At 65.3% G+C, this 57,671-nt stretch carries 49 protein-coding genes (2 of these 49 only partly in view); 27 read left to right on the forward strand and 22 right to left on the reverse strand.

What is annotated here, in order from left to right:
* From ACW179_RS13545 to ACW179_RS13595, 11 genes are all read left to right on the forward strand, one after another.
* Positions 1 to 926: the 3' portion of an NAD-dependent succinate-semialdehyde dehydrogenase gene (locus ACW179_RS13545; protein ID WP_492060002.1), read on the forward strand. 544 nt of this gene lie to the left of the window's left edge; only the last 926 of its 1,470 coding nucleotides appear in the window; its start codon lies off the left edge, out of view; its stop codon occupies positions 924 to 926.
* 178 nt (positions 927 to 1,104) lie between these two features.
* Positions 1,105 to 2,265, forward strand: a complete 1,161-nt coding sequence (locus tag ACW179_RS13550; protein ID WP_492060003.1) for an alpha/beta hydrolase family protein — start codon at positions 1,105 to 1,107, stop codon at positions 2,263 to 2,265.
* Positions 2,266 to 2,281: 16 nt separating this feature from the next.
* Positions 2,282 to 3,340 carry a VOC family protein gene (locus ACW179_RS13555; protein WP_492060004.1) on the forward strand — a complete coding sequence of 353 codons (1,059 nt, stop codon included), beginning with the start codon at positions 2,282 to 2,284 and terminating at the stop codon, positions 3,338 to 3,340.
* Positions 3,341 to 3,352: 12 nt separating this feature from the next.
* A complete protein-coding gene (locus ACW179_RS13560; RefSeq protein WP_492060005.1) occupies positions 3,353 to 3,835 on the forward strand; it encodes a cupin domain-containing protein in 483 nt (160 codons plus the stop codon).
* Positions 3,832 to 4,791, forward strand: a complete 960-nt coding sequence (locus tag ACW179_RS13565; protein WP_492060006.1) for an NAD-dependent epimerase/dehydratase family protein — start codon at positions 3,832 to 3,834, stop codon at positions 4,789 to 4,791. Before ACW179_RS13560 ends, ACW179_RS13565 begins: the two co-directional genes overlap by 4 nt.
* Positions 4,788 to 5,561 carry an SDR family NAD(P)-dependent oxidoreductase gene (locus ACW179_RS13570; protein WP_492060007.1) on the forward strand — a complete coding sequence of 258 codons (774 nt, stop codon included), beginning with the start codon at positions 4,788 to 4,790 and terminating at the stop codon, positions 5,559 to 5,561. Before ACW179_RS13565 ends, ACW179_RS13570 begins: the two co-directional genes overlap by 4 nt.
* A 15-nt stretch (positions 5,562 to 5,576) precedes the next feature.
* Positions 5,577 to 6,551 carry a fumarylacetoacetate hydrolase family protein gene (locus ACW179_RS13575; RefSeq protein ID WP_492060008.1) on the forward strand — a complete coding sequence of 325 codons (975 nt, stop codon included), beginning with the start codon at positions 5,577 to 5,579 and terminating at the stop codon, positions 6,549 to 6,551.
* Entirely contained in the window at positions 6,548 to 7,675 is a 1,128-nt protein-coding gene (locus ACW179_RS13580) for an FAD-dependent oxidoreductase (RefSeq protein ID WP_492060009.1), read from the forward strand. Before ACW179_RS13575 ends, ACW179_RS13580 begins: the two co-directional genes overlap by 4 nt.
* Positions 7,676 to 7,741: 66 nt before the next feature.
* Positions 7,742 to 9,046: a histidinol dehydrogenase gene (hisD, locus tag ACW179_RS13585; protein WP_492060010.1), complete on the forward strand. Its 1,305-nt coding sequence runs from the start codon at positions 7,742 to 7,744 to the stop codon at positions 9,044 to 9,046.
* Positions 9,047 to 9,048: 2 nt separating this feature from the next.
* The gene (locus tag ACW179_RS13590; protein WP_492060011.1) at positions 9,049 to 9,816 is read left to right on the forward strand and encodes an SDR family NAD(P)-dependent oxidoreductase; all 768 of its coding nucleotides are present in this window, start codon (positions 9,049 to 9,051) and stop codon (positions 9,814 to 9,816) included.
* Between the two features lie 37 nt (positions 9,817 to 9,853).
* Positions 9,854 to 11,092 (forward strand): MFS transporter, encoded by a 1,239-nt coding sequence (locus ACW179_RS13595; protein ID WP_492060012.1) that lies wholly within the window; start codon positions 9,854 to 9,856, stop codon positions 11,090 to 11,092.
* 10 nt (positions 11,093 to 11,102) lie between these two features.
* Here ACW179_RS13595 and ACW179_RS13600 read toward each other — a convergent pair whose 3' ends face one another.
* Both ACW179_RS13600 and ACW179_RS13605 read right to left on the reverse strand, forming a co-directional pair.
* Positions 11,103 to 12,116, reverse strand: a complete 1,014-nt coding sequence (locus ACW179_RS13600) for a LacI family DNA-binding transcriptional regulator (RefSeq protein ID WP_492060013.1) — start codon at positions 12,114 to 12,116, stop codon at positions 11,103 to 11,105.
* Between the two features lie 135 nt (positions 12,117 to 12,251).
* On the reverse strand, positions 12,252 to 14,663 hold the full coding sequence (locus ACW179_RS13605; protein WP_492060014.1) for a TonB-dependent receptor: 2,412 nt from the start codon (positions 14,661 to 14,663) through the stop codon (positions 12,252 to 12,254).
* A 381-nt stretch (positions 14,664 to 15,044) separates the two neighbouring features.
* Here ACW179_RS13605 and ACW179_RS13610 point away from each other — a divergent pair, with 381 nt between their 5' ends.
* Genes ACW179_RS13610 through ACW179_RS13620 form a run of 3 tightly spaced genes read left to right on the forward strand, consistent with a single transcriptional unit; the run spans position 15,045 to position 17,330 of the window.
* The gene (locus tag ACW179_RS13610; RefSeq protein ID WP_492064315.1) at positions 15,045 to 15,707 is read left to right on the forward strand and encodes a nuclear transport factor 2 family protein; all 663 of its coding nucleotides are present in this window, start codon (positions 15,045 to 15,047) and stop codon (positions 15,705 to 15,707) included.
* Positions 15,708 to 15,726: 19 nt separating this feature from the next.
* On the forward strand, positions 15,727 to 16,692 hold the full coding sequence (locus ACW179_RS13615) for a VOC family protein (RefSeq protein ID WP_492060015.1): 966 nt from the start codon (positions 15,727 to 15,729) through the stop codon (positions 16,690 to 16,692).
* An 11-nt stretch (positions 16,693 to 16,703) separates the two neighbouring features.
* Positions 16,704 to 17,330 carry a cytochrome b gene (locus ACW179_RS13620; protein WP_492060016.1) on the forward strand — a complete coding sequence of 209 codons (627 nt, stop codon included), beginning with the start codon at positions 16,704 to 16,706 and terminating at the stop codon, positions 17,328 to 17,330.
* Positions 17,331 to 17,814: 484 nt separating this feature from the next.
* Here ACW179_RS13620 and ACW179_RS13625 read toward each other — a convergent pair whose 3' ends face one another.
* The 11 genes from ACW179_RS13625 to ACW179_RS13675 form a co-directional block, all read right to left on the reverse strand.
* Positions 17,815 to 18,231, reverse strand: a complete 417-nt coding sequence (locus tag ACW179_RS13625; protein WP_492060017.1) for a nuclear transport factor 2 family protein — start codon at positions 18,229 to 18,231, stop codon at positions 17,815 to 17,817.
* 32 nt (positions 18,232 to 18,263) lie between these two features.
* The gene (locus tag ACW179_RS13630) at positions 18,264 to 19,940 is read right to left on the reverse strand and encodes an acyl-CoA dehydrogenase family protein (protein WP_492060018.1); all 1,677 of its coding nucleotides are present in this window, start codon (positions 19,938 to 19,940) and stop codon (positions 18,264 to 18,266) included.
* 99 nt (positions 19,941 to 20,039) lie between these two features.
* Positions 20,040 to 21,443 carry an aldehyde dehydrogenase family protein gene (locus ACW179_RS13635; RefSeq protein WP_492060019.1) on the reverse strand — a complete coding sequence of 468 codons (1,404 nt, stop codon included), beginning with the start codon at positions 21,441 to 21,443 and terminating at the stop codon, positions 20,040 to 20,042.
* A 246-nt stretch (positions 21,444 to 21,689) separates the two neighbouring features.
* Complete coding sequence (locus tag ACW179_RS13640; RefSeq protein ID WP_492060020.1) at positions 21,690 to 22,199, reverse strand: DUF3237 domain-containing protein; 510 nt, start codon at positions 22,197 to 22,199, stop codon at positions 21,690 to 21,692.
* A gap of 169 nt (positions 22,200 to 22,368) precedes the next feature.
* Positions 22,369 to 23,304 (reverse strand): SDR family oxidoreductase, encoded by a 936-nt coding sequence (locus tag ACW179_RS13645; protein ID WP_492060021.1) that lies wholly within the window; start codon positions 23,302 to 23,304, stop codon positions 22,369 to 22,371.
* A 3-nt stretch (positions 23,305 to 23,307) separates the two neighbouring features.
* The gene (gene nov2, locus ACW179_RS13650) at positions 23,308 to 24,774 is read right to left on the reverse strand and encodes a lignostilbene-alpha,beta-dioxygenase NOV2 (RefSeq protein ID WP_492060022.1); all 1,467 of its coding nucleotides are present in this window, start codon (positions 24,772 to 24,774) and stop codon (positions 23,308 to 23,310) included.
* Between the two features lie 7 nt (positions 24,775 to 24,781).
* Positions 24,782 to 25,657: an NAD(P)-dependent oxidoreductase gene (locus tag ACW179_RS13655; protein ID WP_492060023.1), complete on the reverse strand. Its 876-nt coding sequence runs from the start codon at positions 25,655 to 25,657 to the stop codon at positions 24,782 to 24,784.
* On the reverse strand, positions 25,654 to 26,040 hold the full coding sequence (locus tag ACW179_RS13660; RefSeq protein ID WP_492060024.1) for a carboxymuconolactone decarboxylase family protein: 387 nt from the start codon (positions 26,038 to 26,040) through the stop codon (positions 25,654 to 25,656). The genes ACW179_RS13655 and ACW179_RS13660 overlap by 4 nt, the downstream gene beginning before the upstream one ends.
* Before the next feature lie 28 nt (positions 26,041 to 26,068).
* Entirely contained in the window at positions 26,069 to 28,366 is a 2,298-nt protein-coding gene (locus ACW179_RS13665; protein ID WP_492060025.1) for a TonB-dependent receptor, read from the reverse strand.
* A 48-nt stretch (positions 28,367 to 28,414) separates the two neighbouring features.
* Positions 28,415 to 29,884: an aldehyde dehydrogenase gene (locus ACW179_RS13670; protein WP_492060026.1), complete on the reverse strand. Its 1,470-nt coding sequence runs from the start codon at positions 29,882 to 29,884 to the stop codon at positions 28,415 to 28,417.
* Positions 29,881 to 31,554, reverse strand: a complete 1,674-nt coding sequence (locus ACW179_RS13675) for a GMC family oxidoreductase (protein WP_492060027.1) — start codon at positions 31,552 to 31,554, stop codon at positions 29,881 to 29,883. Before ACW179_RS13675 ends, ACW179_RS13670 begins: the two co-directional genes overlap by 4 nt.
* Positions 31,555 to 31,785: 231 nt before the next feature.
* Between ACW179_RS13675 and ACW179_RS13680 the strand changes: the two genes are divergently transcribed.
* From ACW179_RS13680 to ACW179_RS13710, 7 genes are all read left to right on the forward strand, one after another.
* Complete coding sequence (locus ACW179_RS13680) at positions 31,786 to 32,682, forward strand: LysR family transcriptional regulator (protein WP_492060028.1); 897 nt, start codon at positions 31,786 to 31,788, stop codon at positions 32,680 to 32,682.
* A 323-nt stretch (positions 32,683 to 33,005) separates the two neighbouring features.
* The gene (locus ACW179_RS13685) at positions 33,006 to 34,079 is read left to right on the forward strand and encodes a LacI family DNA-binding transcriptional regulator (protein WP_492060029.1); all 1,074 of its coding nucleotides are present in this window, start codon (positions 33,006 to 33,008) and stop codon (positions 34,077 to 34,079) included.
* 255 nt (positions 34,080 to 34,334) lie between these two features.
* The gene (locus ACW179_RS13690; RefSeq protein WP_492060030.1) at positions 34,335 to 36,524 is read left to right on the forward strand and encodes a TonB-dependent receptor; all 2,190 of its coding nucleotides are present in this window, start codon (positions 34,335 to 34,337) and stop codon (positions 36,522 to 36,524) included.
* A gap of 82 nt (positions 36,525 to 36,606) precedes the next feature.
* Positions 36,607 to 38,571, forward strand: a complete 1,965-nt coding sequence (locus ACW179_RS13695; protein WP_492060031.1) for a glycoside hydrolase family 3 protein — start codon at positions 36,607 to 36,609, stop codon at positions 38,569 to 38,571.
* Positions 38,572 to 38,582: 11 nt separating this feature from the next.
* The gene (locus ACW179_RS13700; protein ID WP_492060032.1) at positions 38,583 to 40,775 is read left to right on the forward strand and encodes a beta-glucosidase family protein; all 2,193 of its coding nucleotides are present in this window, start codon (positions 38,583 to 38,585) and stop codon (positions 40,773 to 40,775) included.
* Between the two features lie 9 nt (positions 40,776 to 40,784).
* Positions 40,785 to 42,365 carry a carboxylesterase/lipase family protein gene (locus ACW179_RS13705; RefSeq protein ID WP_492060033.1) on the forward strand — a complete coding sequence of 527 codons (1,581 nt, stop codon included), beginning with the start codon at positions 40,785 to 40,787 and terminating at the stop codon, positions 42,363 to 42,365.
* On the forward strand, positions 42,365 to 42,604 hold the full coding sequence (locus ACW179_RS13710; protein ID WP_492060034.1) for a hypothetical protein: 240 nt from the start codon (positions 42,365 to 42,367) through the stop codon (positions 42,602 to 42,604). Before ACW179_RS13705 ends, ACW179_RS13710 begins: the two co-directional genes overlap by 1 nt.
* Positions 42,605 to 42,753: 149 nt before the next feature.
* On the opposite strand, the gene ACW179_RS13715 is transcribed toward ACW179_RS13710, so the two are convergent.
* The 4 genes from ACW179_RS13715 to ACW179_RS13730 form a co-directional block, all read right to left on the reverse strand.
* A complete protein-coding gene (locus ACW179_RS13715; protein ID WP_492060035.1) occupies positions 42,754 to 43,317 on the reverse strand; it encodes a DUF1697 domain-containing protein in 564 nt (187 codons plus the stop codon).
* Positions 43,314 to 44,480: a cystathionine beta-lyase gene (gene metC / locus ACW179_RS13720; protein WP_492060036.1), complete on the reverse strand. Its 1,167-nt coding sequence runs from the start codon at positions 44,478 to 44,480 to the stop codon at positions 43,314 to 43,316. Before metC ends, ACW179_RS13715 begins: the two co-directional genes overlap by 4 nt.
* A gap of 875 nt (positions 44,481 to 45,355) precedes the next feature.
* On the reverse strand, positions 45,356 to 46,210 hold the full coding sequence (gene sseA, locus ACW179_RS13725) for a 3-mercaptopyruvate sulfurtransferase (RefSeq protein ID WP_492064316.1): 855 nt from the start codon (positions 46,208 to 46,210) through the stop codon (positions 45,356 to 45,358).
* Between the two features lie 108 nt (positions 46,211 to 46,318).
* Positions 46,319 to 47,317: a cysteine synthase A gene (locus ACW179_RS13730; protein WP_492060037.1), complete on the reverse strand. Its 999-nt coding sequence runs from the start codon at positions 47,315 to 47,317 to the stop codon at positions 46,319 to 46,321.
* Between the two features lie 119 nt (positions 47,318 to 47,436).
* On the opposite strand from ACW179_RS13730, the gene ACW179_RS13735 reads away from it, so the two are divergent.
* Entirely contained in the window at positions 47,437 to 48,975 is a 1,539-nt protein-coding gene (locus ACW179_RS13735; protein ID WP_492060038.1) for a cryptochrome/photolyase family protein, read from the forward strand.
* Here ACW179_RS13735 and ACW179_RS13740 read toward each other — a convergent pair.
* The 3 genes from ACW179_RS13740 to ACW179_RS13750 all read right to left on the reverse strand — a co-directional run bounded on the left by ACW179_RS13740 (position 48,972) and on the right by ACW179_RS13750 (position 52,056).
* On the reverse strand, positions 48,972 to 49,256 hold the full coding sequence (locus tag ACW179_RS13740) for a hypothetical protein (protein ID WP_492060039.1): 285 nt from the start codon (positions 49,254 to 49,256) through the stop codon (positions 48,972 to 48,974). The genes ACW179_RS13735 and ACW179_RS13740 overlap by 4 nt on opposite strands.
* 68 nt (positions 49,257 to 49,324) lie before the next feature.
* The gene (locus ACW179_RS13745; protein ID WP_492060040.1) at positions 49,325 to 50,560 is read right to left on the reverse strand and encodes a class I SAM-dependent methyltransferase; all 1,236 of its coding nucleotides are present in this window, start codon (positions 50,558 to 50,560) and stop codon (positions 49,325 to 49,327) included.
* Positions 50,561 to 50,607: 47 nt separating this feature from the next.
* Complete coding sequence (locus tag ACW179_RS13750; RefSeq protein ID WP_492060041.1) at positions 50,608 to 52,056, reverse strand: cryptochrome/photolyase family protein; 1,449 nt, start codon at positions 52,054 to 52,056, stop codon at positions 50,608 to 50,610.
* Positions 52,057 to 52,116: 60 nt separating this feature from the next.
* Between ACW179_RS13750 and kdsA the strand changes: the two genes are divergently transcribed.
* The 3 genes from kdsA to ACW179_RS13765 all read left to right on the forward strand — a co-directional run bounded on the left by kdsA (position 52,117) and on the right by ACW179_RS13765 (position 55,594).
* Entirely contained in the window at positions 52,117 to 52,983 is an 867-nt protein-coding gene (gene kdsA / locus ACW179_RS13755) for a 3-deoxy-8-phosphooctulonate synthase (RefSeq protein WP_492060042.1), read from the forward strand.
* A 4-nt stretch (positions 52,984 to 52,987) separates the two neighbouring features.
* A complete protein-coding gene (gene rfaD, locus ACW179_RS13760) occupies positions 52,988 to 53,989 on the forward strand; it encodes an ADP-glyceromanno-heptose 6-epimerase (protein ID WP_492060043.1) in 1,002 nt (333 codons plus the stop codon).
* A gap of 123 nt (positions 53,990 to 54,112) precedes the next feature.
* Complete coding sequence (locus ACW179_RS13765) at positions 54,113 to 55,594, forward strand: hydroxymethylglutaryl-CoA synthase family protein (protein ID WP_492060044.1); 1,482 nt, start codon at positions 54,113 to 54,115, stop codon at positions 55,592 to 55,594.
* Positions 55,595 to 55,601: 7 nt separating this feature from the next.
* On the opposite strand, the gene ACW179_RS13770 is transcribed toward ACW179_RS13765, so the two are convergent.
* Positions 55,602 to 55,988, reverse strand: coding sequence for a type II toxin-antitoxin system VapC family toxin (locus ACW179_RS13770; protein WP_492060045.1), 387 nt, complete (start codon positions 55,986 to 55,988; stop codon positions 55,602 to 55,604).
* Positions 55,985 to 56,260 carry a type II toxin-antitoxin system VapB family antitoxin gene (locus ACW179_RS13775; protein ID WP_492060046.1) on the reverse strand — a complete coding sequence of 92 codons (276 nt, stop codon included), beginning with the start codon at positions 56,258 to 56,260 and terminating at the stop codon, positions 55,985 to 55,987. The genes ACW179_RS13770 and ACW179_RS13775 overlap by 4 nt, the downstream gene beginning before the upstream one ends.
* 51 nt (positions 56,261 to 56,311) lie before the next feature.
* On the opposite strand from ACW179_RS13775, the gene ACW179_RS13780 reads away from it, so the two are divergent.
* Both ACW179_RS13780 and ACW179_RS13785 read left to right on the forward strand, forming a co-directional pair.
* A complete protein-coding gene (locus ACW179_RS13780; RefSeq protein WP_492060047.1) occupies positions 56,312 to 57,514 on the forward strand; it encodes an acetyl-CoA acetyltransferase in 1,203 nt (400 codons plus the stop codon).
* Between the two features lie 31 nt (positions 57,515 to 57,545).
* A protein-coding gene (locus ACW179_RS13785; protein ID WP_492060048.1) for a DUF3089 domain-containing protein crosses the window boundary here: on the forward strand, positions 57,546 to 57,671 show its 5' portion. Its footprint extends 999 nt past the window's final position; only the first 126 of its 1,125 coding nucleotides appear in the window; it begins with the start codon at positions 57,546 to 57,548; its stop codon lies beyond the right edge, outside the window.

The raw sequence follows: 57,671 nt of genomic DNA on the forward strand, positions 1-57,671 counted from the left end.
CGGGGGTCATCAAACCGGCCAGCCAGACCCCGCTTACGGCGCTGGCTTTGGGCGTGCTCGCTGAGCGCGCCGGGCTGCCGCCGGGCGTGTGCAACATTGTGACCGGCGCTGCGGGCCAGATCGGCGGCGAGCTGACGGCGAACCCCGTGGTGCGCAAGCTGTCGTTCACCGGGTCGACCGAGATCGGGGCGCTGCTGCTGGCGCAGTGCGCTCCGAAGGTGAAGCGAACGAGCATGGAGCTGGGCGGCAATGCGCCGTTCATCGTCTTCGACGACGCCGACGTTGAAGCCGCAGTCAGGGCGGCGATGACCGCCAAGTATCGCAACTCGGGCCAGTCCTGCATCGGGGCCAACCGCTTTCTGGTGCAATCGGGGATCTATGATCGTTTTGCGGCGAAGCTTGCCGAGGAAACCGGCAAGCTGACGGTCGGCAATGGTGCTGACCAGGACGTCCAGATCGGGCCGCTGATCGACGACGGGGCCGTCGCCAAGGTCGAGGCGCATATCGCCGACGCGGTGCGCTTGGGGGCGATGGTTGCGGCAGGCGGCAAGCGGCACGCGCTGGGCGGCCAGTTCTTCGAACCGACCGTGCTGACCAATGTGTCGCCCGAGGCGCTGGTCTTCTCCGAAGAGACATTCGGACCAGTCGCCCCGCTCTTTCGCTTCGAGACCGAAGGGGAGGCGATTGCACTGGCCAATGACACCCCGTTCGGTCTCGCCGCCTATCTCTGCGCGCGCGACGTCGGCACGATCTTCCGCGTCCTCGAGGCGCTGGAGTTCGGCATGGTGGGGGTCAACGAGGGGCTGATCTCGACAGAAGTGGCTCCGTTCGGCGGCGTCAAGGCATCCGGCCTGGGCCGCGAAGGCGCGCGCTATGGGTTGGAGGAGTATCTGGAGACGAAGTACGTCGCGCTCGGAGGGCTATAGAGCCGCGGGCAAGCGCCAGCGCCTGAAGACGTAGGAGACGGGGCAGAGCAGGGCGATGGAGCTCGCGATCCCTGGAAACATCATGGCCAGAATTCAAATTGCAACCGGTTGCAAAATGGCTGGAGCCGGTCTATGACTGGCTTCAGACGCTGACAAAAAGCGTCGCGGGAGGCGTTGCATGTTCGAACCGTTCGGCAAGAACTACATCTGGAATCTGGGCGTGAATCTGGCCCTGATTGGCGGGGGCAATCACGGCGAGATCGACGTCGCCTGCCGCCCGATCCAGGCCGCCGCCGCCCTGGGCTCAGACGCCGGAACAGCTGCTTTCTTCGACAGTTGGTTGGCCGTGGCCGATCAGTTGGTCGCCAACGCCAAGGTCGACGAGGCCGCCGGGCGGCGCTGGTCGGCGGCCCAGAAGCTGTTTCGCGCCAGCGGCTATTACCTCAACGCCGAGCGCCTGCAGGCGCGGGACTATCCGCCGCGCTGGGCCGCCTATCAGGCCGGACTCGACTGCTTCCGCCACTATATCGAACTGGACGGCGCGCCGGTCGAGTTTGTCGAACTGCCCTATGGCGACACGACCTTCCCCGCGCTCTTCGTGAAGGCCCACAGCCCCGATGGCGGCCCGACGCCGTGCATCATCAGCTGCAACGGCCTGGACAGCATGAAGGAGCAGGTCTTCGGCAATGGCTTTGCCCAGGCCCTGGCCCGACGGGGTATCTCGACCCTGCTGCTGGACCAGCCCGGCACCGGCGAGGCCCTGCGTCAGCGCCAGATCCCTGGCACCCACGAGGCCGAGCGCTGGGCCAGCCCGGCGGTGGACTGGCTGGTGGCGCGCGCTGATGTCGACGCCTCGCGGATCGGCATGTTTGGCCTGTCGCTGGGCGGCTATTACGCGCCGCGCGCCGCCGCCATGGAGCCCCGCTTTGCGCTGTGCGCCGTCATGGGAGCCAACCATGACTGGGGCCAGATGCAGAAGCGGCGCATGGACCGCGAGGGCGAAAATCCCGTGCCCCACTATTGGGACCACGTGATGTGGGTATTTGGCCAACCCGATATTGACGCCTTCATGGCCTGGGCCCCCAGCATGTGTCTCGACGGCGTGGTCGAGCAGATCAAGGTCCCGTTCCTGGTCACGCACGGCCAGGGTGATCGCCAGATCCCGGTCGAATACGCCCATCGCTCGTTCGAGCAGGCCACGGCCAGCCCCGACCGCGAGCTGCGGATCTTCACCACCCAGGATTTCGAGATCGAACACTGCGGCGCCGACAACGGCACCGTGGCCCGGGACTTCATCGCTGACTGGATCGCCGAGCGGTTCGGTCGGCCCGTCGGCTAAGCAAGGAAACCTCGCCATGGCGATCTTGGGTGTTGAAAGCGTGATCTTCGGGGTCGATGACCTTGGGAACTGCACGCAGTTCTGGAATGATTTCGGGCTGACGCCGGTGCTTCGCTCTGCGACACAGAGCGTATTCGAGGTCGCGACGGGTTCGCGGGTGATCGTTGTTCGCGATGATGATCCGATCCTGCCGCCGCGCAACTTCAAGGGTAACGGCGTTCGCCTCACGGTCTGGGGCGTCGATACGCAAGAGCATCTTGAGGCGCTGGTGCGGGGGCTTGAGATCGACACGCCGGTGACCCGCGACGCGGACGGCGCGGCCTTCTTCCAGACGCCGGATGGCCAGTATCTGGGCCTGCGGGTCTGGGCCAAGAGGCCGGTGGTGTCGGTGCCGGACGCGATCAATGCACCGGGAAACATCAAGCGCCTCAACACCCTTCGCCAGTGGCGGCACAAGGCCATCCCCAAGGCGATCAACCACGTCGTCTTCTTCTCGCCGGACTATGTGGGCGCCTACGAGTTCTATCGCGACAGGCTGGGCTTTCGCTATTCGGACCATTCCAAGGGTGTCGGCATCTTCGCTCGCGCCAATGGCACCAACGAGCATCACAGCATCTTCTGGGTCAATTCAGACCTGCCGTTCGCGCCGGACGGCCACGGCTTCATGCACATCGCTTTCGGCATGGACGACATCGACGAGGTCATGCTGGGCGCCAACATCATGGAAAAGCGCGGCTGGAAGAACAGCAGCATGAACGCCTCGGGCGGCATCTCGCGCCACCGCATATCCTCAGCGATCTACTACTATGTCGACAATCCCAACGGCGGCGAGGCGGAGTATCACGCCGACACCGACTATCTGGACGACAACTGGGTGCCGCGCGCCTGGGACTTCAAGTTCGGATCGCTGCTGTGGTCGGCCAATGCGCCGCCGATTTTCCGGGGCGACGACATCGCCTGGGACATGCAGTTCGACGCCGATGAGCGGTCGTTCGAGCCTTATCGCAAGGGCAAGGTCAGTCCCGACGCCGAGCGTCTGGCCGCCCTGACGCCCGAAGACGAACACGCCATCTGAGCGGGGAAAGCCATGTCCGAGAGTTTCCGCCGTATCGTCACGGCCCATGACGCCGAAGGTCTGTCCGTCGTTCGCAGCGACGACGTCCTGACGCCTACCCTGATCGATAGCGGCGACGCCGCCTTCCAGCTGGTCTGGACGACGCCGACCGTGCCCGTCGATCTGAATGCCGATGTCGATGGGCCCATCCCCGCCGGCAAGACCCTGACCGGTGGCTCGGTGATCCGCATCGTCGACATGTTGCCGGGCAAGAGCTCGCCCATGCATCGCAGCTATTCGATCGACTACGGTGTCGTGCTGTCGGGTCAGCTGGAGCTGGTGCTGGACGGCGGCGAGGTCGTGCCGCTGAAGGCCGGTGACATCGTGGTCCAGCGGGCCACCAACCATCTGTGGCGCAACCCGTCGGTGGAGGAGGTGTGCCGCATCGCCTTCATCCTCATTGAGTCGACGCCCGTGATCGTGGGCGGCCAGGTCCTGCCCGAGATCCACCCGTGAGCCCGGCACGCCGCCATGTGGTGCTGACCGGTGCCGGCGGCTTCATCGGCGCGCGACTGGCCCGGCGGCTGCTGGATGACCCAGCCTTTGCTGATGCGACGTTCACGTTCAGCGATCTGTCGCTGACCCATGCGCCCCGCGATCCGCGCGCCAGGCTGATCGAGGGCGATTTCGGCGAAGCTAGCATACGCGAAGACCTGATCGGCGAGCGCGCCGACGTCGTGTTCCATCTGGCCAGCGTGCTGGGCGGTGCCGCCGAGGCCGACTACGGGCTGGCGCGCCGGGTCAATATCGACGCGACGCTGTCGCTGCTCGAAGCCCTGCGGTCGCCTGAGGCCCCGCCGCGCGTCGTCTTCGCCAGTTCGATCGCGGTGTTCGGCGCCGATGCGCCGGCCCGGATCGATGACGACACCCCGACCAATCCGACCATGGTCTACGGTGCCCAAAAGCGGATGATCGAGGTCGTGCTGGAACAGTTCAGCGCGCGGGGCTGGATCGACGGTCTGGCCATCCGGCTGCCGGGGATCGTCGCCCGTCCCGACGCCGATGCGCGCCTGAAGTCGGCCTTCCTGAACACGGTGTTCCACGCCTATGCGGCCGGCCAGGACATCACCTTGCCGGTCTCGCCGGAGGGGACCACCTGGATGATCTCCATCCCGGCCTGTATCGACGCTTTCGTCCATGCGGGAGCGCTTGCGGCCGGTCGACTTGGACCGCGAAGGGCCTTCACCCTGCCAGCGCAGCGCGTCGGGTTCGGTGATCTGGTCGAGGCCTTGCGGGCCCAGTATCCGGCCAGCCCGGCGGTCGTGCGGTTCGCGCCCCAGGCCGAGATCGAAGCGCAGTTTGCGCGCCAGCCGCCCCTGACGACTGCGATCGCCGACGATCTGGGTTTCCGCCACGACGGCGATCTGCCGACCCTGGTCCGCCGTGCGCTGATCGTCGAGGACCCGCGATGATCGACCTGTTCACCCTGACGGGCCGGGTTGTTCTGCTGACCGGTGCCGCTGGCGGCATCGGTGAGGCAACGGCCCAGCTGCTGGCCCGCGCTGGTGCCGAACTGGTCCTGACTGACAACCGCGCCGACCCCCTGGACGCTCTGGCCGCCAGGCTTCGCGCCGACGGCGCGGTGGTGCACACCCTGGCTTGCGACCTGGCTCAGACCGACAGTGTTCGCGCCCTGGCGCACGACGCCGTCGCAGTGGCGGGCCGCGTCGATGTGCTGATCTGCAACGGCGGCATGGAGGGCCATGTCGGTCCTATCGGCGAGGCCAGCGACGTCGCGATCGACCTTTTGCTGAGCGTCAATCTTTGCAGCGCCATGACCCTGACGGCGGCTCTGGCGCCGGGCATGGCCGAGCGGGGCGGCGGCACCATCGTCCTGGTGGCCAGCATCGCCGGCGTGCGCGGCAATCGGGCCATCGGCCTCTATGGCGTGGCCAAGGCCGGGCTTATCCAGCTGGCGCGCAACCTGGCTGTCGAGTGGGGACCTTCCGGGGTGCGGGCCAACGCCATCTCGCCCGGCCTGACCGCCACGCTCTTCGCCAGGCCCATCCTGGAAAACGCGGACTATCTGCCGCGCCGGCTGGGCCTGACGCCCTTGCGGCGTGCGGGAACGGCCGAGGAGATCGCCGCCTCGATCCTGTTCCTGGCCAGCGCCGCGTCCGGCTTCGTCACCGGACACAATCTGATCGCCGATGGCGGCACGACCATTTCGGACGGAAACTAGGGGGAACACAGAGCCATGAAACTGGCCACCATCGCTAACGGGACTCCCGACGGGCAACTGGTCATCGTCTCGCAAGACCTGACCCGCGCCGTGTCCGCCCAGGATATCGCCCCAACCCTGCAGAGCGCGCTGGAGCGCTGGGCGCAGGTCGAGCCGGCCTTGTTGGCTCGCGCCGGCGCTCTGTCGGCCGCCGAGGCTGATGAGGCGTTCGACTTCCTGCCGCAAGATGCCCTGGCACCCTTGCCGCGCGCCTGGCAGTGGCTCGACGGGTCAGCCTACCATTCGCATGGCGACCTGATGCAGAAGGTCTTCAAGCTGGACGCGACGCCCAAGGATCGTCCGCTGATGTATCAGGGCGTGTCCGACACCTTCCTGGCCGCGACCCAGGATGTGCCGCTGCCGAGCGAGGCTGACGGCATCGACTTCGAGGGCGAGTTTGGCGTCATCGTTGATCGCACGCCGATGGGCGTCACGCCCGAAGAGGCCGCCGGGCACATCCGGCTGATTGTCCAGATCAATGACTGGTCGCTGCGCACCCTGGCCCCGATCGAGATGAAGACCGGCTTTGGCTGGGTTCAGGCCAAGCCACCCTGCAGCACGGCGCCGGCCGCGGTGACGCCGGACGAACTGGGCGCCGCCTGGCGCGATGGACGGGTCGACCTTCCGCTCTTCGTCGACTGGAACGGTACGCGTTTCGGCGCCGCGCAAGGCTATCCGATGGCGTTCTCATTTCCCGAACTGGTGGCGCACGCCGCGCGAACCCGGGTCCTGTGCGCCGGGACGATCATCGGCTCGGGCACGGTGTCCAACGAGAACTATCGCGAGGTCGGCTCGTCCTGCATCGCCGAGCGCCGGGGCATCGAGCTGATGGACGGAGGCGAGCCGCGAACCGCCTTTATGAAGTTTGGTGACCGGGTGCGGATGGAGGCCCGGCGCGCCGATGGCGGCCTGCTCTTCGGTGCGATTGATCAGAAGGTGGTGCAGGCATGAGCGGCCCGGTTCAACGCGCCCTGATCGTCGGCGGCGGTATCGGCGGGATGTCCGCCGCCATCGCCCTGCGCAAGATTGGCGTCGAGGTTGACGTCATCGACATTGATCCCGAGTGGCGCGTCTATGGTGCCGGGATCACGATCACCGGCCCCACCCTCAGAGCCTTCCATCAGCTTGGCCTGCTCGACGCGGTCGGTCGCGAGGGCTTTTTTTTCGAGCAGATCCACTTCTACAGCCAGGACGGCACGTTCCTGAACGCCATGGAAACGCCGGTGCTGGAGGCGGGTGTTCCGCCCGGCGGCGGCATCATGCGGCCCATCCTGCACCGGATCATGTCCGAACGCACGATCGCCGAGGGCGCAAAGGTTCGGCTGGGTCTCACCCTGAGCGATTTCGTCGAGGACGCGCACGGGGTAGAGGCCCGGTTCTCGGATGGCAGCACCGGGCGCTACGACCTGATCGTCGGGGCGGACGGCTCGCACTCGACCCTGCGTGACCGGCTATTCCCTGAGGCACCCAAGCTGAAATTCACCGGGCAGGGCTGCTGGCGGCTGCTGGCGGCGCGCGATCCCGAAGTGACCTGCTCGCAGATCTTTTTCGGGCCCAACAACGTCAAGGTCGGCATCAATCCCTGCGGTCCCGATCACGTCTACATGTTCGCGACCCTGGCCATGCCGGGCAATCCGTTCATCGGCGAGGCCGAGTTGGTGGACCGGATGCGCCAGATCATTGCGCCGTTCGGAGGCCACATCCGTCAGATCCATGACGCCATGGGACCTGAGTCCTCGGTCAATTATCGGCCTCTGTTTGCCACTCTGGTGCCGCCGCCGTGGAATGTGGGTCGGGTGGGGCTGATCGGGGACGCCGTTCACGCCACGACGCCGCACCTGGCCTCAGGTGCCGGCATCTCGGTCGAGGACGGCCTGGTTCTGGCCCAGGAAATGGCCGTGGCCGACACCGTCGCGGCCGGATGGACGGCGTTCACCGCCCGCCGTTTCGAGCGGGCCCGGCTGGTCGTCGAGAACAGTCTGGAGATTTCCCGCATCGAGCAGGAGGCCGGACCTGAACCCGAGGTCAAACGGCTGATGCGCGAAAGCGCCTTCGCCCTGGCCCAACCGATCTGATCCCCCCGCCGCCGTTGGCGGTCTCAAAATCCGGAGTTCGACATGGCCCAGTGGCTGAAAAGAGGAATGGACGTTGAGGTCCGCGCCGACGGCGACCGCAAGGTGCGCGACATCGTCGAGGCGACCCTGGCCGACATCGAAAAGCGTGGCGACGCGGCGATCCGCGATCTCTCGATCAAGTTCGATGGCTGGGACCGCGAAGACTATCGCCTGACGCCCGCCGAGATCCAGGGCTGCATCGACACCCTGACGCCCCAGGACATCACCGACATTGAGTTCGCCCAGGCCCAGGTGCGCAACTTCGCTCAGATCCAGCGTGCCTCGATCACCGATGTCGAGGTCGAGACCCTGCCCGGCGTGGTGCTGGGCCACCGCAATATCCCGGTCAATGCGGCCGGCTGCTATGTGCCCGGCGGCAAGTATCCGCTGCTGGCCTCGGCCCACATGTCGGTGATCACGGCCAAGGTGGCGGGCGTGCCGCGTGTCATCACCTGCGCGCCGCCGTTTGAGGGCAAGCTGGCCCACAAGGTGGTGGCCGCCCAGGCCATGGCCGGTGCCGACGCCATCTATGCCCTGGGCGGCATCCAGGCGATCGGGGCGATGGCGCTGGGCACCCAGACCATCGGCGCGGTCGACATGCTGGTGGGCCCGGGCAACGCCTTCGTTGCCGAGGCCAAGCGCCAGTTGTTCGGGCGGGTCGGCATCGACCTGTTCGCGGGGCCGACCGAGACGATGATCATCGCCGACGACAGCTCGGACGGCGAAATCTGCGCCACCGACCTGCTGGGCCAGGCCGAGCATGGCCCTGACAGCCCGGCCATACTGATCACCAATTCCGAGAGCTTGGCGCGCGACACCCTGCGCGAGATCGAGCGGTTGCTGGCGATCCTGCCCACCGCCGCCATCGCGCGAAAGGCGTGGGACGCCTATGGCGAGATCATCGTCTGTGAGGACGAGGCCGAGATGGTCCGCGTCGCCGACAGCTACGCCAATGAGCACGTCCAGGTCATGACGCGCGACCCGGACTATTTCCTCAACAACATGACCAACTACGGCGCGCTGTTCCTGGGGGCGCGGACCAATGTGGCCTTTGGCGACAAGGTGATCGGCACAAACCACACCCTGCCGACGCGCAAGGCGGCTCGCTATACCGGTGGTCTCTGGGTGGGCAAGTTCATCAAGACCTGCACCTACCAGCGGATCACCACCGACGAAGCCTCGACGATGATCGGCGAGTACTGCAGCCGGCTCTGTGCGCTGGAAGGCTTCGCCGGCCACGGCGAGCAGGCCAATGTGCGGGTGCGCCGTTATGGCGGACGCAACATTCCCTATGCCGGGCGCGCCGAGCCCGTTTCCGTGGCGGCGGAATAGTCTTGGCCGCTCTGCCCCAGACTCCCAGCTTTCGTCTCGAAGGCCGTCGCGCGCTGGTGACCGGGGCCGGGCGGGGCATCGGTCTGGCCTGCGCGGCGGCGCTGGCCCAGGCCGGTGCGCACGTCACGCTCGCGGCCAGGTCTCCGGACGAGATCGAAGCCGGGGCACAAGCAATTCGCGAGGCAGGCGGCGCCGCTGAGGCCCTGGTTATCGATGTCGCCGACGTCGAGGCGGTTCGCCGGTCGCTGGCGGCGGCGCAGGGCTTCGACATCCTGCTCAACAACGCCGGGACCAATCGGCCCAAGCCCGTCCTCGACGTCAGCGAAGAGGACTATGACGCCGTGCTGGGCCTGAACCTGCGGGCGGCGTTTTTTGTCGCCCAGACCGTGGCGGCGCGAATGGCGCAGGAGGGGCGGCCTGGCTCGCTGATCCACATGGGGTCGCAGATGGGTCATGTCGGCGGTGCCAACCGCAGCCTCTACTGCGCCTCCAAATGGGGGCTGGAAGGCTTCAGCAAGGCCCTGGCGCTCGATCTCGCCGCCATGGGTATCCGCTCCAACATCATCGCCCCGACCTTCATCGAGACGCCGATGACGAAGCCGTTTTTCGAGGATGCGGTCTTTGCCGCCAACGTCCTGTCACGGATCAAGCTGGGGCGACTGGGCAAGGTCGAGGACCTGATGGGCGCGGTGGTCTTCCTCGCCTCGGACGCCTCGGCCCTGGTCACCGGAACCAGCCTGCTGGTCGACGGTGGCTGGACCGCTGACTGACCGACCCAATCACAACAATAACCACAGGGAGCAAGCGATGTCGGAAGGTTTGGAGCAAGGGCGAGGCCAGGCGTCTGGCGACAGGATCGCGGCGTGGCCGCAGGGCCTGCTGCTGGCTGCTCAGGCGATGCTGCCGACCATGGGGGCCATGCTGCTGGTGCCGGTCGTGCCGCTGCTGATCGCCGAGTTTGGCAAGACGCCCAACGCCCAGTATCTGATCCCGGCGATCCTGACGATGCCGGCCCTCTGCATTGCGCTGCTGTCGCCGCTGGCGGGATGGCTGGGCGACCGCATGGGACGCCGCAACCTGCTGATCGGTGCCCTTTGCTTCTATGGTCTGGCTGGCATGTCGCCGCTTCTGCTGCACGGGATCGGGGCGGTCATCGGCTCGCGCGTGGTGCTGGGCATTTGCGAGGCCCTGATCATCACACTCAGCGCCACCCTGATCGGCGATTATTTCGTCGGCAAGCCGCGTGACCGCTGGCTGGCGATGATCAGTACCATCGCCTCTCTCTCCGCAGTCGTCTTTTTGGCTGTGGCCGGCGCGGTGGGCGCTGCGTTCGGCTGGCGCTGGGTCACGGCCGTCTATGGCCTGAGCATCCTGTTCGTCCCGGCCATGCTGCTGCTGAGCTGGGAGCCCAAACGCGGTCCGGGTCCCGCTCAAGCATCAGAGGGACCGGTGGAAGCCTTTCCCTGGAACCATATGCTTGTCACGGGCCTGACCAGCCTGTTTGGCGGGACCCTGTTCTATTCTCTCGTCATCCAGCAGGGGATCGCCCTGTCGTCGCTGGGGGTTCAGGATCCTGCCCGTCTGGGGTTGCTCACCGCCGTCGCCAGCCTGGCCAATCCGATCGGCACCCTTGTCTTCTGGCGGGTCTCACACTGGCGCGCCTCGCTGCTGCTGGCCATCGAGTTCGCGATCATCGGCAGCGCCTGCGTGGTGATCGGCTTTGTTCAGACCGACATCCAGTTCGCCATGGCCGCCGCAATGGGGTTGTTCGGTTGCGGCCTGCTTTTGCCCACCTTGATCAGCTGGACCATGCGCAGCCTGCCCTTCAGCGGCCGGGCGCGCGGTACGGGCATCTTTCAGTCGATGCTGATGCTGGGCCAGTTCGTCAGCGGTGTGCTCCTGGCCTTCCTGACGACGTCGATCAGTTGCAGCATCCTGAAAAGCTTCGCTGTGATCGGTGCCGCAGCCTTGCTGGCCGCGCTGATCGCGGCGGCGACGCTACGGACCCGTCGGCAGGCTGAGGGACCCGGGGCGACGGAATCCTGAACCTCGACGATCAGGGCAGGGGGCGGGTGCTGCTGCGAACGATCAGTTCCCCCGGTACCGTCACCTTGCTCTGATCGCTACGGTCGCGCCAAAGCTGTTGGAGCAGGTCAAGGGTCCGATTGACCATCGGCGTGATCGGAAGCGTGTAGGTCGTGACGTCAAACCCGGGCCAGGACGACATCGTCTCGTTATCGAACCCGACAATGGAGATCTCGCGCCCCACATCGAGTCCGAACTCCCGGCGCGCGACATCGACCGTCGCGCACGCCATGGAGTCGTTGGCGCAGAAGATTGCGTCCGGCCTGTCAGGTCGTGACAGGAGCCGCCGGGCGGCCTCCAGCCCTTGCTCGAAGGTGAAGTGGCCGACCTCGCGGATGTCGCATGACAGTCCCGCTTCCGACAGGGCATGGCGGTAGCCGGCCTCGCGGAGCTGGCTGGTCGGTGCGTCATCGTAGCCGGCCATGAAGGCTGGGCGGACATGACCAGCCTTGGCGATCAGCGTACCGATCCGCCGCGCACCGCCGTGGTCATCGCCAGTGACCGTCGAGATATGGTTGGCGTTGTCGACGGGATTGATCAGGACCAATGGTACGCCGCCGCGTTCGCACTGTTGGGCGAACGCGTCTGAAAGTCGGACCGATGCCAGAATGAGCGCGTCGACATTGTAGCTGAGAATGGTCTGAAGCTCGGCGTCGGCGATGCGTTGCGGATTAGCCTTGAACAACAGCAGCCGCAGGCCTTCCTCGGTCAGCCTTTCAGACAGGCGCTGGAGCAGGGGGGCGTATAGCTGATCCATGTTCGCCATGGCCACGCCGATGATCGCCGAGCGCCGTGTCGTGAGGGAGCGTGCGATCGGGTTTGGGCGATAGCCCAGTTCGTTGGCTGCGGCCTCGACCTTGGCGCGCATCTTGGGTGAGATGCTGGCACCGGGCGTAAAGGCGCGAGAGACGGCGGACTTGGAGACGCCGGCCAATCTGGCGACATCGTCAGCGGTCGTAGTTTCTGAAAAGGGCGGCTCGTCCATCACGCTGCTTCCCCGGCCATACACGGATCAATATTGGCCTGCCCTGCGTGATGATCATAGCTCGCCGGAGCTTGCAAGGCGGCATGGGCCCCGCAGCGCAAACGGCCCGGCTCGCGAAGAGCCGGGCCTTGAGCATCAGAAGTTGGCCGACACCCGCAGGCCATAGGTGCGTGGCGCACCCGACGTCATGGTGACGATATTGGCACCGGAGTAGAAGTTGGCGTTCCCTGCGGCGCGATCACCCTCGACATTGTTCACGAAGGCACCCACCGACCATTTGTCGGACTCAGGGCTGAGCGTCGCGCCCAGATTCGAGCGCCAGTACGCGGTGCCGATCTGGCTGTCGAGATACTCGAAGCCGACCACGCGCTTGCCCTTGTATTGGGTGTCGGCGGTCAGGACCAGGTTGTAGCCGTCCAGCGGAATGGTCTGTTCGATGCCGAAGGTCAGCGTCCACTTGGGCGACTGGAAGGCCGGCTTGCCCGAGCAGTTGATCTCCAGCTGGTTGCCCGCGACCGCTGTGTACGGACAGCCGATGGCGGGCAGGGGAGCTGTCGCCGCAGGGGCCGCGATGAGGTAGCGGAAGTCGTCGAACACCGCATCGAGATACTGGGCGTTCGCCGTCAGCAGCGTGTGGTCTGCGGCCAGGAACCGGCTGTCGACTTCAAAGCCCCGGATGGTCGATTCGCCAAGGTTTTCGGTGAAGAACGAGCTTGCGCCATTGGCGTCGAGGCCAAAGTGAGCGACCTGCTGATCCTGATACTTCCAGTTGAAGGCCTCAAGATTGACCTGCAGTCGGTTGTCCAGCAGCCGGTTTTTCAGGCCCACGGTCATGGCCTTCAGTTGCTCGGGGCCGAAGGTCTCCTTGCCCACCGTCAAGGCGAAACCGCCCGATCGGAAGCCGGTCTCGTAGCTGGCGTAGAACAACGAGGTGCTCGTCAGGTCATATTCCGTGGCGAGCCGGTAGGTGACCTTGTCGGCCTTGGGCCGGGCGGCGATGTCGGCACCCAGGCGGACATTGTAGGCGCCGGTCGCAACCCCGTTGACGAAGACCTGCTGCGCGCCTGGGAAGCCCGAGCGAAAAGCGCCGATCGGCGACAACTGATCGGCCGTATCGGTCAGGGCCAGGAAGGGCGCAAGCGGGCAGGCGGGTGGGGCGGCGACGTTGCGGCACTGCTGCAGAACCGTCTCGACCCGTCCGTTCATGGCCTTTTTGTCGTTGGTGTAACGAACGCCGCCGATCAGCCGGAACCGGTCGGTCAGGTGCGCCGTGGACCGGGCGAAGAAAGCATAGGACTCAGTGCCCAGCTTGAAGGTCTGATAGGCGTTAAGCTGGGTCTGGGCGAACTCGTAGTCCCCCGTGATGTCCTCGTCAAAATAGAACGCGCCCAGGATGTAGTCGAAGATGCCGATGCGATTGCCGACGAAGCGCGCCTCAAGGCTGGTTTGCTTGTCGGTTTCCTCAATGCGGCCGACGAAGGCCGGGACGGTGAACTGGTTGTCCAGCTCGGATTCCCGATAGGCCGGAACCACTGTGAGCGAGCCGAGCGGCAGCCTCCAGTTCAGCTCGGCGTGAACGCCATAGCCGTTGTTGTCCATGAAGTTGCCGGTGTTCAGCGGCGCGAAGAAGTTGCCCGTCAGGCCTGAATAGCGCGTCTTGCGAACCGCCTGTGAGCGCTGGTCCAACAGCCCCACGCTGCGGTCCAGTCCCGTGGGCGCATAGGTGTAGGTGCGGGTGGCGAAGCTGTAGTTGGCGAGCGTTTCATAGTTCGCGCCCACGCCCTTGCCGCCCACGTGTTCATAGTCGGCGCTCAGGCGCAGGGTTAGGTCGTCCGACAGTTCAGTGAAAAACTGGGCCCGGAAGTCGTGCTGCACGTCGTCCGAGGTGCCGTCCGACATGTAGCCATCCCGGTCCACGAAGGCACCGGAAAAGCGGAACGCACTCTTGTCGCCCAGCGGAAGATTGATCGCGCCTTGCAGGCTGCGGGCGTTGTAGTTGCCGACGCTGGCGATCAGGTGCCCGCCATACTGGCCAAGCTTGGGCTTGACCGGGTTGATGTTAAGGGCACCCGCCGTAGCGTTCCGGCCATACAGCGTGCCTTGCGGACCTTTCAGAACCTCGATCCGTTCCAGATCGTAGTAGAAGCCCGTGGTCGAGGTGGGCCGGCCGATATAGACGCCGTCATAGTTGACGGCGAGGGCGGGGTCGCTGAGCGCATTGGTGCTGAAATTGCCGACACCGCGCAGGAAATAGGTAACGTTGGGACCGCCGCCTGACTGGGCGTCCAGGGCGGGCACGATCTGGCCCAGCTGGGTCGGATTGGTGACGTTCTGCCGGACCAGCTCCTGCGGCTGCACCACATCGACCGCCAGGCCCGTGCGCTGAAGGTTTTCCGAGCGACGCTGGGCCGTCACGACGACCTCTTCCAGTTGCGCGCCTTCCTGCGGCGCGGCCCCGGTGGTTGCTTGCTGGGCGACAGCTGGAAAGGCCAGCAGGACACTCGTCAAGGCAATGGCTGCGGTCGAGCCAAGGTAGATTTTTCTCATAGTCCCCTCCCTTTTCATTTCAGAGCGAACGTCCACTGACAGCGTCCGGAAGGGCGGCTCGGAGGTTCAATTCATCTACCTGCGCAGCGCCACCCAGCCCGCACGCCGTCGATGGCCGCGGAGCGTTTGGCATGGTCAGGCGCGCACAGAACTTGCGTTGATGAATGGTCATCCGTCTGTTCCTCCCGGAGCGCGCCTCTTGCGGACGTCTGCCTCCCATCGACCCTGGGCCGACACAGCAATCTATCTTGCAACCGGTTGCAACTGTCAAGCCGAGGGGTTAGCGTCTGTTTCGTCGAGGGGCGTCGTGGCGGTCCTCAACCGGCAGGAACGGCCTTGAAGCGCGGGGAAAACGCGTGAAGGTGGGAAGGAAAGTTGAACGTGAACAACACGACAGATGACGCGCGCGCCACATTGATCGCCGCCTTGCGCCAATGCGATCGTCTCGACGATCCTTTACTGGGCGTCGTGAACGCGGAGGCGCTGGAGGCCGGTAGCCCGCTATGGCCTGGTGCGGGCTGGGGCGCGATCCATCACGTCGCCACCACCCGGGCCGACGGACGGCGGCTGGAAGAATTCGCCTTTCAGCGCCTCGAAGGCGGCGACGATCAGCCGGTGTCGGTGATGTTCGTCGAGGACGGATCGGCGCGGCTCTACGGTGCGCATGCCATGACGCCGGAGCGTGAGCCTATGCTGGCGATCGACGACAGCATCACGGCCGCCGCAGAACCGGGCGACTTCCTCGACGGCTATTTCGAGCATCTGAGGGACGGCGACCTGGAAGCCTCCATCGCGATGTTCGAGCCCGACGGCTACATCCAGCATTCCAACGGCCACCGGTACCAAGGTCCAGAACAGCTTCGCGAAGACTACATCGCGATGTTCAAGGCCAATGTCGGCCGCATCGACGTTCGCTTCTGCAACGTCACTGACGATGGCGAGCGGCGCGCGTTCGAGGCGGTCTTCCCCAACGGTCGGCCGGCGGTCGCCATCTATGAACGCGGACCCGGCGGCAAGATCGCCGCGATCCGCATCACCCTCTGAACCTCAAGGAGGACCTGCCTTGATCCGGCTTAAATCCATTCATCACGTTCGTGTCCGGGTGCCCGACGTCGACGCCAGCGAGCGGTTTGCGCTGGACTTTGGCCTGACCGTCGCACGGCGCGACGCGGATCGCGTGTTCCTGCGGGGAACCGGCGTCAACGCCTATGCCTATGTCGCCGAGAAGGGCCCTGCCACCGAGCTGGCCGCTGTGGCCTTCGTGGTGGAGTCGCCGCAGGATCTGGAACACGCTGTCGCCGAATACGGCGCTGCACCGCCGCGTCAGTTGGACGGGCCGGGCGGTGGAACGGCGGTGACGATCCATGACCCTGATGGCAATCCGATCGACTTGATCTGTGGCGTTGCCGAGGTCGAGCCTCTGCCGATGCGATCAGACATTCGCTACAATACCGGACTGGAGAAGATCCGCTGGGGCCAGCGTCAGCACATGCCCGATCCCGGTCCGGCTCAGGTTATGCGTCTAGGTCATGTCGGCCTGTTCGTGACCGACTACCGGCGCTCTCTGGCCTGGTATGGCGAGACCCTGGGCCTGATCCTCAGCGACGGCGTTCACATGGGGCCGGAAGAAAAGGCTCTGGTGGGTTTCCTGCGCATGAACCGCGGCGGGGAGTGGGTGGATCATCACAGCATCGCCCTGTTCGTCGGTGCCAAGCCCGGCGTGCAGCACCTTTCGTTCGAGGTCCTCGACTTCGAGGCCCAGGCGCTGGCGCATGGCTGGATGATCAAACGCGGCTGGGAGCCGCTCTGGGGCATGGGGCGCCATGAGTTGGGGAGCCATCTGTTCGATATCTGGTGGGAGCCCAACGACCTGCGTTTCGAGACCTTCACTGACACCGACCTGTGCACCGAAGTCACGCCCGGTCTGATGGTGCAGGCGTCGGACAGTCTGACGCGCTGGGGGCCGGCCATGCCGGCGGACTATGTGCTGCCCAAGGGCTCCAAGGGCTTTATGTCGACCAGCAGTTAAGGAGATCGACGATGGCTTTGACCAATAGCCAGCAGCAATACGGCGTGATTGCCATCGCGCTGCACTGGCTGGGCGCCTTGGCTGTTCTGGCGATGTTGGTGACGGCGATCGCTTCGGCCAATGCGAGCAGCCGTGAGGCCGCTATTGGCCTGATGAAGCTGCACGGATCGATCGGTGTTCTGGTCTATCTGGTGCTGGCCGCCCGCATCGCCTCCAGCTTGATCCAGCGGCGACCGCGCCCGCTGGGGCCGGCGGGACCTTTGAACGGGGTCGCGCGCGGGGTTCACATTGCTCTTCTGGCGCTGATCGCGATACAGCTGGTGACTGGCCCGCTCGACATCTGGTCGGGCGGCTGGCCAATTAGCGTGTTCGACCTGGGCGCTATCCCGTCTCCGTTTGGGTCATACGAGCAGCCCTGGCACGATACGATAGGCGTCATCCACACTTGGAGCGGCCTGGCCATCGCGGGTTTTCTGCTTCTGCACATCGGTGCCGCGCTGAAGCACTGGCTGGTGGATCGCGATCTTGTCTTGCTACGGATGATAGGGCTGGGTGGAAGCGCCTCTATTGAATGCCTGGATCCGGTCGGGTGTTCGGCAACGGCTTCCGACACCGCCAGTGACGGCCGTTTGCAGTGAAGGCAGGCAACGGTTCTTGATCCAGCGCTATCCGCACCGCGCGTTCGCGAACCTCAGGGGAAAACTTGTTCGTCATAGACCCTATCTCTCAGGCGCTAGGGCCACCGGCAAACCCGGCGCAGTTCAGTGTGGCGATCGTTGAAGGCGGACAGCCTCACGGGTGACGCGCTTGGTCCTCACAGGGGCTGATGCCGACGAGCGCGTTCGGGAAAGCACTCCCGCCGCCAGCACGACTGAGTGCGCGCCGGTGCAGATGCTCGGGCAGTGCTACGGCACCTACAGGACTGATCCCAGCGCGATTGGTCGGCTCGAATGCGGCAGGCTTGCCAAACGACCCGGAATCTCGTTCTCGCTGTTCTTGGTGAAAACACCACGTCCGGGGACACGACCGCCGCCGTGGCCTGTATCGAGACGGGGTAGGGGCCTTTCGGTTTGCCGGAGTTTCCCTGACAGCATCCCGACTTCGGCGTGCCTCGAGGCCCGATCAGTTTCCGTCTGGTGGAAGCATCTCCACCATCGCGCACTCGACCGAAGCGATTCTCCCGCCAATGATGGTGTAGTGCACGAACTGCCGCATCCGCAGGACATCGCCCTTGGCCATTGGCATCAGTCCGGATGCGCCATGGGCTGCAAGGTCTTCTGCGGTCAGGTCGCGCCTTGCTTCCACGCGCACAATCGCATGGACGGCAGTCAGGGTGTCGCTTGCTGCCAGGTCGAGCACGGTGATGCCCTCGTCGATATAGGCGTGGAGGAAGCCGTAAAAGTCCTTCAGCGCTTGGCGGGATCCGATTTCGACGCCGAAAAAGCTCAGCCTGGGCGGATCGACATAGAAATCGGCCACGGCCTCGTAATCACGCCCATGAAAGGCTTCGAGGTACCTTTGGTATGCTGTGCTGTCCAAGATATTGCCCTTTGTGATTGTGGCCCCGCAGCTCAGATGAAGTGCGCCAGAGGCCCGGAGCCGGCACAGACCTCGGCATGCGCCAGCCTGGCCCGCGGCAACAGCCGGTCGAGCGCATAGGCGGCGGCACGCGCCATGCTGTCATGTGCAGGCTCGTCGCGCGGCAGGCTGGCAAGGCGCGCTGCAACCCAGCCGCATGCGGTGATCATGGCAAGGTCAAGAAAGGCACTAGCCGCGCCATCGGCTTCGTCGGGGCTTCCGGCTTTCAGACGGTTGGCGGCGTCTTCCAGTAGGTCCAGGGCGTCGACCAGGGGCGTGCCCTGGCCATCGCTGCGGGCGATTGCCAGAAAGACCGCAAGCCCGGCGGAATCGCGCAGCACCCGGCGGTGGACGAGATCGAGCGCCTGCATGCCGGAGGTTCCCTCGAATACCGCCAGAACCCGCGCGTCTCGCAGGATCTGCTCGACCGGCCAGTCGGCAGTGTAACCTGCACCGCCCAGCACCTGGATCGCGCCGCTGGCATTGTCGAATGCCGCATCCGCGCCGCAGGTTTTGACGATAGGCAACAGCCATTGCAGCAGTCCCTCATAGTCGCGTCGCTCGGCCTCGTCGGTTGATCGCGCGGCGATATCGGCGATGTTGGCGGTGTTCAGCGTCAGCCCGCGAAGCAGGTGGGTGCGCGTTGTCAGTTCCATCAGCTGGCGTTGGACATCCCGATGGGTTGAAATGGGAACCGGGGTTCCCGGCTTGCCTCCCTGGCGGCGTTCGCGGGCATAGGCATCGGCAATATCGCTCGCTGCTCCTGCCATGCCCAGGCCCATGGCACCGACCGCCAATCGCATCTGGGTGATCATGACGAACATCTGCGCGAGCCCGCGGCCGCGTAGGCCCAGCAACCGGGCGCTGGCGGCCTCGAAGCCCACCGCGCAGGTCGGCGATCCGTGCAGTCCCAGCTTTTCCTCCAGTCGCCGAACAATCACAGCGTCAGGCTGGGCACCGCCGCCGGGGACAAGGAAAAGGCTGATCTCGGGCCGTTCTGCGCCCGGTGGATCGCTACGCGCCAAGACGCAGTGGATGATGTTGTCGATCAGGTCATGGTCGCCAAAGCTGATCCAGCATTTTTCGCCGGTAATCCGCCAATTGCCATCATCCTGCGGCGTCGCGCGGGTGCGCATCTGCATCACATCACTGCCTGCCCCCGCCTCGGAGATGCAGATGGTTGCACCAAGCTTGCCTGACGCGAGGGCTGCCAGATGGCGATCGCTATCCTCGTCCGTGGCGAAGGCCGCAATCAGCCGCGCGGCCGAGCGCTGCGGCACCGGCAACATGCCAAAAGCGGGGCAGGCGCGATCGAAGAGCTCCTGCACAGCCAGGCACATTGCCAGTGGCAGTTCCTGCCCACCATGATCGGCGCGATGGTCGATCGTGGGCCAGCCTGCGTCGACAAACGCCGTCCAGGCTTCGCGATGACCTGGCGCGGCCAGCACCCGGCCCTGTGAAAAGGAGACGCCGTGTGTGTCCATGCGCAGGTTCAGCGGTTCGAGCAGGTCGCTGGCAAACCGGCCTGCCTCCTCAAGGATGGCTTGCGCAGTTTCGCGTCTGCACTCGTCGTAACTCGGTGCAAGCCGGCGGACGTCATCGAAACGGAACGATGCCTCGAGATGTGCAAGGCTGAGCGCTGTGTCAGCCGACGGTATGGCGGCGCGCATGGTGGCTCCTGACAGACGTTAAGGGCCAGCTCCCGTTTGTCACTCGGGCAGCGGAGCTCTGGCCCCTGTAGGGATACCGTGTCGTGCCCGACTCGACCGTCAGCGCGCGATGCTGACGACGCGGGTCGAGACGAATTCCTTCATGCCGACCTCGCCCTGTTCCCGGCCGATTCCGGACTGTTTGACGCCGCCAAAAGGCACGTCGAAGCGCAGGTCGAGATGCTTGTTGATCCAGACCGTCCCGGTTTCGATACGGCCGGCGACTGCCGTGGCCCGTTCAAGATCGGTTCCCCACACGGTACCGGAAAGGCCGAATTCGCTGGCGTTGGCGCGCGCGACGGCCTCATCAATGCTGTCATAGCCCAGCACAGGGATGAGGGGGCCGAACTGCTCTTCCTGCACCAGCCGGGCAGATTCCGGCAGATCGCGCGCGATCATCGGCTGGATGAAATAGCCGGGCCTGTTGAGCTGCGCGCCACCGGTCAACACTGTGCCTGCAGTCTGAGTGTCTGCGCAGAGCCCGAGTAGCTTTTCGAACTGCATCTGGTTCTGGATGGGGCCGATCTGGGTGGTCGGGTCCATGCCGTCGCCCACAACTGTCGCCTCGGCAATCGCCACCAGCCTGTCGCACAGCCCGCCAACCATCGCCCGGGGCACATAGATCCGCTTGGCGGCCATGCAGACCTGACCTGCATTGTAGGTGGCCGCCTGGAAAATCTTCGGTGCGAGATCGTCAAGGTCGACATCATCAAGGACGATCGCAGCGTCGTTGCCGCCCAGTTCCAGTGTCAGCCGCTTGAGCGTGGAGGCAGCGCTCGCCATCACCTTGCGCCCGGTTGCGGTTGACCCGGTAAAGCTGATCTTGGCGACATCGGGGTGCCCGGACAGCGCAGCGCCCAGATCGTTGGCATCCACAAGGGTATTGAAAACCCCTGGCGGTAGCGTCGTGGCGGCGCACTCTCCCAGCAGCAGTGTCGTCAGCGGGGTGGTGGGGGCAGGCTTGGCGACAACAGTGTTGCCGGTCGAAAGCGCAACAGCGACCTTGATCGACAGTAGGATCAGCGGGAAGTTCCACGGGGTGATGCAGGCCACGACGCCGAGCGGTGCATATTGCTCGACGACCAGGCTGTTGGGTTCTGCGACCAGCGTCTGCGGGGAAAGCTTCTGGGCACCGAAATGGCGGAAGGCGGCGATGGCTCCGCCCACTTCGAACTCGGCCTGGGCCAGGGGCTTGCCCTGTTCGCGGGTCAGCACCTGCGCGAATTCGCTGAACCTTGCTTCCATGGCGTCAGCCAGTTTCGACAATGCGGCATGGCGGACAGCGTGGTCGCTGGCACCCCAGGCCGGAAAGGCCCTGCGTGCAGCGGCCACCGCCAGCTCCAGTTGCGCGTTGTCGGCACGCGGGCAAACGGCAAAGGCTTCACCCGTAGCTGGGTTGATGACAGGCAAGGTGTTCGCGCCGGCCACAAGTTGTCCGTCGATCAGCAGATTGTACTTCGTCATGTCAGGCCTCCAGCGCCTTGGGCGCAGCGCTATCTGTTTTGGAAAGCAAGCTTGTCCCGGTCACTGCGCCCAAGCCCCTGAACCGCTGAACTGGGACACTGGCCGGATGTTTCCCCCGGCCTTGCGCGCCGTCATGGCTACCGCTGCGACAGTGCCGGGTCGGTCAAGGCAGGAGAGCCTCAGGCTGTGGTTCTGGGGCATGGGGAATACTTTTGCTGGCCGGTAGTTTCGGTCTGGGCTGAGCCTTCAGAGCAGGGCGAAATAGCGGATGGTGTTGCCGGTCTTCTGCCGGCTGCCGATGCCGACGACGACGGTGCGCATCAGCCAGTCATGGGGGCCCTGGCTGACTTCAAAAGTGGGCGTGGTTCGAAGATAGTAGTCCTCGAATGGCACTTCCGGGCCGTTGCGGAACATCCAGGCCTGGATCCGCGGAAGAACGTCGGGTGCCCGGCCGGCCAGATAGCCGCGGTTGTGCATCAGGATCAGCGAGCCATCGTCGGCCTCGATCATGTAGCGCGCATCCAGCGCCAGCACCTGATCCGGGCGGAACTGGGCCCAATCGGCCCCGCTGCCGGGTACCAGCTTTCCGTTCAGATGCGGTCCACGCACCACGCCGGTATCGACATAGGTCGCGCCCCGACCGTAGCCGGACGGCATGTCGGGGATGTTCTGCAGATTGGCCCACTTCAACTCGATCTCGAACAGGAACTCGAAACGCGGTTCGTCAGGCAGCGACACATTCTCGAAATAGGGCATGGAAGGGGGTTCCGAGTTGGTACCTTGGTGGAAGGGGAATTCGGGTCAGGCAGGTGCGACGCTGACCAGGCGTCCGTCGACAGTGGCCGCGCTGGCATGGACCGCGACGGTCGCCACACCGTTGGGATAGGCCCGGTGGGTGGGGAAGCCGCCGACCGAGTTCACGCCATCACCCGGGCCGGCCCATGGCGTCCGCCCCGGCCAGGATGCTGTCGCGATGCGCCTGCAACAGGTCGCGCAGGCTCCGCGGCTTGCGTCCGGTCAGGTGCTCGACGTCATCGCTGAGGATCGCAAAATAGCCGTCGCGCACAGCCACCTCGAAGCTCACCATGTCGTCTGAGTTCCAAGGGAAATTGGCGACGGTGAGATCGTCGACGGGCTCGCGCGGAACGCCGATGGCATCGAACATCGCGTACAGGCCCTCGATATCGGTATCCACGAACGCGACCGGGCGGCCGGAAACCTCGGCGAGCAGCTCGCTGACCTGGTAGTAGCTGATCAGCTCGGGTCCGGTGATGTTGTAGACCTTGCCCTCATGCCCTTCGCCGAGCAGCACCGCGATGGCGGAAGCCACGCAGTCCTCGCGGCACACGAAGGCCATCTTGCCGTTGCGTGCGAGGCTGATCATCCTGCCGGTAGCGATGTTCATCGGCGCCATCGCATCGCGCACCGCTTCCGAGTACTGGGCATCGCGCAGCGCGGTCCATGCCAGACCCGATTGGCTCAGCAGGGTCTCGGTGAACAGGTGGTCCTTCACCGCCATCGAGGGATTGCTGGGATCTGCCGCGATAAACGACGTGTAGACCACGTGTGGCACACCTGCGGCCTTCGCAGCCTCCACAGCATTGGTATGCTGGGGCTCGCGGAAGCCGACCCGGGTACCGCTGATCATCAGCATCCGGGTTGCGCCCTGCAGCGCTTCGGTCAGGCCGTTGCGATCATCGAAGTCGCCCTTGCGCACCATGCAACCGCGCGCAGCGAAATCCTCCAGATTCGCCGGCGAGCGGGAGATGAGAATGAGGTCCTGCGCCGGGACTGATTCAAGCAGCAACTCGGTGGCGCGTCGGCCGAACTGGCCGGAAGCTCCGGTAATGGCAATCTTCATGGATCAGCTCTTCCTTGCCTGATCTAGCCGCTCACCCGGCACCCAGGTTCCATGGACCTGCTCGCAGGTCACGAACGGCATCAGCACCTTGGCTATCGGGCCCCGGGCGATATCGTCGGCCTCGAAGATCCAGACCTGCTGGGCGAAATGTCCCTCAGCCACGATCTTATCGACCATCAGCATCAACCAGCCGCCATGCGCCGGATCTTTCGACGGGATGTGGACGGGCTCGTTGAAGCCACAGCCCGGACCCTCGGAGAAGACCTCCATCCCGCCATCGGGAAAGCTGACGCGGACAAGCTGGTTGAACACATATTCCCCAGGGCCGTTCGCCAGCCTGGTCAGCTTTGTCGGATCGACCGAAAGATACCAGCCGCGCGAATAGGGCTTTCCGGTATCCTGATGTGCGATCAGTGGCATTTCTCCGAAGGGACCGATCTGCCACTCGGTGATGCCGGCCTCCGGTTGGGCAAGATCCATCGTCCAGCGGGTCAGACCACCCTGCGGCAAAGGCTCGAGCCCCGAGTCTTCGGAAATGAAGGGGATGAGGTTGCGGTCGGCCATGCACTGGTCGAGGTGGACCTTGCTGCCTTCACTGAACGCATTCATCACATGGTAGCTGTGGACGCCTCGCGGGCCTTTGAACCACACCATCTCCTCAACTTTGCCATAACGCGGCATGATGCCGATATAGCTGAAGTCTTCAGGATCATGGATCCAGTGCACGCCTCCTGCCTTCAGCCGGTCGAGATCGGCCTTGGTCGGGTAGACAGTGAAAATCGCATGTTCGGGGGTGATCGCGAAGTCATGCATCATCGAACAGTAGGGCGTGTCGAACCACTGTTCGGAGACCAGCTCGCCCTCCGGCGAAATCACACAGTAGGCGACGGTCGGCGTGGCAAGGCCCGCCGCCTCATAGCCGAACAGGAACAGCTCACCGGTGTCGGGATCGATCTTTGGGTGCGCCGTGAGCGTCGGTGACTTGAGGTTTCCCTGATAGTCCCAACGACCGATCGTCTCCAGGGTACCCGGATCGATGCGGTAGGGCAGGCCGTCTTCCTTGGACATGAACAGACGGCCGGCGTGATAATAGGGCGTCGTGTTTGCGACTGTGCGATCAACGCCCTCTGCCAGGGGATCGTCCGTATAAGGATTGCGGTACAGCCCGAACAGGGCACGCCCCGCCTTCTGCTCCGCCAAAAAGCGCTCGGTGCGAACATAGCGCACGGCGCAGTTCACTTTCCCGTCCCGGAATTCGATTTTTCCGATCACCCCGTCGCGTGAAAGGACAACATCGTCCTCGCGCAAAGGAACGTGGGCAGGGTCATGCAAGGCCCGGAAAAACGTGCCATCGATCTCGTCGGGAATTTTGCCTTCGACATAAAGGTCGTGTGCGGTGGCTTCGATGTGGGTCGGACGGTTGAGCCCGGTGTAATGGACGGTGTCCGGATATCTGGGGCTAAGGGCCATTATGTCCTCATCGGCCTTCAGTGAGTGTCTGTTCCACATAGGCGTGGAAGGCAGTGAAATCGGCAGTATGACCAAGGGCGTGCAGCGCCGACTGCCACTGTGCGTGGGTCTGCTGCAGCATGGGCAGGTCAAGCCCCAGGCTGTCGCGCATCGCATCGGCTATGCCGACATCCTTCGCCATCAGCCCGAGAGCGAACCCCTGGGCATAGGTTCTTGGGATGATCTGGGTGCGAAACACGGATTCGGACACCGCGCTGCGTCCGGTCGAACTATTGAGCACTTCCAGCAGCGTTGCAGGCTCAAGTCCGAAACGCCCACCCATCACGAGGCCTTCTGCGGTCACGGCGAGTGTCGCGGCGGCAATGGCGTTGTTGATTGCCTTGGCTGCATGGCCTGCCCCCAGGGGGCCGACCCGAACGATCCTGTCGCCCAGTGCGTTCAGCACCGGGGTTATCCGGGCATGGACGGAGTCATCGGATCCGCCGACCATCAGCGCGAGCTTGCCATCACGCGCCATCGGCACACCGCCTGACACCGGAGCATCGACAAGGTGAATGCCACGCCCGGCCAGTTCCGCACCGAGCGACACAGTGCCACTGGCGTCCGACGAGCTGCAGTCGATGACGATCGTGCCGGATTTGGCCGCCGCCAATCCCGCACCGGCGCCGAGCAGTGCATCTCGCACAACCTGGCCATTTGGCAGCATCGTCACGATGATCTGGGCACCATCGGTGGCTGTTGCTGCGCCTGGGGAAAAGGCCGCGCCGAAGATATCCGCCATCTGGGGGTTGGTATCCGATACCCGGACATCAAACCCCTGCGTGATGAGCCGCTCCGCCATGGGGCGGCCCATCATTCCCAAGCCTATGAAGCCTATCTTCATGCCGGTTTCGCTTCTTCGATCTCGGCCAGAGCCGCCTCTGCAGCGCGCAGCGCGGTGAACGATGCGGGTACCCCGCAATAGATCATCGCGTGAAGAACCAGTTCCCGGATCTCCTCAACGCTCAGGCCGTTGGCGATGCCGCCCTTGACGTGCATCTTGATCTCCAGCTCCTTGCCTTGGGCAATGAGCATGCAGATCGTGGCGATGCTGCGATCGCGGCGACCCAGGGCTTCCCGGTTCCAGGTTTCGCCAAAACAGTACCGTGTCATGATGTCGTGAAACGGCTTGGCAAAATCGCTGGCCGAAGCCACGGCCCGCTCGGCCAGGTCCGGCCCGAACATCTCGCGCCGGACCTGCATGCCCTTCTCAAAAAGATCGCTCATTACTGCTCCTGTTGAGATCGCTGACGCTTCAGAATTCGAAGCGCACGTCGAGAAAGACCTGCCGTCCCGGCAGGGTGGCGGAATAGAAGCCGAAAAGGGCATCGGCGACTGACGGCGCGCTGAAACCGCGTGCAGCCTCATTGGTGAGGTTCTTGCCGCTGAGAGTGACGCTCAGGCCGGTTCCGATCTGGGCAAGGCCGATCGATGCATCGACGAACACATAGTCGGGCACGCGGTTCAGCGGGTTCTGGTCAGCGCCGAACTGGGCGCCGTCGTTGTAATAGGCGCGACCGCGTGTGCGCAGTTCCCAGCCGGACATCACTTCGACCGCATGGGCGACGTTGATGCTGCCGGACAGCTCAGGGACGCCCTCAAGCAGGCCGCCGCGCGCGTTACCGGTCGCGGGATCGCTGCAGTTCCGATCACCGATGTTGCAGGCACCCGGATAGTTGTCATAGCGCGCATGGATATAGGCGGCATCGGCACTGATCGTCAGGCCGCGCGCGGCCAGCCAGGTGACATCGGCTTCAATGCCCTTGGCGGTCGCTGCCGCAGCGTTGGTGGTCAGAAGCGTACCGCCGGGCAGGATCTGGGTCGCCTGCAGGTCCTTATACTTGGTGTGGAATGCCGCGAGGTTGAAGCGCACCTGATCCAGGCTTCCCTTCAGGCCGACCTCAAAGTTCCTGGCGTCTTCCGCATCGTATTCGAACACATCGGTTCCGAAGCCGTTTTCGGGAATGGCACCGGACTTTTCCTGATCGTTGAAACCGCCTGCCTTGGTGCCGGTGGTGTAGCTGGCATAGGCCGACAACCCGTTGTTGAAGTTGTAGTTCAGGCTGACCGACGGATTGAAGGCGTTGAACGTGCGTTTCCGGGAGAATTCGGTTGCGCGGAAGGTTGCGGGATTGTTGGGGTTAAACCACTGGAAAAAGCCGAATGGGGGGCCGCTCAGCACGAACAGACTGGGCACATCAAAGGCATAGCCACTGACAGGCTGACCAGCGGCTGCGGGCGAGATGATATAGTCCGCCTTCTTTTCAATCGAGCTGTAGCGGCCGCCGACTTCCAGGCTGAGCTGATCGCTGAAGTTGAACGTGCCCTGCGCAAACCCTGCATAGCCATGGGTGGCCTGGTCCAGGCCGTTGCGGACACCCGCTCTCAGGCCCGGTACGCCGAATGGCCCGAAGTCGATATCGACCCCCTGATCGATTTGCGCGTTCTGATTGAAGTAGGTCAGGCCTACGATGTAGTCGAAGAAGTTGTCGCCCGACGATACCAGCCGCACTTCACTGTAGAACTGCTCGAATTCCTCTGCTGCGAGCGCTGAACCTACAAAAGCAGGGTGGTTGCCGCCGGTGACGACCTGGGAGAAGTCATAGGTTGAATATCCCACCGACGCCGAGAGGGTGGCCTTCTCCATGCCGTAGCTTGCGTTGAGCGAAACGTTGTCGCTGGTCAGATTGGTAAGCTCAGGCCCACCTGACGTGGACTTGCGGAAATCAAACCGGGCATCCTCGACAGCCGGCGGGAAGCGGACAAGGCCAAACGAGGTAAGCTGGAAGGTGGTGCCTTCGACGTCCTTGTTGGCGTGCTCATAGGCCAGGTCGAAACGCAAATCATCTGTCGGCCGCCAGCTGGCAACGATGCGACCGATCTCGCTGTCGACCTGTCCATCGTCGCGGCCAGTGACGGTGTTGTGGACATAGCCGCCGTCACGATTGACCCGACCGGATACGCGCACGCCGAAGGTATCGGACAAGGGCAGCGAAACCGCGCCTTCCAGATTGTAGCCTTCATACTCAAAGTCACGGCCGGCCGTGACATAGCCTTCGACCGATTTGCCGGGCCGCTTGTTGACGATGTTGATCGCACCGGCGTTGGCGTTGACCCCGAACAGCACCGACTGCGGGCCGCGGACGACCTCAACGCGCTCGACATCGAAAAACGGGTTGAGGAACTGGTTGGCGCGGCCGGCGTAGATTCCGTCGACATACATTGCGACGGACTGCTCGAAGGCCCGACCACCGCCGCCGGACCCAAGGCCGCGGATCGCGACATAGGGCTGGAACGGGGACCGCGTGACGACCAGGTTCGGCACCGCAGTGTTCAGCGTCTCGATGCTATTGATACGCTGTGCCGCCAGCGTTTTGCTGTCCAGCACGGCGACGGCGACCGGGACGTCCTGCAACGTCTGTTCGCGCTTTTGGGCGGTGACGACGATTTGTTCCAGCGTATTGCTGCTATCGGCATCTTGAGCATAGGCCCCAGCTGGGGTCAGTATGGAGCTTATCAGAAGGACGTTTCTAAGTAAAGAGATGCTATTCATGATGTTATATCCTCCCATTGTTCGCATGTTTCTGCGATTTTTGTTTAGCTACAGTATTATTGATTTTGTCTCGGTGAAGCTGGACTGGCCGGCATCTCCTCCTTCACGACCGATTCCAGAGTGCTTGAACCCACCAAAGGGCAGGGAAGGGTCGAACAGGAAGCCGTTGTGCGCGATTGTTCCGGTCCGGATCTGGCGCGCCACCGCATAGGCGCGTTCCCGATCAGCGCAGAAGACTGCGCCATACAGGCCAAAGTCGCTGTCATTGGCCAGGCAGATGGCTTCAGCCTCGTCACGGGCCCGCAGAACCACCTGGACCGGGCCGAAAATCTCTTCTCGCGCCAGCCTCATGTCGCTTGTGACCCCTGTGAAAAGCGTCGGGTCGAAGTACCAGCCACGATCCATGCCAGCGGTGCGCCTTCCACCCAGCACCAGTCTGGCGCCCTCCGCCTGGCCGATCGTGACGAACTCCTCGACGCGATCGCGTTGCCGCTGCATGGCCAGAGGGCCCATCTGAGATGCGGGGTCACGCGGGTCGCCGACCCTGACCGCCGCCATTTCGGCACTCAGGGCCTCAACGAGGCGATCGTGCACGGCATCGACCACCACCACCCGGCTTAGCGTGGCACAAACCTGCCCGGCCGAGAGGGTGATGACGTTCGCCAAAACCCGTGCTGCATGCTCAATGTCAGCGTCCTCCAGAACGATGGCAGCCGACTTTCCTCCAAGTTCGAGAGTGCAGCGGGCAAATCGTTCGGCGCAGGCCATGCCAATTGTGCGCCCGGCAGCGACACTGCCGGTGAAGCTCACCTTGTCGATCAAGGGGTTGCGCACCAGCCGGTCAGAGGCCTCGCGGCCGGCGCAAACCAGATTTATGACCCCGTCGGGCAGGCCGGCGGCCTCGGCGGCCTCAGCCAGGATGTAGGCTTCCAGAGGAGTCTCAGGGGCCGGCTTCATCACCACGGTGCAGCCGGCCATCAGTGCCGGTGCGACCTTGCCTGCCATGATGCCGAAGGGATTGTTCCACGGCGCGATGGCGGCCACCACACCAGCAGGCTCGCGTACGATCCGGGCGGAACCCTGGCCGTCGAACCGGGGGACGTCACGGACCCAGTCATAGCGGCTGGCGAGATCGGCATAGTAGTCGAACCAGAACTTGCCGCCTCCGGTGACGAAGGGCGCGGCTGTCGCAAGCGCGCCGATCTGATCGACCCATGCCTGGGCGATTTCCGGCATACGGGGCGCCAGGGCTTCGGACAGTCGACGGACATGGCCCGCGCGCTCCTCAGGCGACAGACGCGGCCACGGTCCGTGGTCAAATGCGGTGCGGCCTGCCTGTGCGGCGCTCTCGACATCGGCGACCGAGGCGTCGGCCACCACTGCGATCTCTTCCTCACTGTACGCCGACACCACAGAGACGCGTCCGTCGTCCCGGGGGGCAACCCAGGCACCGCCAATAAAGTGCCGGTCCGGATGTTCTATGGAGATGGTGGGCCCCTTGGGCGCATCAGTGGTCATGCGGCACCTTGCGGAACGGGTTTGTGGACTGCGGGGCGGGATGTCGGCCCGTCGGTCTTTTGCAGGCTTGCGGAGCTCAGAATGAAGTCCGCCGCGCGCTCACCGATCATCATCGCGGGAGCGCTAGTGTTACCGCCAACAATGTTGGGAAACACCGATGCATCGGCCACCCGCAAGCCCGACAGGCCGTGCACGTTGAGGCGGGCATCGACCACACTGGCTGAAGGATCGACCCCCATGGCGCAAGTGCCGACAGGGTGCTGGCCGGTCATGAACATCTGCGCAAGGTAGGCATCAAGCGCCTCCGGGCTGGTGGCGTCGGCGCTCGGGAACACATGCGCAGCGACCAGGCCGCTGGCGGCCTCGGTGGCGAAGAAGCGGCGGATAAAGCCAATGATGTCGTGGGCGAATTGTCGGTCGCGCGGGTCATCCAGAAGACCGAGTCGTATTGCCGGGGCCTGACCCGGATCCGCAGAGCGCAGCGTAACGGACCCACGGCCCCAGGGACGCAACTGCAGTCCGGTGACGACGAGCATGTCCGGCTGGGGCTTGCGCAGTCCAGGAAACCAGGGGCGGCTCATCGCCGATCCGGTTGTGATCTGGATCTGCGTATCCGGCACAGGGCTGTCTCGCTGGACGTGGACGAACCCTTGCGCAGCCATCGGGGCTTCAGACAGCAGACCGCCCTGGCCCATTGCCCACTTCAGCGCTGAGCCGGCGAACCTGTCAGCCCGCAGCCGTTGTTCAAAGCCCAGCGGTTGAGAAGAGGCAAAGCCCATCACCACCATCGGGTGATCCTGCAGATTGCGGCCCACAGCCGGCAGATCGACGATGGCGTCGATTCCCAGCGCCTGCATCGCTCCGGCATCGCCAATGCCCGACTGCATGAGGATCTTGGGAGAATGGAATGTGCCGCTGCTCAGCACGACCTCTCCGGCAGCAATGGCCTGCGTCCGGCCTTCGCGGAGGACCTCGACCCCGGTGACCGCACCCTTCGCGACCAGGACGCGCTGTACGGTCGTGTTCTTCCAGATCGTCAGATTTGGATGGTCGGCTGCCAGGGCAAGATAGGCTGTAGCTCCACTTTCGCGCTGACCGTCGCCTGTCACGGTGAAATCAGGCATGCCGAAGCCTTGCTGACCATCCGCGTTGAAATCGGGGTTCTCGCCGTAGCCCAGTTCGGCGGCGGCTGCGATCATCCGCTCATAGAGGCCTGACGGGCGAGGGTTGCTGATCACATTGACCGGACCCGTTCCGCCATGAAAGGGGCCTGCACCACGCCAATTTGTTTCGCTTCGGATGAAGTAGGGCAAGACGTCGGCGTAACTCCAGCCGACCAGTCCTGCTCGTGCCCAGCCATCGTAGTCGGCGGCATGGCCGCGGCTGTACATCATGCCGTTGATTGACGAGGTCCCCCCCATCAGCCGACCGCGCGGTACATCCAGTTGGCGGTTGCCAAGGGCTGGTTCCGGCTCGGTTTGCAGCGCCCAGCCAAAACGGGGCATGGCGGAGGCAAAGGGCCATGCAGCAGGCACCTTGACCATCAGGTCGCGATTGTCCCCACCCGCCTCGATCAACAAGACCCGGCCTGCGCCACCTGCAGCGAGGCGCGCTGCCACGGCGCATCCGGCGCTACCGGCGCCCACCACAATCACGTCGAACGCGATCATGCCCGACCCCACGATGTGAGGACCGCACGGGCGTGGCCAGTTTCCGGTCGAAGCTTCGCCGTGATGGGCAAGCGGGTCTCCTCACCAATAGTTGTCCTGCTCGGCTCATTGGGCTCGAACAGGCTGCCGTCTTTGCGGCCACTGCATTGGTAGGGGGGGCCTTGATCGCTGAGAATAAAGGTGCAGGCTTAGAGGTGTTCGGTTTTACCTATCGCAAGCTATGGGACGGGCATGATTACGCTGCGCCAGCTGGAGATCTTCGCCGTTGTCGTGCAGCGGGGCAGCTTCCGTCGCTGCGCTGAGCAGCTGAGTATCTCGCAGGTATCGGTCAGTGAGCACATGCGGACGCTGGAGGCCCAGCTGGGCGTTCAGTTGTTTGAGCGAACGCCGGGGGGGCCAGTCAAACCAACAGAGGCCGGGAAGCGAGCCCTTGAAGGGGTGGATGAACTGCTGTCGCATATTCACGATTTCATGGAAAACGTGGCGGGTGAGGGCCGATCGACAGGTCCGCTAGAGATCGCCCTGCATGGCTTCATGATGCGCAACCTGGGCCATTCAGTGCAGGAATGGAATGGCATCGCCGACCGCGCCATCCACCTGCGCAGCAATGAAAGCCCGCCCGATGTGCTGCACAGGCTGGTGATGGGGCGTGAACTGGACGCCGCCTATTTCTACTCCGCCGATGGTCTCGACACCCTGGGCGAGGTGGTTGCGCAGGAGCCGCTCGCCATCTTTGTTGCGGCTGACCATCCGCTGGCCCGCCAGTCCCTGGTAACCGCCCAGCAGCTGAGCGAGACGCCGTCGATCAGCCTTTCCGCTGACAAGCCAATCCGCCGCGCGGTCGATACGCTGATGCGGCAGGTCGGCGTCATCCAGAACAATCATGTGGTTGAGACCGCCGAGTTCGGGCTGATCCTCAGCTGCCTGCATCGCGGCCTGGGCTATACGTGCATGTTCGAGGCCATAGGGCGCGATGAAATACAGACACGGGGGTTGACCAGTATCCGGTTCGAAGGGCCGCTACCGAGTCTCGACATCCGCCGGATCACCCGCCGCGCGTCGCTGCGCAACACAGCGATCCGCAATGGTCTGGCCATGATCGAGAATCATTTTTCCAACCCGGCCTGAAGACGGTGCGGTGCTGGGTGCTGTCAGTCCGCAAACTGTTGGCTCCTTTTCGCTGAGTTGCAGTTTGGCGCATTCACGCGGTTCGATGCGGCCAGGGATCGGAAGTTTCGGTGGCACTCGCCGAAGTTGCATCCAGCAATCGCTTCAGACGAGCCTCGGCCTCCATGGCGCACTTCCGTAGCTCCCCGGCGTCCTTATGGCGGCGCTCTGCCCATTCGTGACGGCGATTGACCTGCGCTCTGGAGGCGATCTGCGATCTTGTGATCGGCGATTCTGCTGGGACGCTCTCGTCTCCGCGCTTCAAGTTCGATAGAGCCCTTGTCATGCCTATGCGTTCCCGGATCGATGGACCCAAGGACGTCACGATCGTCGATATCGCCCGGGAAGCCGGCGTGTCGATCAAGACCGTGTCGCGCGTGATCAACCGCGAAGAGGGGGTTGGCGCGCTAACCCGGCTCAGGGTCGAGGCTCTGGTGGAGACTTTGGGCTATCGGCCCAATGTTTCGGCGCGCACGCTTTCCAGTCGTCGCACCTATCTGATCGGCGTGATCTTCATGCGGGTGGGGGCCTATCACTATGTGGGCGAGGTGCAGGTGGGCGCCATGCGGGCCTGCCGGCGGGCGGGCTATCACCTTGTGGTCGAACAAGTCTCGCCGCCCGAGGCGGTCGGGCCGGGGGCCTTCGCAGCCGCCCTGAAGGCCGCGCGGTTTGACGGGGTGATCCTGACGCCGCCGACCTGCGATGATCCCGAGGTTCTGGCCGTGATCGAGGCCAACGACCTGTCGTTCGTCCGCATCGCGCCTGACCAGGACTTCAACCGTTCGCCCTATGTGTTCACGGATGACCATGGCGCTGCCCGGGAGATGACAGGCTGGCTGTGGGACCTGGGTCACCGCAAGATCGCCTTTATCGACGGCCCACCCGACCACGGCTCAGCGCGACGGCGGCGCGAGGGCTATCTGGCCGCCCTTGAAGCCAGGGGAGGGGAGGTGCGTCCGGAGTGGATCGCGCCTGGAAACTATATGAGTTTGTCGGGTTTTGATGCGGCCGATGCGTTGCTGGCGCTGGCTGATCGGCCCACAGCGATCTTCGCGGCCAATGACGAGATGGCTCTGGGTGTGATCGCCGCTGCGGCCAAACACGGCCTTTCGGTGCCCCGCGATCTGTCCGTGGTCGGGTTCGACGACAGTCCCTCGGCCGCCTCGTCCTGGCCGCCCCTGACCACAGTCCACCAGCCGACAGCCGAGATGGCCGAGGCCGCCGCGCAGATGCTGATCGAAGGGTTCGGCGACCCGCGCTTTCAGGGCCGCACCAAGGCGCGACAACTGGATTTCCACATCGTCGAGCGCGCCTCTGCAGGTCCGCCGCCGTGTATTACACTGATAAATAACAGATAATTTTCGCATTGCCTGCTGACAGCGTTGTCTTTCTCTGGGCTATAGACAACGTTGTCGTATCGTGATGTCTTATAACGACAACGTTGTCGTAAGCGGCCCTCGGGGCCACGGTAGCGCTGGCTGAAAGCCCCGGAACAAGGGGTCGGAGGAATCGCCGGTCGTCGTTCGCGACGCCAGAACTGGAACCGGGTCGCGCCCCGGCGAGCCTGCTCGCCGTGCGTGACGAGCCCGGCCCAACGCAGGAAGGGGACAACTATGCGCACTATGCTTTTCGTTTCGGCCGCCGTCGCGGCGCTCGGATGTCAGACGTCAGCGGCCCTGGCCCAGGACGCCGCGCCCGCCCAACTCGACGAGGTTGTGGTTACTGCCCAGCGTCGTAGCGAGAACCTCCAGAAGACGCCGCTTACCCTCTCGGCCGTGACCGGCGAGAAGCTGGAATCCCAGGGCATCAAGACCGTGGTCGACCTGGCCAATCAGGTTCCGGCCCTTCAGATCACCAATTCGGGCGCCGGCGCGGCCCAGATCTTCCTGCGCGGTATCGGTAGCACCAACACCACCGAGGTCGGCGATCCGGCGGTGGCCTACCATATCGACGGCATCTATATCGCCCGCTCCACTTCGGTGGGCGCGCTGTTCTACGATGTGGACCGGGTGGAGGTGCTGCGTGGCCCGCAGGGCACGCTGTATGGCCGCAACGCCACGGCCGGCGCGATCAACGTGATCACCCGCGCCCCCAAGTTCGACTATGAGGGCAATGGCTCCATCGACGTGGGCAACTACGGTGCCATCACCACCTCGGGTATGGTCAACCTGCCGGTCAGCGACACCCTGGCGGTTCGCGCTGCCTTCCAGCAGAGCCGGCACGACGGCTATGTCACCGCCCTGAACAAGGGGCCGGGCACGGGTGGTAACGACCGCTACGACCAGGATGACAAGTCAGCGCGCGTTCAGGCCCTGTGGAAGCCCACGGACACCTTCTCGATCAAGCTTGGCGCGGACTACCTGCACCAGGGCGGAGCAGGCGGCGGCGACCAGGCCTATGGTTCGGCGCGCCAGACCGGCGATCCGTGGGCCTGCAATTGCTCGACCAACATCTATCGCAACAACAAGTTCTTCGGTGCCCACAGCGAAGCCAATCTGGAGCTGGGCTTTGGAACCCTGACCTATCTGGCCGGCTACAACTTCTCGCGTCTGGACCGCAGCGGCGAGAACGCCGCCACCGGCGCGCCCAACTACTTCAAGGGCAAGGACTACACCTGGTCGCATGAGCTGCGGCTGGGCGGCAAGACCGGCGACCTGAACTGGGTGGTGGGCCTCTATCGCTTCACTGAAGACAACAATGTCGACTTCCGGGTTTTCCTGGGCACCAACTCGTACCTGTCGTTCATCCAGCCTGAAGTGACGGCCAAGTCGTGGGCGGCTTTCGGTCAGGGCACCTATGCTCTGACGGATCGGTTCCGCGTCACCGGCGGCCTGCGCTATACCGAAGACCAGAAGGCCCGCAACGGCGGCACCTATCTGACAAACGCGGCCGGTGCGATCACCACCACGGTGGTCAAGAACGTTGCCGACGCCAAGTGGGACGCCCTGAACTGGAAGGTCGGCGCAGACTTTGATCTGACGTCGAGCTCGATGGCCTATGCCAACATCGCCACGGGCTACAAGGCGGGCGGCTATTTCGATGGCGTGGGCGCCAACACTTTCGAGCCCGAGGAGATCACCTCGTACGAGGCGGGGGTCAAGAACCGCTTCCTCGACAACCGCCTGCAGCTGAACGGCTCGGTGTTCTTCTACAAATATCGCGACTTCCAGGTCTCGGCGGTTGGCACGATCGCCGGCCAGAACGCCACTGTCACCCTGAACGCCGATGAGGCCGAGGTGTACGGGGTTGAGCTGGAAACCAATCTGGTCATCACCGAGAACGACCGCATCGACGCCTCGCTGGGCTGGCTGCACGCCGAATACACCGACTTCGTGCTGCCGCTGGGCGACGGTTTCGCCAACAACAGCGCCAATGCGGCGGTCGCAGCCTGCTACAAGGCCAACTATGCCGCCGCTGCGCCGCGCTCGACCGACTTCTCGGGTTGTCGCATGGCCCGAACGCCGGAATGGACCCTCAATCTGGGCTACCAGCACGTCTGGGACCTGGAGAGCGGGGCCAAGCTGACCGGCCGGATCCAGACCCACTACGAGACGTCCAAGAACCTCGAATATCATGGCTTCGCCCAGAACAAGGAAGGGGCGTTCAGCAAGAGCGACGTCAGCCTGACCTATGCCAGCAGTGATGATCGCTGGTCGCTGCAGGGCTATATCCGCAACCTCGAGGACGAAGCCGTCCGCACCGCGTCCTCGCCCAACGCCACCACCGGCGTCTCGACCAATGGCAATGCCGAGTTCTATGCGCCCCCGCGCACCTACGGCCTGCGCCTTGGCGTGACCTTCTAGCCTCCCGACGACTCCAAGCCCCGGCGGACCCTGCCCGCCGGGGCGTTCTTTTGTCGCGAACCCCCTGAGTGAGCGTTCCAACATGAAGTTTCGGGTTCTTCTCCTCTGCGCCGCAGCCGCCGTCGCTTGCGGCGCTCAGGCCCAGGTCGCCCAGCCGGTACTGGGTTCGAAAGGCGGGTTGATCCTTCGCCAGGAGGGTCTGTCGTTCCGCGACCTGGATCGCAACGGCAAGCTGGAACCCTTTGAGGACTGGCGGCTGAGCCCCGACCAGCGCGCGGCCGATCTGGTGGCCCGCATGACGCTGGAGGAGCAGGCCGGCCAGATGATGCATGGCACCCTGCCGGCCATCGGATCCATGGGCGTGTCGGGCATGGGCGTCGCCTATGACCTGGACAAGATCCGGCCTCTGGTCCTTGAGCGCCACGTCACGACCTTCATCACCCGCCTGTCGGGATCGGCTACTCTGCTGGCGCAGCAGAACAACGCCGTCCAGGCCCTGGCCGAACGGGGCCGGCTGGGCGTGCCTGTCACCGTCAGCACCGATCCGCGTCACCACTTTCAGTTCACCGCCGGGGCCAGCGTCGCCCCGGGCGGCTTCTCGCAATGGCCCGAGGCGACCGGCCTGGCGGCGATCGGCGATGCAGGACTGGTCAGGCGCTTTGGCGAGATCGCCCGGCTGGAATACCGCGCCGTCGGCATTCATCAGGCTCTGTCGCCCATGGCCGATCTGGCGACCGAGCCACGCTGGTCGCGGATCAACGGCACCTTCGGCGAGGACGCCGATCTGGTGGGCAGGATGGTCAAGGCCTATGTCCAGGGCTTCCAGGGCGGTGACACCGGCATGACGCCCGGCGGCGTCTCGGCGGTGGTCAAGCACTGGGTCGGCTACGGTGCCTCGGCCAAGGGGCTGGACGGCCACAACCACTACGGCCGCTACGCCGTGTTCCCCAAGGACCAGCTGGCCCTGCACGTCAAACCGTTCCTTGGGGCCTTCGAGGCCGGGGTGGTGGGCGTGATGCCCACCTACGCCATCCTCAAGGACCAGAGCCTGGACGGAAAGCCTCTGGAGGCGGTCGGAGCGGGGTTCAGCAAGCAACTTCTGACGGAACAGCTGCGCGGAAAGTACGGCTTCTCGGGCCTGGTCATTTCGGACTGGGCGATCACCAATGACTGTGGCGAGACCTGCCGCAACGGATTCCCGGCCGGGCAGACCCCCAGCTTCCAGGGCTTTTCCACGGCCTGGGGCGTCGAGGACCTGGCCAAGGTCGACCGCTACGCCAAGGGCGTCAATGCGGGGCTGGACCAGTTCGGCGGCGTCGAGGACACGGCCGAGCTGGCCGCCGCCGTCAGGACCGGCAAGATCACCCAGGCCCGTATCGCCCAGTCGGCCCAGCGGGTGCTGAAGGTCAAGTTCGAGCAGGGCCTGTTCGAGAACCCCTATGTCGACGCCACCGTCGCCGAAGGCGTTGTCGGCTCGCCGGCCTTCGTCGCCGAAGGCCGCGCCGCCCAGAGCCGTTCGCTGGTCTTGCTGGAGAACAAGCAAGGTCTGCTGCCGCTGAAGGCCGGCCGCAAGGTGTGGCTGCAGGGCGTATCGCCAGATGTCGCCAGGGCTCATGGTCTGACGCCGGTGACGGACCTGGCCCAGGCCGATCTGGCCATCATCCGGGTCGGTGCGCCGTTCCAGATCCTCTATCCCAACTACACTTTCGGGTCGCGCCAGCACGACGGCGACCTGTCGTTCAAGGACGGCGCAGCCGACTATGAGACGATCAAGACCGCCGCCGCCAAGGTCCCGACCATCGTCAGCGTCTATCTGGATCGCCCTGCCATCCTGACCAATGTGCGCGACAGGGTCGCCGCCCTGATCGGCGACTTCGGGTCAGGTGATGCGGCCTTGCTGGACGCCCTGACCGGCGTGGCGCCGCCGCAGGGCAAGCTGCCGCTGGAACTGCCCTCGTCGATGGCTGCCGTCGAGGCCCAGGCCGAAGACGCCCCTCACGACTCCGACAAGCCGCTGTACCCGATCCATTTTGGCCTGACCTACTGAGGATGACCGCCATGCACCGATCCCTGACTGCGGCCGCCAGCTTCGCTGTTCTGGTCTACGCCTCGGGCGCCCTGGCTCAGGCCGCCCGTCCCTGGATGGATCCCAAGCTGTCGCCGGATGAACGCGCCCGCCTGCTGGACGCCGAGCTGACCCTCGACGAGCGGATCGGCCTGCTGCACGGCCCGATGGCCATGCCTTTCAAGATCAAGGAGATCCCCAAGGAGGCCATCGGATCAGCAGGCTACATCCCCGGCGTGCCGCGTCTGGGCATTCCCGCCTTGCAGGAAAGCGACGCCAGCCTGGGCGTCACCAATCCTCTGGGGATGCGGCCCGGTGACGGTGCCACGGCCTTGCCTTCGGGCCTGTCGCTGGCGGCCACTTTTGATGCCAAGATGGCCTATGCCGGCGGCACCCTGGTGGGCCGCGAGGCGCGGGCCAAGGGCTTCAATGTGCAGCTGGCTGGTGGTGTCAACCTGGCCCGCGATCCGCGCAATGGCCGTAACTTCGAGTATCTGGGCGAGGATCCGCTGCTGGCGGGGACGCTGGCCGGCGAGTCGATCCGCGGCATCCAGGACCAGCAAATCGTCTCGACCGTGAAGCACTTCTCGCTGAACGGTCAGGAGACCAACCGCCACTGGGCCAATTCGGTGATTGAGGAGGGTGCCCATCGCGAGAGCGACCTGCTGGCCTTCCAGATCGCCATCGAAAAGGGCCAGCCCGGCTCGGTGATGTGCGCCTACAACCTGGTCAATGGCCACTACAGCTGCGGCAACGACCACCTGCTCAACACGGTGCTCAAGGGCGACTGGGGCTATAAGGGCTGGGTGGTGTCGGACTGGGGCGCAGTGCGGGCCACCGACTTTGCGCTTAAGGGCCTGGACCAGCAGTCGGGCGAGCAACTGGATGACCAGGTCTGGTTTGGCGCGCCGCTCAAGGCCGCCGTCGAAAAGGGCGAGATCCCCGCCGCCCGCCTGTCGGATATGAGCCGCCGTATCCTGCGCTCGCTGTTCGCCGCCGGCCTGTTCGAGAACCCGCCGGTCAAGGCACAGATCGACTACAAGGCCAATGCCGAGGTTGCTCGCGCGGCAGCCCGCGACGGTATCGTGCTACTGAAGAACCGCGAGGGCCTGCTGCCTCTTGCCAAGACGGCAAAGCGCATTGCGGTGATCGGCGGCCATGCTGACGCGGGTGTTCTGTCGGGCGGCGGCTCGTCCCAGGTGGTCGCGCCGGGCGGTGCCAAGGTCAGCATTCCCATGGGCGGGGAGGGGCAGATGGCCGCCTTCCGCAACCAGATCCTGCACCCGTCCGCGCCCCTGGCCGCGATCCGCGCCCTGGTCCCCGACGCCGCCGTGAAGTTCAACGATGGCCGCTACATCGCCTCCGCGGTCGCCGCCGCCAAGGCCGCCGATGTGGTGGTGGTGTTCGGCAACCAGTGGATGGGCGAGGGCGAGGATGCGCCGGACCTGTCGCTGCCCGACGGCCAGGACGCCCTGATCGCCGCGGTCACGGCCGCCAACCCCAACACCGTCGTGGTGCTGCAGACCGGCGGACCGGTGGTCATGCCCTGGCTGGATCAGGCTGGGGCCGTGGTCGAGGCCTGGTACTCCGGTGCCAAGGGCGGCGAGGCCATTGCCGACGTGCTGTTTGGCGAGGTCGACGCCTCGGGCCGCCTGCCGATGACCTTCCCGGCTTCCATCGACCAGTATCCCCGCGCCGCGCTGCCGGGCCTTGGCTTGCCCGAGAAGACGCCGTTCGATGTCGTCTATGACGAGGGCGCGGACGTCGGCTATCGCCGCTTCGCCGCCACCGGCCAGAAGCCGCTGTTCCCGTTCGGCTATGGCCTGTCCTATACCCGCTTCAGCTATGCCAATCTGAAGGTCAGCGGCGGTCAGACCCTGACGGTCAGCTTTGACGTCACCAATGCCGGCCAGCGGGCTGGCAAGGATGCGCCGCAGGTCTATCTGACCAACGCCGCCGGGCAGCCGCTGCAACGGCTGATCGGGTTCGAGAAGGTGGCCCTGAACCCCGGCGAGACCCGCCGCGTGACGGTGGCGGCTGATCCCCGGCTGCTGGGGCGCTTCGACGTTGCGGGCCATCGCTGGACCGTCACGGCAGGTGACTATCAGGTGGCCGTGGGGGCATCCTCTGCCGACCTGGCGCTGAAGGGCGCCGCCAAGCTCAAGGCCCGGACGCTGAAGCCGTAAGGAATGACCATGCGCCTGCTGTCAAAGATCCCGGCCCTGGCGGTCAGCATCGTCCTGGCCTCGGCCGGCACTGCCTGGGCGGCCGGTCCGCAAGTCGCCACCACCTTTGGGCCGGTTGTCGGAACCGAGACGGGCGGCGTGGCGGCCTTCCGGGGCGTGCCCTTTGCCGCCCCGCCCGTGGGCGAGCTCCGCTGGCGCGCCCCCCAGGCCCCCAGGGCGTGGACTGCGCCGCGCGACGCCGTCGCCTATGGCCCCGACTGCATGCAGAAGCCTTTCCCCGGCGACGCCGCGCCCCTGGGCGTGACCCCCGCTGAGGATTGTCTCTACGCCAATGTCTGGACGCCGGCGGCCACGCTGAAGAGCAAGGCCAGGGCCCCGGTGATGGTCTGGATCTATGGCGGCGGCTTTGTGAACGGCGGCAGCTCGCCGGCCGTCTATAGCGGCGACCGCTTTGCCCGAGACGGAGTGGTGCTGGTCAGTTTCAACTACCGCGTCGGGCGTTTTGGCTTCTTCGCCCATCCGGCCCTGACCGCCGCCGGCGCCGACAAGGGGATGCTGGGCAACTACGCCCTGATGGACCAGATCGCGGCCCTGCAATGGGTTCGGGACAATATCGAGGCGTTCGGCGGCGACCCGTCCAACGTCACCGTCTTTGGCGAGTCGGCCGGGGGGATGTCGATCCACGCCCTGCTGACCTCGCCCCTGGCCAAGGGGCTGTTCCACAAGGCGATCATCCAGTCGGGGGGCGGGCGACCACGCCTGCTGCCGACCCTGCCGCTGACGGCCCCGGCCGGTCAGCGCTCGGCCGAGGCAGCGGGCCAGGCCTTTGCGACCAAGGCCGGGATCACCGGCGATGACGCCGCCGCCCTGGCCGCCCTGCGGGCGCTTCCCGCCGAGGCTGTGGTCGACGGTTTGAACATGGCCACCTCGGGCACCCCTACCTGGGGCGGCGGGCCGATGATCGACGGCAAACTTCTGTTGCGCGAGCCTTTGGCGTCCTATGAGGCCGGCGCGTGGAACAGGATGCCGGTGCTGGTGGGCGCCACCAGCGCTGACGGCTTCTTCTTCGGCGGCACGCCCGACACCGTCTATGCCCCGTTCGGCGACAAGCGGGCGCAGGCGCAGGCGCTTTACGATCCCAAGGGCGACGCCCCTATCGGCCTCTATGGCTGGCAGGCGGCCGGCGACCGGATGTTCATTGAGCCGTCTCGCAAGGTGGCCCGCGTGCTGTCAGCCCAGGGCGTGCCCGTGCGTCAGTTCCGCTTCTCCTACGTCGCCGAAAGCCAAAGGAAGGACTGGTGGGGCGCGCCGCATGCCACCGAAATTCCTTTCGTGTTCGACACGGTGGACGCTCGCTATGGCGCGGCCCTGACCCCGGCCGATGCGGCGGCGGCCAAGGCGGCCCACGCCTACTGGATCGCCTTCGCCAGCACGGGACAGGCCGCCCCGGCGGGACTGCCCGCCTGGCCGACCTATGAGGCGGCCAGCGACCGGCTGCTGGACTTTTCGACGTCGGGGCCGGTCGTCGTCACCGACCCCCTGAAGGCGCGCCTCGATCTGGTCGAGGCCACGGTTGCGGGCGCGCGCTGATGGCCGGCGAGAGCGCTACGGCCATGGTGGTGGTCGACCGGGAGGCGTTCCTGCGGCTTCGCCGTGCGCTGCCGGCGGCGACCAAGGAGAAGATCCAGGAGACCTTTGGAGTCAGTGAGACCACCTGGGTCAAGCTGCGCGACGGCCGCCCCCTGAAGCGCTCGACCCTCCAGCGGATCGAGGAGCGCTATGTCAAGCTGGCCGCAAACGATAGCAGCGCGCCGCTTTCGCGGCTCTAAAGCGCGTTCCGAAAAGTGGGAACCGGTTTTCGGAATGAAACGTGCGTGAAAACAAAAGACTAGAGCGCGTTCCGAAAAGTGGGAACCGGTTTTCGGCATGAAACGCGTGTGAAAACAAAAGACTAGAGCGGGTTTCGAACTGCTGTCCTTCACTCCATGCCGGGCGCCGTAGCCTCGCCGATCGTCTCGCCGATCGCCTGGACGACGGTCCACGGACGGCCGGTGATCCGCGTTGACAGGGCCTTTTCGACCATTCCGTTGCTGAACTTCGAGCCGCCGACGCCGTCGGGATAGGTGACATAGAGCTGGCGGCTTTCGACGCGCAGCTGCTCGCCGCCGGTCAGCTTGGTGCGCAGGGCGCCGATGATCTTCTTGTCCGGCGCGTCCTTCAGGAACAGCGTCATCAGCAGGCCCGGATCGTTTTCCGCAAAGTCGGTATAGGGGTTGGCGGCGATGATCGCGGCCCAGGCCTGGGCGGTGCGGACATAGACATCGGTGCGCAGGCCAAGCCGGCTGTGGATCTCGGTCTCCAGCAGGGTCTGGAGATCAGCGCCGGTGCGCTCGTGGCTGTCGAACACCAGGTTATTGGCCCCGCCGACGGCGCGGGCGTTGGTCATGCCCAACTCGCCCAGCAGGGCCGTGAAGGTCTCGGCCGCGATGGGTTGCTGGCCGCCGACGCTGATCCCGCGCAGAAGGGCGATGTGGGTGGTCATGGGGCTGTGGCTTCCAGGTTCAGGGCAGCAAAGGCGCGGTCGAGGTCGGCGATCAGGTCGTCTGGGCTCTCAAGGCCGATATGCAGGCGCAGCAGCGGGCCTTCGAGGTGGGTCGGGATGGTGCGGTTCTTGAGCTGCGGATCGCAATGAATCGCCAGGCTCTCATAGCCGCCCCAGGAAAAGCCCAGGCCAAACAGCTCCAGCGCATTGATGAAGGCGTGAACGGCTTTCTCGCGCACAGGCTTGAGCACTACGCCAAACAGCCCGCAGGCGCCGGAGAAATCGCGCGTCCAGATCGCGTGGCCGGCATCGCCGGGCAGGGCAGGGTGCAGCACACGCGACACTTCCGGGCGGCCTTGCAGCCAGCGGGCCACGGTCAGGCCGCTCTCCTGGTGGCGGGGCATCCGGGTGGTCAGGGTGCGCAGGCCGCGCAGCATGGTGTAGGCGTCGTCCGACGACACCGACCAGCCCACGTCCCACATGGCGTTGTCCAGCAGGGCGATGATCGCCGGATCATTGGTCGCCACGCTGCCCATGAAGCAGTCCGAATGGCCGCCCACATACTTGGTCAGGGCCTGGACGCTGAGGGTCACGCCATGGGCGAGGGGTTTGAACAGCAGGCCCGCTGCCCAGGTGTTGTCGATCAGGGTCAGCACGCCCCGGGCGTTGGCGGCCGCCGCGATGGCCGGGATATCCTGCATCTCGAAGGTCAGCGAGCCTGGGGCTTCCAGCAGGATCAGGCGAGTCCGGTCGCTGACCAGGGCCATCAGGGCCTCGGGCGACAGGGCGGGGTCGTAATAGCGGGTGGTCACGCCATAGCGGCCCAGGAACCGGTCGCAAAACCGGCGGGTCGGCTTGTAGGCGCTGTCGACCACCAGGATCTCGTCGCCGGCCTTTAGTACCGCCATCAGGGCACCGGTGATCGCCGCCAGGCCCGACGGATAGAGGGTGACGTTCTGCGCCCCTTCCAGCTCGGCCAGGGCCTGTTGCAGGGCCGAGGGGGTCGACAGGCCGGTGATCCCGTAGGTGACCTGATCGTCATCATACAGCGACGCCGCGTCGGGCAGCAGCACGGTGGACCCGCGCTGGATCAACGGATTTACGGTCCTGGCCCTGGCGCTTTGCGCATGGCCCGTGCGGATCAGTTGGGTGTCTTGGTCCATGGTGGGCAACTCGGGAGACGGGGAGGCGACAGGGGTGGTTTAGAGCGCGCGGTGTAGCCGGTTCAAGGCGGGAATGCCGGATCGGGCTTTTCGTGGCCGGGGCAGGCGCTGGCCCCCTCCGGGCCGCTGCGCGCCCGTCCTCCCCCAGAGGGGGAAGATGAGACCATCCGCCCCCGCTGGGGGCGGACGACCGGCGATAGCCGGTCAGGTGGGGGCAAGTGTGTCCGACCTCGCGCTTTCGCTGCGATGGCGGTGGGAAGGGCTGCGAAGCGTCCGGGCCTCGCCCGGATGAAGGATAGACAATACCGTTTCGACGAAGACGAACGCTCCGCGCAGTCGTTCTTTCAGAGGCGCGCGGCGCTTGAGCCGTGTTTGGGCCTCGCCGCCTTGAAGCCTCCGACGGGCGGACCGGGGAGCGACCCCGACCCGGACTGCCGGTTCTCCCGAACCGGCCTGCTGCTCGCCCGACCCCTGACGTGACGTCGTTTTAGTGTTCCACGGCCGACCGCCGCCAGACACGAAAGGGTTGGCGGTTCTGACCCGCCGTCGTTTGAGCTTCCCGCTCGACCACACCCCGCCGCCGCTTCGGTCGCTGGCCTGGCGCCCTTCCCCCGCGACGAGGTGGGATGATTATGCCGGGCGTTTTGAGCGCGTTTGACGGCGCGGTGCGAGATTTCTGCAGGGCGTTGATTGGGTTGGGGTTTGTGGGCGATGCGCCGGGGATGGAGAGCGCTGTATCCCCATAAATCCTCCCCCTGAAGGGGGAGGCGGCCGTCAGGCCGGAGGGGGAAGACCGCCCCGAGTCAGCAGAACTACCCCCTCCGTCTCCCCCGCCTTCGCGGGGGCGACACCTCCCCCTTCAGGGGGAGGATCCATCAAGCCTCGCCCGTCACTACGGCGGTATCCTCGCGGCCGCCCCATTCGGTCCAGGAGCCGTCATAGACTGCCGTACGGGGGCGGCCCAGGCGGGCCAGGGCCAGGGCGACGACCGAGGCGGTGATGCCTGAACCACAGGTCGAGACGATGGGCCGGGCGGTGTCGACGCCGGCGGCCGCGAACACGACCGCCAGCTTGTCGGCGCTAAGCAGCGTGCCGTCCGGGGCGATCAGGGCGCCGAGCGGGATGTTGCGAGCGCCTGGCATATGGCCGCCGCGCAGGCCGGCGCGGGGTTCGGGGACCTCGCCGGTGAAGCGGCCCGGCGGGCGGGCGTCGATGATCTGTTCGCGGCCGGTCTCGACGATGGTCTTCATCTGCTCGACCGAGCGAATGATGTCGGCCTGGACGCGCGAGGTGAAGTGGCGCTCCTGGGCCATGGCCGGGCCGTCCTCGATCGGGCGGCCCTCGGCGATCCATTTGGGCAGGCCGCCGTCCAGCACCGCCACGTCCTCGTGGCCCATGGCCCGGAACGTCCACCAGACCCGCGCGGCCGGAAAGATGCCGGTGCTGTCATAGACGACGATGCGCGAACCGTCGCCCAGACCCAGCTTGCGCACCCGCGAGGCGAACTTGATGGCGCTGGGCAGCATGTGCGGCAGGTCGGAGGTCTCGTCGGAGATCTCGTCGATATCGAAAAACACTGCGCCCGGAATATGGGCCAGCTGGAACTCCGCCTTCGGGTCGCGCGGCGTGCCGGGCATGAACCAGGACGCGTCGACGATGCGCACGTCCGGCGCCTCGAGATGGTCGGCCAGCCAGGCGGTGGAGACCAGGGGATCGACGACGGTGTTCACGGGCATGGCGCGGCCTTTCGGGGTCTGACTCGCCCCAGTTGTGAGGACGGCAGGATTGCGGGATCGACGACGCAGGGCAAGGGCGCGGACGCCCTTAAGCGCTCTTGATCACATCCACCCCGGCACCGGCAGGCCCTTTTCTTCAAGGAAGGCGCGGTTGAAGATCTTGCTCTGGTAGCGCGAGCCGTGGTCGCACAGGATGGTCACGATGGTGTGGCCGGGGCCCATGGCCCGGGCCATGTGGATGGCTCCGGCGACATTGATGCCCGACGAGCCGCCCAGGCATATCCCTTCGTGCTGCACGAGGTCGAAGACCACATTCAGCATCTCGGTGTCGTCGATGCGGAAGGGGTGGTCGATGACCAGGCCTTCGAGGTTGGCGGTGATCCGGCCCTGGCCGATACCCTCGCTGATCGAGGTTCCCTCCGACTTCATGTCGCCGTCGGCGTACCAGCTGTAGAGCGATGCGCCGTACGGGTCGGCCAGGCCGATCTTCACCGAAGGTTTGCGTTCGCGCAGGGCCTGCGCCACCCCGGCCAGGGTGCCGCCCGAACCGACGGCGCAGATGAAGCCGTCGACCTTACCGTTTGTCTGATCGAAGATTTCCGGGCCGGTGTTCAGGTAGTGGGCCTGCCGGTTGGCGAGGTTGTCGAACTGGTTGGCCCAGATCACGCCGTTGGGCTCGCTGGCCGCCAGCTCTTCGGCCAGCCGGCCCGAATAGCGGACATAGTTGTCGGGGTTGGAATAGGGGACGGCGTCCACCTCGACCAGTTGGGCGCCCAGCAGGCGGATGGCGTCCTTCTTTTCCTGGCTCTGGGTGCGGGGGATGACGATGGTGGTCTTGTAGCCCAGCGCCGAGGCGACCATGGCCAGGCCGATGCCGGTATTGCCGGCCGTGCCCTCGACGATGCGCCCGCCGGGCTTCAGCAGGCCCCTGGCCTCGGCATCGCGGATGATGCCCAGGGCGGCGCGATCCTTGACCGACTGGCCGGGGTTCATGAACTCGGCCTTGCCCAGGATCTCGCAGCCGGTCGCGTCACTGGCGCGGTTGAGACGGATCAGGGGGGTATTGCCGATGGCGTCCAGGACGCTGGATTTTACGGACATGGCGGGATCTGGGAACGCTTCTGGCTGCAAAGGCGGTGAGGCATGGTAGATCGTGCCGAAGGGCGCGGACGCAAGCCCAGTTTTCCTGAAGACGGGCGCCAGCAGATGGGCATTCTCGCATGAACCGGGGGCAGGGTTCCCTGCGCCTGGTGCTGGGCGACCAGCTGAGTGAAAGCCTTTCGGCCCTGTCGGGCCTCGATCCGGCCTGCGACGTGGTGCTGATGACCGAGTCGGTCGCCGAGGCCACGGCCTGGAAGCATCACAAGCAAAAGCTGATCCTGGTCTGGTCGGCCATGCGGCAGTTCGCTGATCGTTTGAGGGCGCGGGGTGTCCGGGTTCGCTATGTGACGCTTGACGACCCGGCCAATAGCGGCTCGATCGCCGGGGAGATCCGCCGGGCCCTCGACGAGGAGGGTCTGGGGCGGGTGATCCGGACGGCCTGCGGCAAGTGGGGGCTGGAGGCTCATCTGCTGGCCCTGGCTGACTCTTTGACTGTCCCGTTCGAGACCCGAGAGGACGACCGCTTCCTGTGCTCGCGCCAGGAGTTCGCCGCCTGGGCCGAGGGCCGCAAGGAGCTGCGGATGGAGTATTTCTACCGCGAGATGCGGCGCAAGACCGGCCTCTTGATGGACGGCGACAAGCCGGCCGGCGGGCAGTGGAACTATGACGCCGAGAACCGTCGCAAGCTGCCGGCCGGGGTGCGTCCGCCCCAGCGCCTGCGCACGCCGGCAAATCCCACCACCCAGGCCGTGACGGCGATGGTCGCAAGCGGCTTTGAGGATCACTTCGGAACCGCCGAGGGCTTTGGCTGGCCGACCAATCCCGACGAGGCCGGGGCGATCCTGGATCACTTCTTCGACGACATGCTGGCCGGGTTTGGCGACTGGCAGGACGCCATGAGCTGGGGGCGGCCGTTTCTGTGGCACAGCCTGATCTCGCCGGCCCTCAACATCGGCCTGCTGGACCCGCTGGAGATCTGCCGGCGGGCCGAGGCGGCCTGGCGCGAGGGCCGCGCGCCGCTGAATGCGGTTGAGGGTTTCATCCGCCAGATCCTCGGCTGGCGCGAGTTTGTGCGCGGCGTCTACTGGCTGAAGATGCCGGAGTACGGCCAGCGCAATGCGCTCGACGCCCAGGGCCAGCTGCCGGCCTTCTACTGGACGGGCCAGACCGACATGGCCTGCGTGGCCGATGCGGTGACGGCGGTCCGCGATCATGCCTATGCCCATCACATCCAGCGGCTGATGGTGACGGGCAACCTGGCCATGCTGCTGGGGGTGCACCCTGACGCGGTGGACGACTGGTACATGGTGGTGTTCGCCGACGCCTATGAATGGGTCGAGATGCCCAATACGCGTGGCATGGCCACCTTTGCCGACGGCGGCATTGTCGGGTCAAAGCCCTACGCCGCCAGCGGGGCCTATATCGACCGGATGAGCGATTACTGCAAAGGCTGTCGCTATGACGTCAAGGACCGGCTGGGCGAGGGGGCCTGTCCGTTCAACGCCCTCTACTGGAACTTCCTCGACCGCCACGAAAAGCGCCTGGCGGGTCTGGGGCGGATGATGATGCCGCTCAAGACCCTGTCGAAAATGCCTGACGCCGAGCGCGTCGCCTTCCGGGCCAAGGCGGCGGCAACGCGCAGGGCGATGGGGGTTTAGGTCGCGCCGCCGTGCGTCTCGATGACGTTCAGCAGGGCCAGCGGCCCGCCGGCGGTGGTGGCGGCGCACCAGACATTGTGCAGGCCCTCCACCTCGACCAGCCGGTTCTCGACCGCGTCGATCATGATGCCCTCGGCGATATCGGACGAGACCTCGCCCAGCAGTTGCTCGTCCTGAAGCTCGCCGCACCAGGCGGTCACCGCGTCAACCGCCGTCTGGGCGTCGAACTGGGTGATGTAGGTCCCCCCGTGGAAATCCAGGACCATGGTGTAGAGGTTCATGGGGCGCGACCTCGTTGTGCTTTTGGCTATCTACGCACACCCAAGGTCGCGAGGCGAAGGCGAAACGTCTAGGCCTTGCTGAGCCCTAGCTGGATCACATTGGTGCGCTCGGTGCGGAAGCCTGCCTCGCAATAGCTGAGATAGAACCGCCACAGGCGGCGGAAGCGCTCGTCGAAGCCCAGCCCCTTGATCTCGTCCCAGGCAGCCTCGAAGCGCACGGCCCACTGGGCCAGGGTGTCGGCATAGTTCTGGCCGAAGCGGTTGATTTCCGTCCACGAGAGACCCGCCTGATCGGTCTGGACCCTGAGGCGTTCCTCGCTGGGCAACATGCCGCCCGGAAAGATGTAGCGCTGGATGAAGTCGGTCTGGGTCCGGTAGTGCTCGAACAGCTCGTCGCGGATGGTGATGATCTGCAGGCCGGCCTGTCCGCCGGGGACCAGCACGTCGCGGATCTTGCCGAAATAGGTGGGCCAGTATTCCTCGCCGACCGCTTCGAACATCTCGATGGAGGCGACGCGGTCAAAACGGCCCTGCACGTCGCGATAGTCGATCAGCTGGATGTCGACCCGCTCGTTCAGGCCTGCCTCGAACATCCGCCTGCGGGCGAAGTCGTGCTGGGCCTGCGAGATGGTGATGGCGGTGACGCGGGCACCGACCTCGCGGGCCGCATAGTCGGCAAACCCGCCCCAGCCACAGCCGATCTCCAGCACATGGTGGTCGGGCTTGAGGTCGAGCGTGCGGGCCAGCGCCGCATATTTGGCCGTCTGGGCCTCGTCCAGGGACTGGCCCGGCCGCTCATAGAGGGCCGAGGAATAGGTCATGCCGGGGTCCAGCCAGCGCGAATAGAAGGCGTTGCCCAGGTCATAGTGGGCGTGGATGTTCTTGCGCGAGCCCTTGCGGTCGTTGCGGTTGAACAGGTGCAGCAGGGCGTTGACGGCCCGCATCACCCCGTTGCCCTCGACCAGCTCATGCAGGCGGTCGAAGTTCAGGGAGAAGGCCTCCAGCACGGTTGTCAGGTCCGGGGTTTCCCATTCTCCGGCCATGAAGCCTTCGGCAAAGCCGATGTCGCCGGCCGCCAGGGCCCGGCGTACGAAGCGGTAGTCGCGAACCTGGATCACGGCATGGGGGCCGGGCTCCTTGCCGGCGATCTCGAAGCGCTTGCCCGACGGCAGGATGAAGATCAGCGAACCCACGGCCCAGTTTTCTGCGGCGATGCGGACGACGGCCCGAAAGGCGCCCGGTGCGCTCTTCAGGGCGGGGTCTTTCCAGAGCACTGTGTCCGAGCAGGTCATGGCAGTCCGCATGTTCACTCCAGGTATAAACGCTCGCGTGACCGGGGCCGTAAATCCTGTCAGCCGCCCTTCAGGCTCTGATAGGCAGCCAGGGCCCGTTCCCGGGCAAAGGCGTGATCCACGATCGGTCGGGCATAGATACGCTTGGCGGTGATGCTGAGATGCGCCGGCGATGTCCATGGCCTGTGGATAACAGCGTCCGGCAGGGTCGAGAGTTCCGGGACCCAGCGCCGCACATAGACCCCGCGGGGATCGAACTTCTCGCCCTGGGTGATGGGGTTGAAGATGCGGAAGTAGGGCGCGGCATCGGCGCCGCTGCCAGCGGTCCACTGCCAGTTGCCGACATTGTTGGGCAGGTCGGCATCGACCAGGGTGTCCCAGAACCAGGCCTCGCCGTCGCGCCAGTCGATCAGCAGGTGCTTGACCAGGAACGAGGCCACGATCATCCGCACGCGATTGTGCATGAACCCGGTGGTCCACAGCTCGCGCATGCCCGCATCGACGATGGGATAGCCGGTCCGGCCTTGCGTCCAGGCCGTGAAGGCGGCGTCGTCGCGGTTCCAGGGGAAGGCGTCGAACTCGGCCCGGAAATTGGCGGTGGTGATGTCGGGGCGGTGGAAAAGGATGGAATGGTTGAATTCCCGCCAGCCGACCTCGGACAGGAACTTGTCGCCCTGGGCGGCGGGGACAGCGCCGGCGGTGATGGCGGCCCGGGTTGCTGCCCAGACCTGGCGCGGGCCGATCTCGCCGAAATGCAGATGCGGCGACAGACGCGAGGTGACCTCGACGCCGGGGATGTCGCGCTGGTCGGCATAGTTCAGCACCTTGCCGGCCAGGAACGCTGAAAGCCGCTCGGCCGCGCCGGCCTCGCCGGGCGTCCAGAGCGAGAAGCCGCCGGACCAGTCGGGCGCAGTGGGATGCAGGCCCCAGTCCGCCAGTCGCTCGCTGGGCGGCTGGCGCGTCGGGGCGGGCAGGGCGGCCGGCGCAGGCGATACAGTCACCTCGCCGATGTGCTCGCGAGCGGCCCGCCAGTAAGGCGTGAAGACCTTGTAGCCCTCGCCAGAGCCGTTCTTGACCGTCCAGGGCTCGTTGAGCAGGCCGGCATTATAGCTTTTGCAGGCCAGACCCCGGCCTCGCAGGTCGGCCTTGATCGCCGCATCGCGATCCATGGCGGCCTTGTCGTAGAGGCGGTTCCAGACCACGCCTGCGGCCTCGGTCTCGGCGATCAGCTCGTCCAGCACGGCGGCGGCCCGGCCGCGTCGCAGGATCAACCGCCCGCCGCGTGCTTCGATGTCGGCGGTCAGAGCCCGCAGCGACTTGTCCAACCACCACAGCGAGGCCCCGCCCATGGGCCGCACGCCGGGCGTTTCGTCGAGAATGTAGACCGGAACCACCGCCCGGCCGGTGGCCAGGGCCGCCTGTAGGGCGGGATTGTCGGCCAGGCGCAGGTCCTTGCGCAGCCACACCAGGATGGGTCCGTCGCCTTGGATGTCGATCCGCACTTGCACCGTTCCGCTTCTGGGGCCACCTGTCTGGCCTGAATTCTTCACTTCGCCGGAAGCCTTGCCTTGAGTCAGCCCCAAGCCGTAGCCCCCAACGCCGTTGTCGAGATCAAGACCCCGACCGGCGCGCCCGTCCGCATCGGTAACGGCGAGCGGCTGTCGATCATCGCCGGTCCCTGCCAGATGGAGAGCCGCCAGCACGCGCTGGAGACCGCCCACGCCCTGAAGGAGATGGCCGATCGCCTCGGCGTCGGTCTGATCTACAAGACCTCCTACGACAAGGCCAATCGCACCTCGGCCAACGCCCAGCGCGGCATCGGGCTGCATGACAGCCTGCCGATCTTCCAGGAGATCCGCGAGGTCACTGGCCTGCCCACCCTGACCGATGTTCACGAGATCAGCCACTGCGCCCCGGTGGCCGAGGCGGTCGACGTGATCCAGATCCCGGCCTTCCTGTGCCGCCAGACCGATCTGCTGCTGGCCGCAGCCGCCACGGGCCGCGCGATCAATATCAAGAAGGGCCAGTTCCTGGCCCCGTGGGACATGAAGAACGTCATCGCCAAGGTGACCGGCGCGGGCAATCCCAATGTCATGGCCTGCGAGCGCGGCGTGTCGTTCGGCTACAACACCCTGGTCAGCGACATGCGCAGCCTGCCGATCATGAAGGAGATCGGCTGCCCGGTGGTCTTCGACGCCACCCACAGCGTGCAGCAGCCCGGCGGCCTGGGCGGATCGTCCGGTGGTCAGCGCGAGTTCGTGCCGGTGCTGGCCCGCGCGGCGGTCTCGATCGGCGTGGCCTGCGTGTTCATGGAAACCCACCCCGACCCCGATAACGCGCCGTCTGACGGCCCCAACATGGTGCCGATGAGCCAGTTCGAGGCCCTGGTCGCCAACCTGCTCGAATACGACGCCCTGACCAAGCGCGCGGCCTGATCCGATGACCCGTCGCACCGTCCTCGTCACCGGCGGCACCGGCTTCATCGGCTCCAACATCGTCGCGCGCCTGTGTGAGGATCCGGATATCGATGTTGTGGTCTGCGATCGCCTGCGCGACGCGGCCCTGGGCAAGTGGCGCAACATTGCCAAGCACCCCATCGCCGACTTCGTGGCACCCGAGAACCTGTTCGACTGGCTGGCCAAGCGCGGCGGCGACGTGGAGCTGGTCATTCACATGGGCGCGGTCTCGTCCACGACCGAGCCGGACGCCGACAAGATCATCCACGCCAATTTCAGCCTGTCCCGCGACCTGTGGGACTGGTGCGCCCAGCGTGGCCGGCGGATGATCTATGCGTCTTCTGCGGCGACCTATGGCGACGGCGCCCTGGGGTTCGACGGCAAGGACGACATCGAGTCGCTCAAAGCCCTGCGGCCGCTCAACGCCTATGGCTGGTCCAAGGCGCTGTTCGACATCTATGCCGTCCGTGAAGCCGCACGGGGCCGGGCGCCGCTGCAGTGGGCGGGGCTGAAGTTCTTCAACGTCTACGGCCCTAACGAGGACCACAAGGGCGGCATGAAGTCGGTGGTCTGCCAGATCTGGCCCCGGATCGCGGCGGGTGAGGGCGTCAAGCTCTTCAAGTCACACAACCCAGACTATGAGGACGGCGGTCAGCTGCGCGACTTCGTCTATGTGCGCGACGTGGCCGATATCGTGGCCTGGTTGGCCGATAATCCGCAGGTCAACGGGGTCTACAACCTGGGCTCAGGCCAGGCCCGCAGCTTCAAGGACCTGGCCGAGGCGACCTTCCAGGCCATCGGGCGGGCCCCGGACATCAGCTATATCGACATGCCCGAAGTGCTGCGGGGCAAGTACCAGTACTTCACCCAGGCCGATATGAGCCGGCTGCGGGCGGCTGGCTATTCCGCGCCGATGACCGTGCTGGAGGACGGCGTCGAGGACTATGTGGCGGGTTATCTGAATACGGATGATCCTTACCGGTGACGGGCGCACGACGCGCGAAAAAGCTGCCAGACCTGCCGCCACGTCACACTTGCCGACCCCTTCCGCGAGCGTAAGCTAACCGCTGATAAGTCGCTGAAACGGGCGGCGATCAGGGAGTGGAACATGGTTGGTATCGCCGCCTGGGGTGCCTATGCGCCGCGTTTGCGTCTGAGCCGCAAGGCGGTGGTTGAGGCCAATGCCTGGGTCGCTCCGAATCTCAGGTCCAAGGGCAAGGGCGAGCGCTCGATGGCCAACTGGGATGAGGACGCCCTGACCATGGCGGTCGAGGCGGCTCGCGACGCTCTTGGCGCGAGCGATGATCGCAGCCAGATCGACGCGCTCTATTTTGCCTCCACGACGGCCCCGTTCGCCGACAGGCTGAATGCCGGCATTGTTTCAGCAGCACTGACTCTCGAGAAGTCCATCAGCGCCAGTGACGTCACCGGCTCGCAGCGCTGTGGTTTGACCGCCCTGGGTCAGGCCCTGGCGGCCGTGCAGGGCGGGGTGGCCAGGGCCGCGCTCGTGACGGCGGGCGAGCATCGCCGGACACGTGCGGCCTCGGCGCTGGAGCTGGACTGCGGTGACGGCGCGGCGGCCTTTGTTGTGACCGCAGACCCCGGCGCGGCCGAGCTGCTGGGTCGGGGCAGTGTGACCGACGATTTCGTCGACCACTTCCGGGGCAATGACGGCGGCTTCGACTATCAGTGGGAAGAGCGCTGGATCCGCGATGAGGGCATCGTCAAGCTGGTCCCGCCCGCCGTGAAGCGGGCCCTTGAGGCGGCGGGCGTGGCCGCATCGGACGTGGCGCACTTCTGCTTCCCCTCGACCTTTGCCGGCATGGCCGCGACCCTGGCCAAGGGGCTGGGCATCCGGCCCGAAGCGGTGCGCGACAACCTGGCCGCCGTGATGGGCGAAGCCGGCTGCGCCCACGGACCGATCCTTTTGGCCCATGCCCTGGAGCAGGCCCAGGCCGGTGAGATCATCGTCGTGGCCCAGTTTGGCCAGGGCGCCGAGGCGCTGGTGTTCCGGGCCACGGGGCAGTGCCCGCGCCCTGCGCGGGGCGTGACGGGCGCGCTGGCCGACCGCCAGGAAGAGACCAACTACATGAAGTTCCTGACCTTCAATGGTCTGGTCGAATGGGACAAGGGCATGCGGGCCGAGAAGGACAACAAGACCGCCCTGACCACCCTCTATCGCAACGAGGACATGATCCTGGGGCTGGTCGGCGGTCGTTGCCGTGAGAGCGGCGTCGTGCAGTTTCCCCGCACCCGCATCTCGGTGGCCCCCAACAACCCTGCCGTGGACACCCAGGAGCCCTATCGCTTTGCCGAACGAAAAGCGTCGGTGCTCAGCTATTCGGCCGACTACCTGACCTTCTCGATGGCCCCGCCCAACCACTACGGCATGATCGTTTTCGAAGGCGGCGGCCGGATCATGATGGACATCACCGATGTGTCGCCCGGCGACGTCGACACCGGTCTGCCGGTCAAGATGGTGTTCCGGATCAAGGACGTCGACGAGAAGCGGGGCTTCGTCCGCTATTTCTGGAAGGCGGCACCGGATCGGTCGGCCGTCTCTTCCGCGTCGGCTGTGGCGGCGGAATAGGGCCGTGTCAGACCGCGCGCTTCACATCGGTGGCGGCGAAATCCTCGCCCTTGAACAGCAGCGGCAGGTCACGGGACTTGGCCAGGGCATAGCTGAAGCAGTCGCCATAGTTCAGGCCAAAGCGGCCCTTGCCGTAGGTCTCATATGCCCACGAGGCCAGGTCAAGTTGGACCGTATCGAAAGGCTCGATCATAACATCGAAGTCGTCAACGAACCGCGCGATGTTCTCCCCTTCGCCAGGGCCTTTACGCCGCAGGCCGACGATCTGGAGCTCGAGGCGGGTGGGAGCGGACATCAGAAGGCCATCTACACCGACGATAGCGTCCAGGAAGGAGACGGCCTCCGACTCCTTCCACAACATCGCCAATACGGCGGAGGTATCGAGGACGATCACCTAGGAAGGCCGTCCTCGTCGTACAGCATCTCCTCGGGTGAGCGCGGGTCGAGTACTGGTAGAGCTGCAGAACGCCGTTGCAACTCGGTCATGAACGCTAGTTTCTCTTCACGTGTGCGGGGTTTCTGGAGCTTCGGCGGCGTCCGTTCGGCCTCTGCGCGAAGAGCGCGCGTGACGACATCGGCGAGGCTATCGCCGGTTTGCTCCACCACTTGGCGGGCGAAGCGATCCGCTTCGTCGGTGAGGATGATCCGCGTCATGCGGCCAAACATACACCCAATCAAAACGGCCTCCAAGCCGAGCCAAGTTTAGGGAGCACCACCATGGCCAAGGGCATTCGCGACAAGGTCGCCATCCTGGGGATGGGCTGCAGCAAGTTCGGCGAGCGCTGGGACGCCGGTCCCGACGACCTGATGGTCGAGGCCTATATCGAGGCCATGAGCGACGCCGGCATTGAACCCAGCCAGCTGGACGCGGCCTGGTTCTCGACCCATGTCGACGAGATGGGTACGGGCAAGGGCGGCACGCCGATGTCGATTGCCCTGCGCCTGCCCAATATCGCCGTGACCCGGGTGGAGAACTTCTGCGCCTCGGGGTCGGAAGCTTTTAGGGGCGCTGTCTATGCCGTTGCCTCGGGCGCGGCCGATATCGCCATCGCCCTGGGCGTCGAGAAGCTGAAGGACACCGGCTATGGCGGTCTGCCCGTGGCCAATCCCGGCACCCTGACGCCGCAGGTCATGCCCAACGGCTCGGCCCCGGGCAACTTCGCCCAACTGGCCAGCGCCTACCGGGCCAAGCACGGGGTCTCGAAAGACGACCTGAAACGGGCCATCGCCCATGTTTCGGTCAAGAGCCACGCCAACGGGGCCAAGAATGCCAAGGCTCACCTGCAAAAGCCGATCACGGTGGACCAGGTGCTGAACGCCCCGATGATCGCCGAGCCGCTGGGCCTGTTCGACTGCTGCGGCGTATCGGACGGCGCGGCCTGCGCCATCGTCACTACGCCGGAAATTGCCAAGGCGATGGGCAAGAAGAACCTGGCCATGGTCAAGGCACTGCAGCTGTCGGTCTCCAACGGCTATGAGAGCCAGTACAACGGCTGGGACGGCAGCCACTTCCACACTGCCCGCATCGCGGCCGGCAAGGCCTATCGCGAAGCCGGCATCGAGCGACCGCGCGAGCAGATCTCGATGATCGAGGTGCATGACTGCTTCTCGATCACCGAGCTGGTGACCATGGAGGACCTGTTCATCTCGCCCGAAGGGCAGGGCTGGCGCGACGTGATGGACGGCTTCTACGACGCTGACGGCGGCGTGCCCTGCCAGATCGACGGGGGACTGAAGTGCTTTGGCCACCCCATCGGCGCGTCGGGACTGCGGATGCTCTACGAGATGTACCTGCAGCTGCAGGGCAGGGCCGGGCCCCGGCAGTTGAAAGACCCGGTGTTCGGCATGACCCACAATCTGGGCGGTGCGCCGGCCAGCAATGTCTGCTCGGTGGCGATCATCGGGCAGGAGGGGGCTTAATCGCGGCCTGCGCTTGGTGTAACCACGACGCATGGGCGAACGCTTCAAGGGTTTCAAACGGTGGATCTTCGCCGGGGCGGTGCTGCTGGCGGGGCTGGTGGTCGCCGCCGCCTTCGTGTGGCGCTACGACATCCTCAGCAACGCGCTGGACCCCAAG

The organism is Caulobacter sp. AVps18 (assembly GCF_058681425.1).

Excerpts from the sequence above, each read along its gene's own strand:
- ACW179_RS13550 (WP_492060003.1), top strand. The coding sequence starts at position 1,105 with ATGTTCGAACCGTTCGGCAAGAACTACATCTGGAATCTGGGCGTGAAT.
- ACW179_RS13555 (WP_492060004.1), top strand. The coding sequence starts at position 2,282 with ATGGCGATCTTGGGTGTTGAAAGCGTGATCTTCGGGGTCGATGACCTT.
- ACW179_RS13560 (WP_492060005.1), top strand. The coding sequence starts at position 3,353 with ATGTCCGAGAGTTTCCGCCGTATCGTCACGGCCCATGACGCCGAAGGT.
- ACW179_RS13570 (WP_492060007.1), top strand. The coding sequence starts at position 4,788 with ATGATCGACCTGTTCACCCTGACGGGCCGGGTTGTTCTGCTGACCGGT.
- ACW179_RS13575 (WP_492060008.1), top strand. The coding sequence starts at position 5,577 with ATGAAACTGGCCACCATCGCTAACGGGACTCCCGACGGGCAACTGGTC.
- ACW179_RS13580 (WP_492060009.1), top strand. The coding sequence starts at position 6,548 with ATGAGCGGCCCGGTTCAACGCGCCCTGATCGTCGGCGGCGGTATCGGC.
- hisD (WP_492060010.1), top strand. The coding sequence starts at position 7,742 with ATGGACGTTGAGGTCCGCGCCGACGGCGACCGCAAGGTGCGCGACATC.
- ACW179_RS13595 (WP_492060012.1), top strand. The coding sequence starts at position 9,854 with ATGTCGGAAGGTTTGGAGCAAGGGCGAGGCCAGGCGTCTGGCGACAGG.
- ACW179_RS13600 (WP_492060013.1), bottom strand. The coding sequence starts at position 12,116 with ATGGACGAGCCGCCCTTTTCAGAAACTACGACCGCTGACGATGTCGCC.
- ACW179_RS13605 (WP_492060014.1), bottom strand. The coding sequence starts at position 14,663 with ATGAGAAAAATCTACCTTGGCTCGACCGCAGCCATTGCCTTGACGAGT.
- ACW179_RS13620 (WP_492060016.1), top strand. The coding sequence starts at position 16,704 with ATGGCTTTGACCAATAGCCAGCAGCAATACGGCGTGATTGCCATCGCG.
- ACW179_RS13630 (WP_492060018.1), bottom strand. The coding sequence starts at position 19,940 with ATGCGCGCCGCCATACCGTCGGCTGACACAGCGCTCAGCCTTGCACAT.
- ACW179_RS13635 (WP_492060019.1), bottom strand. The coding sequence starts at position 21,443 with ATGACGAAGTACAATCTGCTGATCGACGGACAACTTGTGGCCGGCGCG.
- ACW179_RS13640 (WP_492060020.1), bottom strand. The coding sequence starts at position 22,199 with ATGCCCTATTTCGAGAATGTGTCGCTGCCTGACGAACCGCGTTTCGAG.
- ACW179_RS13645 (WP_492060021.1), bottom strand. The coding sequence starts at position 23,304 with ATGAAGATTGCCATTACCGGAGCTTCCGGCCAGTTCGGCCGACGCGCC.
- nov2 (WP_492060022.1), bottom strand. The coding sequence starts at position 24,774 with ATGGCCCTTAGCCCCAGATATCCGGACACCGTCCATTACACCGGGCTC.
- ACW179_RS13655 (WP_492060023.1), bottom strand. The coding sequence starts at position 25,657 with ATGAAGATAGGCTTCATAGGCTTGGGAATGATGGGCCGCCCCATGGCG.
- ACW179_RS13660 (WP_492060024.1), bottom strand. The coding sequence starts at position 26,040 with ATGAGCGATCTTTTTGAGAAGGGCATGCAGGTCCGGCGCGAGATGTTC.
- ACW179_RS13665 (WP_492060025.1), bottom strand. The coding sequence starts at position 28,366 with ATGAATAGCATCTCTTTACTTAGAAACGTCCTTCTGATAAGCTCCATA.
- ACW179_RS13670 (WP_492060026.1), bottom strand. The coding sequence starts at position 29,884 with ATGACCACTGATGCGCCCAAGGGGCCCACCATCTCCATAGAACATCCG.
- ACW179_RS13675 (WP_492060027.1), bottom strand. The coding sequence starts at position 31,554 with ATGATCGCGTTCGACGTGATTGTGGTGGGCGCCGGTAGCGCCGGATGC.
- ACW179_RS13680 (WP_492060028.1), top strand. The coding sequence starts at position 31,786 with ATGATTACGCTGCGCCAGCTGGAGATCTTCGCCGTTGTCGTGCAGCGG.
- ACW179_RS13685 (WP_492060029.1), top strand. The coding sequence starts at position 33,006 with ATGCCTATGCGTTCCCGGATCGATGGACCCAAGGACGTCACGATCGTC.
- ACW179_RS13690 (WP_492060030.1), top strand. The coding sequence starts at position 34,335 with ATGCGCACTATGCTTTTCGTTTCGGCCGCCGTCGCGGCGCTCGGATGT.
- ACW179_RS13695 (WP_492060031.1), top strand. The coding sequence starts at position 36,607 with ATGAAGTTTCGGGTTCTTCTCCTCTGCGCCGCAGCCGCCGTCGCTTGC.
- ACW179_RS13700 (WP_492060032.1), top strand. The coding sequence starts at position 38,583 with ATGCACCGATCCCTGACTGCGGCCGCCAGCTTCGCTGTTCTGGTCTAC.
- ACW179_RS13705 (WP_492060033.1), top strand. The coding sequence starts at position 40,785 with ATGCGCCTGCTGTCAAAGATCCCGGCCCTGGCGGTCAGCATCGTCCTG.
- ACW179_RS13710 (WP_492060034.1), top strand. The coding sequence starts at position 42,365 with ATGGCCGGCGAGAGCGCTACGGCCATGGTGGTGGTCGACCGGGAGGCG.
- ACW179_RS13715 (WP_492060035.1), bottom strand. The coding sequence starts at position 43,317 with ATGACCACCCACATCGCCCTTCTGCGCGGGATCAGCGTCGGCGGCCAG.
- metC (WP_492060036.1), bottom strand. The coding sequence starts at position 44,480 with ATGGACCAAGACACCCAACTGATCCGCACGGGCCATGCGCAAAGCGCC.
- ACW179_RS13730 (WP_492060037.1), bottom strand. The coding sequence starts at position 47,317 with ATGTCCGTAAAATCCAGCGTCCTGGACGCCATCGGCAATACCCCCCTG.
- ACW179_RS13735 (WP_492060038.1), top strand. The coding sequence starts at position 47,437 with ATGAACCGGGGGCAGGGTTCCCTGCGCCTGGTGCTGGGCGACCAGCTG.
- ACW179_RS13740 (WP_492060039.1), bottom strand. The coding sequence starts at position 49,256 with ATGAACCTCTACACCATGGTCCTGGATTTCCACGGGGGGACCTACATC.
- ACW179_RS13745 (WP_492060040.1), bottom strand. The coding sequence starts at position 50,560 with ATGCGGACTGCCATGACCTGCTCGGACACAGTGCTCTGGAAAGACCCC.
- rfaD (WP_492060043.1), top strand. The coding sequence starts at position 52,988 with ATGACCCGTCGCACCGTCCTCGTCACCGGCGGCACCGGCTTCATCGGC.
- ACW179_RS13765 (WP_492060044.1), top strand. The coding sequence starts at position 54,113 with ATGGTTGGTATCGCCGCCTGGGGTGCCTATGCGCCGCGTTTGCGTCTG.
- ACW179_RS13775 (WP_492060046.1), bottom strand. The coding sequence starts at position 56,260 with ATGTTTGGCCGCATGACGCGGATCATCCTCACCGACGAAGCGGATCGC.
- ACW179_RS13780 (WP_492060047.1), top strand. The coding sequence starts at position 56,312 with ATGGCCAAGGGCATTCGCGACAAGGTCGCCATCCTGGGGATGGGCTGC.